Below are 57288 nucleotides of genomic sequence, written 5' to 3' on the forward strand. Positions count from 1 at the left end.
AAACCGTTCCTTTCGTATATGGTTGGGTGGTACCTCCATTTTACAAAAGAATGGTTTCTTTGTTTTTTACAACTTTTAAAACAATGAAGGGGCTGTCCCTAGTCTTTACGACTTTTGGGACAGCCCCCCCGAAAGGCGGGATGCGCCGTGCTTGCGGCGATTATTTCGCCTGCGGCGCGAACTCCGCGTGCACGTCCGTGATGTAGAGTGTGCTCAGCCCTTCGTAACCGGAGTCCGTGCCGATGATGAGATACGCCTCGCCCTTGGCGTCCGTCGTGACGGATGTCTCGAGGTGCATCGGCTTCAGCTGATAGCCTTCCTTGGCCCCGGCCGGCTTGGAGGCGTCGCCGACCAAGCGCATGTCTTTGCCGTCCGTGGCCTGGTTGCCCTTGTCGATGTTCATGCGGAAGTCGCCGCCGGACGCGACAGCCTTCGGCGCGACGTTCACCACGCCCGCCTTGACGAACACGGATTGGCCCGGCGAGCCGCCGATGCCGACCGAATCGGAGCTTTCGTTGGTCGCCAGCTGGAAGCCGAGCTTCACGGCGTACGTCGTATTCGGTTTCAAGCCGTCCGCGGCGCCCAGCTTCTTGACGGCGTACATGAACAGGTCGTCGCTGCGGTTCATGCCGTTCAGCTTGAGCCCTCTTGGCTGCTTGCCGTCGATCGCCGGCAGCGCCGACCAGCCGAAGGCGAGCTGGTAGTCCGCGTCCTCATGCTGGACCGGCAGATCGGCGAAGCCGCCCGTCCAGCCTTGGGCGTCCTTCTCGAACGTGTAGCCGACCGTTACCGGCTGCGCGGCGGCAGCAGCCGATCGCACGACGGCGGTCTTGGACGCCGGGTTCCAGGCGATGCCGGCGCCGAGCGCTTCGGCTGCCGCGCGGAGCGGCACGTAGATTTTGCCGTTGATATTCTGAACGCCGGCCGGCAGCGGGACGGTCTTGCCGCCGGACTGCAGGCTGCTGCCGCGCAGCTTGACGGTCAAGCCGCCTTTGGTCAGCAGCAGGCTGCCGTTCGTCCATTGCGAGGCGGCGCTCAGGCCGAGCGCCAGCTCGCGCGCCGGTACCATCAGCGTGCCGGCTTGCAGGAAAGGCGCCTTCTGGACTTGGATCTGACGGCTGCCGATCTCGACCGTCGCGCTGCCTTGGCGGAACACCGCGCTTCCGCCCGCATCGGCCGATGCGGCATTCGCCTGCGCCGCTGCCGTAATGGACGTCGCGGCCGTCAGCAGAGCAGAGAGCATCAGGAGCGATTTTCTCGTCGGTTTCATGGATTCATGTGCCTCCTCTGGTTAGTTGCACCTCCTAGACGGCTGGCCCGTCCGAAAGGTTGCAGTGCCGGTTCGTTGACGCGCCGGGCGTCTTCGTATTATGATGGAGCGGATAACTCCATACTCGAACGTATAACTTCGGCGATACGGGCCGAGGGTCTCTACCAGGAACCGTAAAATCCTGATTACAAAAAGTGCATGTACGCTTTTTTGTAGTCGGGATTTTTTTGCGTCCCCGGGGGGCGAACGGGTTCGGGACACACAATTATTATCGTGAAGGCAAGGTGGATGCAATGGAACAGAGGAACCGATTGGAACGCCTCATCGAGGTCGCGGCGAAGCGCATGCCGGCCGATCTCGTCCTGAAGAACGGCAGGATCGTCAACGTGTTCACCGGCACGATCACGGAGGGCGACGTGGCGGTCGCGGACGGCCGCATCGCCGGCATCGGTGCGTACGCCGGGAAGGATACCGTCGACGCGGGCGGACGCTATATCGTGCCCGGCTTCATCGACGGCCATGTCCATATCGAGAGCTCGATGCTCGAGCCGCGCGAATTCGCGAAGGTGCTGCTCCGGCACGGCGTGACCGCCGCCGTCACCGATCCGCACGAGATCGCCAACGTCGCGGGAACGGACGGTCTCGATTATATGCTGCGCAGCGCCGAAGGGCTGCCGCTCGACATCTTCGTCCTGCTGCCGTCCTGCGTGCCGGCGACGCCGTTCGAGACGAGCGGCGCCCGTCTGGAAGCAGGGCAACTGGCGCCGTACTATGCGCATCCGAAGGTGCTGGGGCTCGCCGAGGTGATGAATTATCCAGCCGTCGCCGGCGCGGATCCGGGGATGCTGGACAAGCTCGCGAGCGCGGCCGGGCTTCATATCGACGGCCACGCGGCGGGCATTGGCCGCGAAAGCTTGAACGTCTATGCGGCGGCGGGCATCCTCACGGACCACGAATGCGTCACCGCAGACGAGGCGCGGGACCGGCTGGAGCTGGGCTTTTACCTCATGATCCGGGAAGGGACGGTCGCCAAGAACCTCGACGCGCTGCTTCCGGCCGTCACGCCGCGGAACGCTCGGAGATGCCTCTTCGTCACCGACGACAAGCTGCCGGACGACCTGATCAAGGAAGGCAGCGTGGATCATATCGTCCGGCTGGCGATCCGCTCGGGCCTCGATCCGGTCACGGCGATCCAGATGGCAACGATCAACGCCGCGGAATGCTTCGGGCTGCGCGGCAGAGGCGCCGTCGCGCCGGGCTACGCGGCCGATCTGCTGCTGCTGGACGACTTGGAGGAGGTTCGGATCGGGGCCGTCTTCAAGAACGGCGCGCAAGTCGCCGAACGGGGCGTTCTGCGGGAAGCGGCATTCCCCGATCCGGCGGCCGGCGGTTCCGGCGGCCGGTCGGCTTCGGCCGCTCCGCTGCGCGTGAAGCCAGTCGCGCCGAAGGACTTGGAGCTGCCCTTGCAAAGCGCGCGCTGCAACGTCATCGGCATCGTGCCGAACCAGATCGTCACGCGCCGGCTGCTCGCAACCGTCGACGTGCGGGACGGACGGTTCGTGCCATCCGTCGCGAAGGATCTGCTCAAGCTGGCCGTCGTCGAGCGGCATCATGCGACCGGCCATATCGGGCTCGCGATCGTGAGCGGCTTCCAATTGCGCAAAGGCGCGCTCGCCTCGACCGTGGCGCACGACTCGCATAATCTCGTCGTCGTCGGCACGTCGGACGAAGATATGCTGGCTGCCATCGAGCACCTCTCGGCTTGCGGGGGCGGGCTTGCCGTCGTCGCGGACGGGCGCGTGACGGCGTCGCTCCCGCTGCCCGTCGCCGGCCTGATGTCCGACCGGCCGCATGACGAAGTGTACGCCGGGCTGCAGGCGGTGAAGCGGGCGGCGGCCGACATCGGGTCGCCCGCCGATTTCGATCCGTTCCTGACCCTGTCGTTCCTGACGCTGCCGGTCATTCCGTCGCTCAAGCTGACCGACCGGGGGCTGTTCGATTTCGATGCGTTCGCGCATATCGCGGTCGAGGCCGGCGAGGACGAAGCCTCTGAAGCCTCCGAAGAATCCTGAAAGGCAGGACCGGGCAGCTCCGGACTCAACTGACGAACGCGATGCGAACAGCGGCTTGAACGTGTATACTGGGAGATAACGGATGGACGAGATTAGGAGGGAAACGGATGACACCGATACGGACGACGAAGCGGGCGCTGCGGCGCCTGCTTCTGGAACGCCAGCTGCTGCTCGGCCCGCCGGAGAAGCGCGCCCGGTCCGCGGCGGAGCTGCGCCGGCGCGTCGCCGGTACGCTGGAGACGCTCGAATGCGTGCAGATCGATCCGGTAGCCGCCGTGCGCCCGAACCAGCATCTGGCGCTCGCCGCCCGGATCGCGGGCTACGAGCCGCACGTACTGAACGGACTGCTGCGGGACAATGAGGCTTTTGAATATTTCGCGAATGCCGCCTGCATCATTCCGATGAAGGATTACGCGATGTTCGAGCCGGTTCGGCAGCGGATGCGGGCGCTCACGCGCGACGAGATCGAAGGGCTCCGCGCCGTCGTCGACGACGTGCTGCGCAAGCTGAAAGCCGAAGGTCCGCTCCCGGCCAAGGCGTTCGAATCCGAGGAACGCGTGCACGGCTACTGGGACAATGTCGCCGCCAAGACGAAGGCGACGTCGCATGCGCTCAATCTGCTGATGGACGCCTCGTACATACGCATCGTCGGCCGGGAGGGAAATCAGCGGCTATTCGACGTGACGAGCCGGAGCGTGCCGGAGGAACTGCTGCGGGAAGCGGACGCGATCGGGCCGGAGGAGGCGTCCGACCGGATGCTGCGCAAGTACTTCCGCGCTTACCGGGTCTTCGAGCCGGGCGCCGCGCGATTCGGCTGGCAGCGCTTAAGCGCGAGCGAGCGGCGGGAGGCGATGGACCGTTACGTGCGGGCGGGCGTGGCCGCGCCCGTCGAGGTCGACGGCTTGAAGCAGCCGTACTTCATTCTGGCCGAGGACGCGGAGCTGCTCGAACGGCACCGGGAAGCGGAGGAAGGGCTGCGCGAGGACGAAGGGCCGGTGCGCTTCCTGCCGCCGCTCGACAATCTGCTGTGGAGCCGGAAGCGGCTCGAGGATTTGTTCGGGTTCGTCTACCGATGGGAAATCTACACGCCCGCGGTCAAACGGACGTACGGCTACTACGCCATGCCGATTTTGGCCGGGGACCGCTTGATCGGCCGCATGGATCCGCGCCTGGATACCAAGCGGAAGCATCTGACGGTCGAGCTGCTGCACATCGAACCGGAGGTCCGGTATACCGCGAAGCTAAGGCGGAACGTGGACCGGGCGCTGGAAGCGTTCGCCCTTGCGCACGGCGCGGAGACCGTGTCGGTCGAGCGGCAGGCGATCGGACAAGCCGTTCGTCCGTGACCGTAGCACCGGGAGAGCCACAGCGATTGTGGCTCTTTTTGCGTTCGCGGATCTTTTTGCGCAGAGGCGGGAACTTTCGGGCTTCGGCGTTGTCTAGTATAGGAAAGGGGAGGGCGGCAAGTGGAGGACGATTATCTGAGGCACGTCACGCGGCTGAACCCGCCCGAAATCGACGCGCTCGTCCGGCATTATTGGCATGACGTCTGGCAGTACGCGTATTTTCTCGTGCGGAACGAGCATCTGGCCGAGGATATCGCGCAGGAGACGTTCATCCGGGCGTTTCGGGCGGTCGACGCGTTCCGCGGCCAATGTCCGGTGAAGAGCTGGCTGTTCAAGATCGCCCGCAACACGGCGTTTAATGCCCGCAAATCGGCGTTTTTCCGCAGGGTGGTGCTCGCGGAGCAGCCGCCGGATACGCGCCGCGTCCCGTCGGCGGAAGCCGAGTATTGGGACGGACGGCGGGCGGACGACGTCTGGGCGGCCGTGCTCGGCTTGCCGAGGGCGCATCGCGAAATGCTCGTTCTTCACGCGCATTACGGGATGACGTACGCCGAGCTGGGGGAGGTGCTCGGCGTGGGCGAAGGCACGGTCAAGTCGCGGCTGCACCGCGCCAGGGCGAAGCTGGCCAAACGAATGAAGGAGGCGATCCCGCATGACGACGGAACGTAAACGGAATGAAGCGGCGGCTGACGATCTTTGGCTTGCCCGGCTGCGGCAGTCCGCTCCGACGCCGGCGAAGCGGCAGCCGCAGGAATGGCGCATCGCCGGGATTCAGCGGGAGACGGCCGCGGCGGAGAGGCCGAGAGCGGCAGCGAAGAGGGGATGGCTGGTCTGGTCCGGCGCCGCGGTGGTCTTCGCGATGTTCCTGTTCGCGCTTGCGTACGCCTACGACATGCCGGGCGGCATCGCGGATTGGCGCTATTCGCGCGCGTCGGGCCTCCAGGGGACCGCGCATATTCCGCTCGAACGGACGCCGGAGGAGGCGGCGCGGAAGGTGCGGGACATTTCGACCATGGAAGTCGCGCATCGGGAAAACGTGAACGGCGGAGCGCTTTTATTCGTCAAATGGAGCACGAAGTCCGAGCAAGGCAACTTCGGCGTCGAGTTCGTCCGCAAGTCGTGGCTGGGCTGGAAATGGGTAAACGGCGGGCAATACGGGTTCTCGGGTAGCGGCGTCGATAGCCGGAAGGCGGACTATATGAGCTTGCCGGCCGCGAAGGGGGTCCCTGCTCCGCCCATTATCTTCGGTCAAATCCTGTCGCCGAGCGTTGTGAAGGTGACCGTCGTGTTCGGGGGGCCGGACGGCGGCGAGCTTGCGGCCAAGATCGTTCCGTACGACGGCGTCGAAGGGCGGCGGATCTGGTTCGCGCTGCTCCCTAGGACGGCCAGCGCGCCGTACGGCATCTCGGCGACCGACGCGTCGGGCCGCGCCGTTGCCGGCATCTCGTTCGACGACCCGACCAAGTTCGGCATTCTCCCGCTCGCCAAGGGGCAGTCGCTTTCCCGGCAGCCTTAACCGCGAACGCTGTCCGTGCTTGCTTCGGATTGCCGCTGCCCGCGATCGCGATCGTTCAAGCGTGCGTCCCGCGCCGGCGCATAGGACGACGTTCCGCGGCCATACGATGGTAGAAAAGTCCGCGCGGCGGGCGGTCAAGCCGGCGCCGCGCGGCCGCATGCCGGCAAGAAGGGAAGCGTGGAGCGATGGAAACCGTCGGCAAAGCCGTCCCGCGCGTCGAATCGCGGGAGAAAGTGTCCGGACTCGCCAGATACACGAACGACTGACAATCGCCCGACCAGCTGCTAGGCTGGCTCGTGACGAGCCCGTACGCCCATGCCCGGATCGTCGCGATCGACTGCGCGGCGGCGCGCGCGGTGAGCGGCGTGCATGCCGTCGTGACGGGCGAGGATTACCCCGTGCTGACCGGCAATTTTGTGGCGGACCGGCCCCCGGTCGCGTTCGGCAAGATCCGCTATTTCGGCGAGCCGGTCGCGGTCGTCGTCGCGGAGACGGAGCGTCTGGCCAAGCACGCCGCGTCGCTCATCCGGCTCGAGCTGGAGCCGCTGCCGGTCGTGCAGTCGCCGAGCGAGGCGCTGAAGCCGGACGCGCCGCTCGTTCATGAAGCGCTCGGATCGTACCGGCGGTTCGGCGATACGCATCCCGTGCCGGGGACGAATATCGCCAATCGCGTCCGCATCCGCAAGGGTGACATGGCAGCCGGCTGGGCCGCGAGCGACGTGACGGCCGAAGGGAGCTACGCCTTCAACAACGCCGACCACGCCGCCATGGAGCCGCGCTGCTCCATCGTCGAGGCGATGCCGGACGGCACGATCGACGTGACCACGTCGACGCAGGATCCGTACATCCTGAAGCGGCTGTTCAACCGCTTCTTCGATGCCGACCAATCGAAGGTCATCGTCCATACCCCGCTAGTCGGCGGAGGCTTCGGCGGGAAAGGCTCGGTGTACCTGGAGTACGTCGCGTATCTCGCTTCGCTCGCCTGCGGCGGCCGTCCCGTTAAGGTCAACAACACGCGGGAGACGGACATGGTCAGCGCTCCGTGCCATATCGGCCTGGAAGCGCGGGTGAAGCTCGGGGCGACCCGCGACGGCAAGCTGACGGCAGCGGAAATCACGCTGCTGTTCGATAACGGCGGCTACGCCGACATCGGCACGATCGTCGTGCAGTCGGCGGCGGCCGACTGCACCGGGCCGTACCGGATCGACAACGTGCGCTGCGACGCGCTGGGCGTCTACACGAATCATCCGTACGCGACGGCGTTCCGGGGCTTTGGCCATCTCGAGAACCATTTCTGCATCGAACGGACGATGGACCTGCTCGCGAAGAAGCTCGGACTTGATCCGCTCGAGCTGCGTGCGCGCAACGCGATCTTGCCCGGCGATACCTCGCCGACCCAAGCGCCGCTGAACCGCAGCAACCTCGGCGATTTGCCGGCGTGCATCGCGAAGCTGAAGCCGCTGATCCGCTGGGACGAAGGCGACCGCGTCGTCATCGGCCGCGACCGGGTTCGCGCGAAAGGCTATGCCTGCATTTGGAAAACGTCGGGTTCGCAGATCGACTCGGGCTCCGGCGCGTTTCTGACGTTCAATCACGACGGGTCGATGAATCTGAGCGTCGGCGCCGTCGAGCTCGGGCAAGGCAACCGCACCGTCATGGCGCAGATACTCGCCGAACGGATGCGCGTGCCGGTCGATCAGGTTCACGTCATGCTCGACGTCGACACGCAGGTGACGCCGGAGCATTGGAAGACGGTCGCGAGCAGCTCCACCATGATGGTCGGGCGCGCGGTGCTGGACGCGGCGGACGACGCGATCGCCCAGCTCAAGCGCAACGCTTCGCTCGTCTTCGGCGTACCGGTCGGCGAACTCGATTACGGCGACGGCTTCGTGTTCGTCCGCGCGGAGCCGGGCAGGCGGCTCAGTTTCGCCTCGCTCATGAGCGGCTATATGGATGCAAACGGCAGTGCCGTCGGCGAGCCCGTGCTGGGCCGCGGCCGTTACCAAGTGCACGGGCTGACCACGATGAATCCCGAGACGGGCAAAGGCATTCCGGGCGAGCAGTGGACGGTCGGCGCGGAAGCCGTGGAAGTCGAGTACAACGTCCGCGACTGCACGTACCGGCTCCTCAAGGCCGTCTCGGTCATCGACGCGGGCAAGGTTATTAACGAAGGGACCGCGCGCGGCCAGGTGACGGGCGCCATGAGCATGGGGCTCAGCTTCGCAACGCGGGAGAGCTTCCAGTACGATCCGAACGGCGTCGTGCTGAATCCGCAGCTGCGCACATATAAAGTGATTCGATACGGCGAGACGCCGGAGTACGTGGCCGCTTTCGTGGAAACGCCATACGGGGAAGGGCCGTTCGGCGCGCGCGGCATTTCGGAGCACGGCACGATCGGCATGCCCGCAGCACTGGCAAATGCGCTGTCGGTCGCGGCGGGCGCCCAGCTGAACCGGCTGCCGCTCACGCCGGAGACGATCTGGCGGTGCACGACAGGGAGGGAGTGATCCGAAGCGAAGCCGAAACGTACGGACGGTTACACAAAGCGAGAAATGAAGAAAAGCCCGCGGGAGCGGGCTTTTCGGCGTCGAGCGCCTTAATGGCGCAGCTCAGGCATTAACGGAAGACGTGGGCTGCGGCTGCGGTTCCGGTGCAGTCTCCTCCGGAAACACGAACCGGCCTCCGCGCGAAGGCGCGATTCCCGCGAGCAGCAGCGCCGCGGCCGCGACCGCGAGCAGCAGCATGGGCACGGTCCAGTTGCGGACGGCGTCGTGGACGAGGCCGAACAGGAACGGACCGACGGCCGCGAGCAGATAGCCGACCGATTGCGCCATGCCGGAGATTTCGGACGCTTCCCGCGCGTTCCGCGTCCGCAGGCCGAAGAACATCATCGCGAGGCTGAAGGACGTGCCGCCGGCGATGCCGAGCACGATGACCGACGCCGCGGTGAGCGCGAGACTGCCGTGCGCCATCATCAAGCCCGCGAAGCCGGCGAAGTAGAAGCAGCAGGTGAGGACGAGCAGCCCGAGCTGGCTCGAGAGGCGCGCCGCCACGATCGGCACGAGGAACGCGAACGGAATCAAGCCGACCTGCAGCAGCGACAGCATGTACCCGGCCTGGCTGCCGGTCATGCCGTGATCGAGCAGCATGTCCGGCAGCCAGGCTACGAAGATGTAGAAGATGAAGGACTGCAGCCCCATGACCAGCGTGATCCGCCAGGCCAGCCGCGAGCGCCAGACGGAACGGCTCCTGCCGGCCGGCTTGCCGGAGACGCGGGCAGCCTTGGCATTATGCTTCAGCTGCGGAATCCAGAAGGCGGACGCGATCAGGGCGACGGCTGCGATCGTCAGGAAGGTGCCTCGCCAGCCGAGCGAAGTGCTGTCCGCGATCGGCACGCTGACCGCCGACGCCGTGGCGGCGGAGACGTTCATCGCGATCGAGTAGAGGCCGGTCATGAGGCCGATCCGCAGCGGGAATTCCCGCTTGATGAGCGCGGGCAGCATGACGTTGCCGGCGGCGATGCCGAGGCCGGAGACGATCGTCCCGGCCGCGAGCGCGAAGCCGCTGCCGCCTTCGCGTGCCAGGCTGCCCGCCAGCATGGCAAGCAGCGCGGCGAACAGTACGGCTTCCGTGCCGAGTCTCGCGGCCAGGCGCGGCACGAACGGGGAGAGGGCGGCGAAGGACAGCAGCGGCAGCGCGGTCAGCATGCCGGCAAAGGTGCCCGAGATCGGCATATCCAGCCGGATCCGCTCGATGAGCGGACTCAGCGACGTGATCGGCGTACGTAAATTCGCGGCGATCAACAGGATGCCGGCGAGCAGCAGGGCGGCGTTGCGGCGCGGCTGCGCGCCCGCGCCTGACAGCGCCGCGGGGTAGGTTCGTTGGTTCATGAGGGTCAACACTCCATGCTTAAGAATAGATGAATGAGATTTCTTTAGCCGCCCCTGCGTGCCGGGGCATCGGCCGACTGGCCTGGATTCCGGGCCACGCTCTTGTTCACGGCGATGTAGGCGTCGACTTCCAAGACGGCCAGGTCATCGTTCCGCGCTTCGATCGCCCGCAGCAGCCCGGGATGTCCGACGAGGGCATCGCTGCCGAACTCCGTCGAGCTGGCGATGGACATCTGAATTTCTTCGAACAGATTGGCGTAAATATCGGCCAGCAGCGCATTATGGGCGGATGCGACGACCGCCTGGTGGAGCAGCCAGTCCGCTCGGACGAACCGTTCCAGGTTCCGCTCCCGGAACGCCGCCGCGCAGAGGTCTTGGCACCGCCGGAGCTCGGCGAGATCCTCGTCCGTCCGGTTCCGGCACGCGAGCGCGGCAGCCTGCCGGTCGAGGGCGTGGCGCACCTCCATCGTTTCCAGCACCGTCGAGTGGCGGATCCGTTTCTGCAAGATCGCATTCAGCCCGCTCGTCGCCACGACGAACGTGCCGTCGCCCTGCTTCGTCTCCAGCAGGCCGACGTGAACCATGGCGCGAACGGCTTCGCGCAGCGTATTGCGGCTGACGCCGAGCTGCTCCATGAGCGCGGTCTCGCTCGGAATGCGGCTGCCCAGCGGCCATGTGCCCGATTCGATCATCCGCTCCATCTCCGCGTACGTCTGGTCGGCAAGCGAGGTACGGGTAACTTTGTTCAGCACAGGGGCGCCTCCTTTCAACAAACAGGATCCCGTATGAAGAAACGTAGGATGTTTGGTTAAACGGACATGGTTCTCATCATACGCCGGCCGTTCGCCCTTGTAAAGAGCGGAGCGGTATCTTGGCCCGGCTGCGGTTATAACCCAAAAGAATTGTGCAACATTTAATAGGGCGTTATACTAGGTGGCACGAGCCGTTATTCGGAAAGGAGTGGAGGATCATGGCGGACAACGAGCCGGCGTTCGGCATCGACGAGATGCTGTGCTTCGCCGTCTATGCGGCATCCCGGGAACTCACGCGGTTGTATCGGCCCGCGCTGGAGAAGGTCGGCTTGACCTATCCGCAGTATTTGGTCATGGTCATGCTGCGGCAGCACGGGGAGAGCATCGTCACGGACATCGGCGAGAAGCTGCTGCTCGATTCCGGCACGCTGACGCCGCTGCTGAAGCGGCTTCAGGAGGCGGGGCTGATCTACCGGAGACGGTCGCAAGGCGACGAACGGAAGGTTGAGGTCGGATTAACGGAGAAGGGCATGGCGCTCGCCGAACAAATCAAGGACGTGTCCAAGGATCTGTTTACGGAACTGTGCAAAACCGAGGAACGTTACTTCGATCTGTTGTCTTCGGCGCGCGGGCTGCTGCGGGATGCCCACGAGCTTGCAAGGCGAAGTTAAGCGGGAAAAAGGAGCGGCCGGCAGCATGTGCTGCGCGGCGGCTCCTTTTTGTTGGCTTTCATAAGTCCGGCTGTGCCTTATCCGACGATCATTCATCGGGCGCTCCGATCCGCCGGCCGGTTCACAGTCGTCTGCAAGCGGCAGGACGGTATTACAGAAGGGCGGCGATGTCTTGCTCGAGCTGGGACGGCTTTTCGGCGGAGCCGAACCGTTTCAGCACCTTGCCGCGGCGATCGACGAGGAACTTGGTGAAGTTCCACTTGATCGATTTGGAGCCGAGCACGCCCGGCGCGGATTTCTTCAGATGCCGGAACAGCGGGTGGGCGTCGGCGCCGTTGACGTCGATCTTCGCGAACAGCGGGAAGGAGACGCCGAAGTTGATCTCGCAGAAGGATTGAACCTCTTCGTTGGAGCCTTTCTCGCCGCCGCCGAACTGGTTGGTCGGGAAGCCGAGGACGACGAGGCCGGCATCCTTGTATTTGGCGTAGAGCGCTTGAAGTTCTTTATATTGGGACGTAAACATGCAGCTGCTCGCCGTGTTGACGATAAGCAGTACGTTTCCTTCATATTCACGGAGCGATTTCATCTCGCCTCGAACGGTCGTTGCCTGGTAATCGTAGATGGACATATGCGATCTCCCTTTCGTCGTGTTTTCTAAAATTAAATTGTGCACAATATTTATCTTGCGCTTATGAGTATACCGCCGTATTCGGCTGTCGTCAATTATATTTTTTGCAATTTAATTATATACAATTACGGGTTGTCGCAATTGAAAAGCCCCCGATTCGCTTATCGGGGGCTTGGCGTACGGGGCTCTTCAAGCGCGCGGGGCCGCGCGCAGCTCCTCTTTGATATAACGTTTGATTCGCTCCAGGACGGATGCCATCGCATCCGGATACAGTTTGCGCAGCAGAATGCCGCCTTCGACCGCGGAGAAGAGGAACAGCGCGGCTTCGCGCGGATCGATGCCGGACCGTATGTCTCCGCTCGCGACGCCTTCGGCGATCGTTGCTTCGATGAAGCCGAGGATGTCGTCCATCGCCGCCTTCGCACGGCCGAAGAGCGGCTCCGAGACGGCCTCGGCCTCGATCACCAAATTCTCGATCGGGCAGCCGCCGGGATAATCCATCAGGCTGTATGCCTCGATGTAGGTCGTCAGCCGTTCGACGGCGCCGGGAAGAGCGGTCTCCAGCCGATCCCGGATGTGAGCCTCGACGACGCGGCAATTGTGGTCGAACGATTCCAGCGACAGCTCTTCCTTGTCGCGGAAATGATTGTACAGGCCGCCCTTCTGCAGCCCCGTCGCTTGCGTGATTTCCGACAGCGGGGTAGACAGGTACCCGCGCTTGTTCAGCAGCAGGGCCGTCGTTTCGATGACGTGCTGCTTCGTTCGTTCGCCTTTTCGCATGCGAATCCCTCCGTGCTTACGCGTTTGCCAACATTGTAAGCCCGGTCCCGCGGCAAGTCAACGGTTTAAGACAGACCGTTCATTTCGGATTCGCCCTAATTCGCTTTCTCCCGGTGGGCGAACCGGCCGTCGATTAGTTTAACCTCGTTTTGTCTTCCGCATGCCGACGCTGCTCAGCCGCTTGCGGCGTGGGGTGAACAAATTCCCCCTGTCTGCGCGCCGGACTCTCTGTTTCACGGACTAGATAGCTAAACGCCGGATTACGCGGACACGGGAGCCGCTATTCCGCCGAATTCATCGAATTCCAACGTTTCGCGGACACAGGAGCGCTTATTAACCTTGAATTCCGGCCATACACCCCCTTTGACATGCGATAGCGGAACATGTGTCCGCTTAATCCGGATAGTGAGTCAAATTGGTAAAATAGCGGATCGTGTGTCCGGAGTCCCGGAACCTTAACGCCTCCATGCGAAGTGCGGCGGCTCGGGACGAGTGTTGGTTGGCGCAGGCTGGAACCGAAGTGCGGCGGCGTGGGCGAGTGTTGATTGGCGCAAGTTGGAACTGAAGTGCGGCAGCGTAGTTGAGTTATTAGGCTTCCCTCCAACGCCGTTGATATATGTGCGGTCTGCTTTTTACCAAGCGTTGAACCCGGACTTATTCGAGAACGTACATGCTCGCGGCGTATGACGGGCGGGCCTGTTGATCGAACACGGATTGTGAGCTACAATGAACGGGCATTCCCATTTGCTTAATAAGGAGAGCCATCCTATGTTTCATACCGAACAATACGACGGATCGCGGGAACAGAATTACGACCTCGTGATCCGCCAGCTGCAGGCGCTGCTGGAGGGCGAACCGGACCGGATCGCCAACCTGTCCAACGCTTCGGCCCTGCTCAATCAATTTCTGGACCGCATCAACTGGGTGGGGTTCTATCTCTATCGCGACGGCGAGCTCGTGCTCGGACCTTTCCAAGGACTGCCGGCCTGCGTGCGCATCCAGCTGAACCGCGGCGTCTGCGGCAAGGCGGCGAGCGACCGGCAAACGGTGCTCGTCCCGAACGTGCACGAATTCCCCGGGCATATCGCGTGCGACGCGGCCTCGCAATCGGAAATCGTCGTGCCGATCGTCAAGAACGGCGAGCTGCTCGGCGTCCTCGACATCGACAGCCCGGAGCTTAGCCGCTTCGACGAAACAGACCGCGCCGGCCTGGAGCGGTTTGTCGAGCAGCTCGTGCGGCATCTATAATGCATCATCTATAAGCAGGACGGACAACCGCTGAGCAATCGGCGGTTTTTCTATGCCATGACCGGGAAAACGGACAAGGGTTATAAGACCCGCGAGCTGATGCCGCTCGAAAGCGATCATATAAAGCAACAAGCGAGCAGCCGTATGTGATGGCTGCTCGTTTTTTTACACGCGGTAGGCGGAATGTTGAAAAAAGGACATTGACAACGATTGATCTGGATGTTTAAATAAAAAACGAACGGTCTGTCTTTTTTATTTTGTATACAGTTCTCGTTTACGTCATGATTTCGTCTTAACTGCACGAAAATACTTGTTTTCCTGGAGGGCATATTGATGAGCAGAGTTTGGTTTATTACGGGTACATCTTCGGGCTTCGGCCGTAATTTGGTGGAGCAGCTGAGCGCTACCGGCGACAAAATCGTGGCAACCGCGCGCAACCTAGGCGACATCGCCGATCTGAAAGCCGCTTCGCCGGACAACGTCCACATCGCCGCGCTCGACGTGACGAACAAGGCGCAAATCCAATCCGCGGTCAAGGAAGCGGTCGAACGCTTCGGACGGATCGACATCGTCGTGAACAACGCCGGCTACGGGCTCTTCGGCATGCTGGAGGAATATACGGACGAGCAGATCCGGCGCCAGTTCGACGTCAACGTGTTCGGCATGCTGGACGTCATCCGCGAGACGCTGCCCGTGTTCAAGAAGCAGGGATCGGGTCATTACGTCAATCTCTCCTCGATCTTCGGCGTATGGGCGGTCCCGGCATTCAGCCTCTACGCGGCGTCCAAATTCGCGGTCGAGGGCTTCTCGGAGGCGATGGCGGCCGAGCTCGCGCCGTTCGGCATCCGCACGACGATCGTCGAGCCGGGCGTTTTCCGGACGGAATTCATGGGCGGATCCATGCAGCAATCCGATCGGCTGCCGGAATACGCCCCGATCTATGAGGCGTTCGACAAGAGCTATGCGGCGATCCACAAGGGCGAGCAAAGCAAAGCGGTCGAAGCGATCATCGCGATGATCGACAGCGAGAACCCGCCGCTGCACTTCCCGGTCGGCTCGACGGCGACGTTCGGCATCCGCGACCAGCTCGGCAAGCGGATCGAAGAGGCCGCGGCTTGGGAGAAGGTATCGCTGCTGGCCGATTGACGTCTGCGTGAGCGTCACGGCATCGGCAAGCGCAAGCGGCCGTTCCTGCGAAGGGGGACGGCCGCTTTCGTTTTTTTCCGCAAAGGGTTCAGGCGGTTCCGTCCGCGATCGGTCTGCGGAGCCGGTTATGCGCGAACACGCACAGCGCGAGCAGGGGAACGTAACCGTACAGCAGCACGCTTCCGGCGGCTTGCGCCGCAGTCTTGAGCAGTTCGACGGCCGCGGCGTTCTTGGGCCAGGCGACCACGGCGAACACGAAGGCCGCCGCGAGCCAGAGCGATGGCCGGCCGGACAGCGGCGTCGTAGCGCGAAGGATGCGCATACAGCCCCAGAGCGCCAGACAGCACGGCGGCGTGATCGCGAAGATCCAATTGAAGATGTAGAAGTAATCAAAGCGCTCCAGGAAGGTGAACGTGATGATCTTGGACAGGCCGAGCGTCGGCCATACCGAGTGACTGAGCTCGCCCAGGTTATAGTACGCAAAGGTCGCGGCGGTCATGATCAAGTAGAGGACGTAGGTATGCAAAATGCCGATATGCGCCCACTTGGATGCGCGGGCATTGTTCCGGATATACGGATAATAGAGCAGCAGCAGCTCCGCGCCCATGTAGAGCGGCACGCTGCTAACGGCCGAACGCGCGTAATCCGGCAGCGAATGATTGAACGCCGGCAGGAAGTTGCGCCAATCCGCGTACTGGAGCGGAATGAACAGCGTTGCGACCAGCAGGGTCGGTATGAGCACGAACCAAATCGAGATGCCCGTAATGACGCGAAATCCGCCGTGCACGATATACACGAACATCAGCATGAAGACGAGCGCGATCCGCCAGGCCGGGCTGTCCGGAAACACGAGCGTCTGGATGACCTGCGTGTAGGCCGTGAGCTGATAACTGGCGAACAGCAGCAAGTACAGCAGGAATGCGGCGTTCAGCAGCGTCCCCAGCCCTTTCCCGAACAGTTGGACATGCAGCGAGATGACGTCGCCTTTCTTCGCGTGCTTCAGCGCGTATAGGAGCAGGAACACGACCAGATGCATGGAGATGCCCGTGAGCAGCACGGAGACCCAAGCGTCCTGACCGGCTCCCCGGGCGATCTTGCTTTGGAAATCGAGCAGGGCAATGCCCGTTTGCGACTTATGAATCAGAAACCAAAGGAGATAAGGCGATACGGTTTTGGCAAGCGAGGCTTGGTAGCTCATGGTCGTTATTCACCGGCTCCGGAATTTTGCAGATTTGCCTTGACGCGTACGTCGAAGGTTAAGGCAGGATAGACGTCCCGGTAGAACGCGGCCGCGTTCCACTTCCGGTCGACGGAACGGTAGCATTCGCCGATGCCGAGCGAATCCAAGCCGGCGGCCTGGATTTTCCGGAGCAGCGCGAGCAGCCGGTCCCGCAGTTGAAGCTCGACCGACTTCGCGAAAGGACCGGAACGGACGATGTCGCGCGCGAGGCGGTTTCCTTGCAGGTTCCGAATGCTGCCGTTCAGGCGCACGTCGTACCGAAACGTCCCCGTACGTACGGCGCCGACGCTCCACCGCATTCGGCCGTTATGAAGCGAGAGCGAGTAATGACTCCCGGCATAATCGAACGGGAATTCTCCGAGGACGCGTTTGCCGTTCAGCACCTCGAACAGCGTCATTTCGATCGGATTCAGCACGAGCTTCATCCGATCCTTCTTGAATAAGGCGTAGCCGTCGATCTTCAGCGCATGCGTCTCGTCGAGCGAGATGCTCGGCATCGACGGATTCTTGCCTTCCGCGTAATAATCGTGCAGAAAGAGATGCAAGTTGGAGTCGGGCACGCCGCCGCTGCGGACGTTCTGCTTCACGATATTGTAGGGCGAGTTTTCCATCTCCTGCCGGTCCAAGCTCGCAATGACGGATTCGGCCGAACACGACGATACGGCCAGCAGCACGTTGCTGCCAAGGGCCGGATCGCGTATGACGGTGTTGATCGCCTCGCCGAGGCCTTGCTTCGCGATGTCATGGCTGAAGACGATCGTATCGAGCTTGTTGTAACGGACCTTCCGCGGCGATTTCCGTTCGAACTGTTCCATGATCATCTTCGGCTCCTTGCCCCGTCCTTTCAAAATCGCAAGGCTGCCTTTACGCTGGATGTAGTTCGGATATGCGGCCGTTCCGACGCATTGTTCGCCGTCCCGGTCGAAGCCGACCGCGATTAAGACCTGGATCCGGTTGACGATATTCGCGTTGCCGCAGCCCGCAACAAGCGCCGAGAGCAGCATGAGAGAGACCGCAAGCCTCCACGCACGTCCGCTCGAAATAATTGTCATGTCATTCAATCCTCACCATCGATGTCTTCCTTCTTCTTGGCGGGCCGATAGCGCTTCGTTCGCTGCGGATTCAAGAATAACATCCGGTTCGTCGTGTACTGGTACGAAGACCGGATCAGGCTGTCGTTCAGATTGCCGCTGCGAAACGGAAAGAACGGCACCAAATACGGCGTGTCCAAGCTTTTGAGCCGGAGCAGATGGGCCAGCAGGAGGATGAAACCGACGACGATCCCGAACCCTCCGAGCAACGAAGAAAGCAGGATGAGCGGGAAGCGCAGCACCCGAATCGTATTGGCCATCTTATAGATCGGCGTCGTGAACGAGGCCAAGGCGGACAACGCCACGATAATCAGCAAAATATTGCTGGTCAGCGCCGCTTGCACCGACGCTTCTCCGATGACGATGCCGCCGACGATGCCGAGCGTCTGGCCGATCTTGGCCGGCAGCCGGGCGCCGGCTTCCCGCAGCAGCTCGATGGTCGTTTCCAAGAACAGTACCTCCATCACGGGGGAGAAGGGAACGTGAAGGCCTTGCAGCATGATGGGATGGAGAAGTCGGGTCGGAATGACCTCGAAATGATAGGTGAGCACGGCGATATAGATCGGCGAAGCGAACAGCGAGAACAAGACGCTGATCAAGCGGATGACCCGGAAGAAGGAGCCGGAAATCCAATTCAGATAATAATCCTCGGGCGAGACGAAAAAGTCCATGAACGTCGCAGGACCCGAGAACACATAGGGAGAGCCGCTCGTCAATACGGCGACTTGGCCGGACGAGATGACGTACGAGATGCGGTCGATCCGTTCCGTCGTCAGGAAGAGCGGGAAGGGCGTATTGGAGTTGTCCGCGATCGCCTGCTCGATGAACGAGCCGTCGTAGACGATATCGAGATCGAGGGCTTTGATCCGGTCGCGCATGGCCGAGACGAGCTCTTCGTTCGTCAAGCCCTCGATATAAGCGAGGACGACCGTCGTTTTCGACATCGAGCCGACCGTCAGTTCTTCGAAGATCAGCTGCGGGATGGCGATCTGCTGCCGCAGCAGGTGCAGGTTGACGGTCAAATTTTCGACGAAGCCGGCCTTCGGGCCGATGACGCTGAATTCGTTCTCGGTATCGTTGTCCGAACGGTGCCCCCGCTCCTCATCGGCGACGTTCACGAGCAGCGCCTCGTCCGCGATGGCGCCGCATTGAATCATGACGCAGCCTTGCTGCAGCTTCTCCGATATCCGAGCGGGTTCCTTCTCGGGCGCCACGTCGTCGTACGGCAGCCATTTGACGAGATCCGGCCACGCGCGGACGGGCGCTGCGATGCGCTGCAAGGCGGGCAGCAGGTTGTCGTGCAGCTCGCCGGCGTCCGTCAAGGACGGGTAGAAGCTCAGCGTCAATCGATTGGGTCCGGCTGCCACCTCGATCCTGGAGAAGTCGCATGATTTGCCGACGATCGAGAGCAGCTGGTCAAGCGAATCGATAGTGAACTGTTCGGACGGCTTCATGCCGCAATCGCTCCTTCCCCGAACGGCCATGCGGCCTCCCAACTCTTGGCATGGATGGAACTGAACGTAGTGTGGCCACGAAACGCGATCTTATACTTCCGCCGGCGGCCGCGGCCTGCCATAGCACCATTGCCGTTGCTTGGTCAATTCATTTATCCAGTTAATTATTCACATGATTAATTACATAAAATCCTCATAGCCCCGCATGCAGTACCGCGCAGGGAGGGATTCGCGCGTCCGTTCGCGAACTGTATGAAGGAAGCCGGATACATCGGCATCCGGCAAGCTTCGCCAATATTCGCGCATGCATGGAGGAATGAATTCATGGAACAGCATCGCAACTGGGCCGGCAACTTCGCGTATGCCGCCTCGAACGTTCAATATCCCGAATCGGTCGCGCAGCTGCAGGAAATGACGGCAGCCGCCAGTCGGCTCAAGGCGCTCGGCACGCGCCATTCGTTCAACGACATCGCCGATACGGAAGGGACGCATATGTCGACGCAGAAGCTGAACCGCGTCCTCTCGCTCGACCGTGAACGCCGCCAGGTGACGGTCGAGGGCGGGATCCGGTACGGCGACCTGTGCGGTTATCTGCACGACAACGGCTTCGCGCTGCATAATTTGGCGTCGCTGCCGCATATTTCGGTTGCGGGCGCCGTCGCGACGGCGACGCACGGCTCCGGCGTACGGAACGGGAATTTGTCCACGGCCGTGGCGGGCCTTGAGCTCGTCCGGGCGGATGGAGAGCTGGTTTCGTTTGCCCGGGACGGGGAGACGGACGATTTTCACGGCGCGGTCGTCGGGCTGGGCGCGCTCGGCATCGTCGCGAAGCTGACGCTGGACCTCGTGCCGGCGTTCGACGTCGCGCAGACCGTATATGAAAACCTGCCTCTCGCATCGCTCGAGTCGCGCTTCGACGACGTCATGTCGAGCGCGTACAGCGTCAGCCTATTCACGGATTGGAAGCAGGCGGGCTTCAACCAGGTGTGGGTCAAGCGCGAAGCGGGCGAGCCGGCGGGACGTCCATCGGCCGCGGAACGCGCCGGCGCGACTCCGGCGTCCGCGCCGCTCCATCCGGTGCCGGGCTTCTCCGCGGAGAACTGCAGCGCCCAGCTCGGCGTGCCGGGACCGTGGTACGACCGGCTGCCGCATTTCCGGATGGCGTTCACGCCGAGCGCCGGCGAGGAGCTGCAGAGCGAATATTTCGTGCCGCGGGCGCAAGCCTACGAAGCGCTGCGTGCCGTCGCGGAGCTGCGCGAGTCGATCGCGCCGCTGCTCTACGTGACCGAAGTGCGCAGCGTCGCAGCCGACGGATTGTGGCTGAGCCCGAGTTACGGGCAGGACGCGGTAGGCATCCATTTCACGTGGAAGCCGGAATGGGAGGCCGTCCGCCGGCTGCTGCCGGTCATCGAGGAGCGTCTCGCGCCGTTCGGGGTCCGTCCGCACTGGGGCAAGCTGTTCACGATGGCGCCGGAGCGGCTTCGCCCGCTGTACGCGAAGCTGCCCGAGTTTCGGCGTCTGGCGGCGGCTTGCGACCCGGACGGCAAGTTCCGCAACCCGTTTTTGCACAAATTTATCGCGGGAAGCGGCAGCTAGCTGTTTCGATTCCGTACGATCGCGTTTAGTTATTGTAGGGGTCTAAGCATCCGTCCGGCCTGTATCGGAGGGCGTCCCCCAAGAACAACGGGTGCCTTGCGGCTCGTCGGGAGGTAGGCTTCCATGCAGGAATTGGACGCGGTCGGTCAACAAACCGTATATGAACAGGCCTTTAAACACGCGCCGATCGGTATCGCGGTCGTGTCGACAGACGGCGAATGGATCAGCGTGAACCCGGCCGTCAGCCGCATCTTCGGCATGACGGAAGCAGAATTGCTCAGCCTTCCCGCGGCGGACTTTATCCGTGCGGACGATGACGGCGCCCATGCGCGTCTGTTGCGGGAGCTGATTGACGGCAAGCTCCCCGCGATCGAAATCGAGAAACCGCTCGCGCATCGCGGCGGCGGCACGATCTGGACGTCCCTGCGCATCTCGCTGGCGCGTTCCGAGGCGGAAGGCCTTCCGCTCTATTATATCGCGCAGGTGCTCGACATCACGGCCATCAAGGCGACGGAAATGAAGCTGCAGGAGAGTATCGAGCGCTACACGTCGCTCAAAAAATACAATCACGACGCCATCGTATCGTTCTCGCTCGACGGCAAGATCATCAACGGCAACAACATGGCCGAGCAGCTGACCGGTTACCGCATTCCGGACTTGATCGGGACGAGCATCGCCAACCTGATCGGGGAGGCGAATCTGCGCAGCGTGCTGTCGGCGCTGGAGGACTACGCGTCGGCCGAGAACGGCATCACCCACGTGCGCCATAAACGCGGCCACGAGGTGGAGGTGCTGGCGACGGTCGCGCCGATCATCATTCATGGCAGGAACGTCGGATTTTATCTGATCGCGAAGGACATGACCGAGCAGAAGCGGCTCATCATCGAGAAGGAAGCGGCTGAGAAGACGAACCGGGCGAAGAGCGATTTCCTGGCCATGATGAGCCACGAAATCCGTACGCCGATGAACGGCGTCATCGGCATGACGGACCTGATCTTGCAGACGGAGCTGGACGAGGAGCAAAGCGAGTACGTCCAGATTATCAAGAAGAGCGGGGCAACGCTGCTCGCGATCATCAACGACATTCTCGACTTCTCCAAGATCGAATCGGGCAAGTCGGAAATCGTCGAGGAGCCGTTCAATGTCCGGACGACGCTGTCGGATACGCTGAACGTCATCCTGCCGAAGACGCTCGAGAAAAACCTTGATCTGCGAACGTCCATCGCGCCGGACGTGCCTCCGATGCTGCTGGGCGACGTGACTAAGCTGAGGCAGGTGCTGACGAATCTGCTCAGCAACGCGATCAAATTCACGCCGAACGGCGCGGTTTCCATTCACGTCAAGTGCGACGGTGCGGAGCGGGATCATGTCCGGCTGCGCTTCTCCATTCGCGATACCGGGCTCGGCGTGCCGCCGGACAAGGTCGCCCGTCTGTTCGATCCGTTCTACCAAGCCGATTATTTCATGACGCGGCAATTCGAGGGCACGGGGCTCGGGCTGGCCATCTGCAAGAAGCTCGTCCATCTGATGGAAGGCGAAATCTGGCACGAGCATAACGGCGGGCAGCCGGGCTCGACGTTCGTCTTCACGGGGAAGTTCGGTCTCCTCGAGGAGCCGGAGAACCTGGCGCCGGAGGCGGATGTAGAGGAATCGCCGACTGACAATTCGCTGCGCATCCTGATCGCCGAAGACAACGAAGTGAATCAGACGGTGCTGAAGAAGATGATGGAGAAGCTCGGCTGCAGCCCCGCCGTCGTCTCGAACGGCGCCGCCGCGATCGATGCGGTGAAGCGCATGCCGTACGACCTTATTTTCATGGATATCCAAATGCCGCTCATGGACGGTATTCAGGCGGCGAAGCGCATCAAGGACATGCTGGCGGGACGGGAACGGCCGTACATCGTGGCCGTCACGGCGCATGCCTTGAAGGGCGACCGGGAACGCTACCTGGCGGCAGGTATGGACGAATACATCAGCAAGCCGATCCAAATGGAAGCCGTCGCGCAGATCATTCGCGCGTGCCAAGACTGGAAAACCGTGACCTAGCTCATCCGGCGTCACGGCATGCCTCCCATCCGAGGCCGACTAGAAGCAGCAGATAAGGAGCGATCATCATGTCCGACCGGACGGCAGGCATACATCACATTACGGCGTTTTCGCGGGATCCGCAGGCGACCGTGGACTTCTATACAGGCGTGCTGGGGCTCCGGCTCGTCAAGCAGACGGTCAATTTCGACGCGACCGATACGTATCATCTCTATTTCGGCGACGAAGCCGGCTCGCCCGGCACGGTCATCACGTTCTTCCCGTCCGCCCGCGCGCGCGTCGGGACGGTCGGCGGGGGACAGGTCGGGGTGACGACCTTCACCGTGCCGCCGGGAACCGCCGGCTATTGGGAGCAGCGGCTGTCGGACCGCGGCGTCGCGACGAACCGGGACACGAGATTCGGCGAAACATTCTTGCGCTTCGCGAACGCAGAGGGACTGCGGATGGAGCTGATCGAGCGGGAAGCCGGCCCTGAGCGGAGCGCCGCGTACGCGGGCATACCGGCCGGACAGGGAATCAAGGGCTTCGGCGGCGCGGTGCTGTTCAGCCGGGATTACGCGCGGACTGCCGCCGTGCTCGAGACGATTCTCGGCCTAGATAAGACTGGCGAGGAAGGCGAATACGCGAGATACCGGTCACCGGCGGCGTTCGGCGGGGTCATCGACCTGCCGCTCGCGAACCTCGAATGGGGGAAGGGCGGCGTCGGCACGGTGCATCATATCGCGTTCCGCGCGCCGGACGAGGACGCGCTGGCCAGATGGCGGGAGCGGATCGCCGCATCTGGCCTGAAGCCGACGGAGATCAAGGACCGGCAGTATTTCAAAGCGGTGTATTTTCGCGACGAAGGCGGCATTCTTTTCGAGATCGCGACGGATCCGCCGGGTTTCGCGCGGGACGAGCCGTCCGGCGAGCTCGGGCGGAGGCTGATGCTGCCGGCCTGGTTCGAGCCGAACCGGGCGGAGCTGGAGCGGGGCTTGCCGCCGATCGCCGTGCGGGCGACGGCGGATACGGACGGCTTGAGCTGACGCTTAGCCCGCGAACGCGAACGGCCGGTCGTTCGGGCTGCCCGCGAGCGACCCTCGCGGCGCGGCCAGCGGTGCCAGCTACCGCCCGCGGCGGTAATCGCGGGGAGCGGTCCCGTAGCGCTGCTTGAACAGCTTGGAGAAATGAAATTCGTCATAGAACCCGAGCGCCGCCGCGATTTCTTTCACGGCGGCGTTCGTCGTCTCCAGCGCCGCCTTGGAGGACGCGAGCCGCAGCTCCTGCATGTACCGGCCGGGCGACAGGCCGGTGCGGGCGCGGAAGCGCGCGAAGAACGCGGTGCGCGACAAGCCGCTTCGCCGCACGAAGTCGTCGATCGGCGGCGGTTCGCCGATCCGCAGGTGCATGCGGTACAGGATGTCGTCCAGCTCGGGATGCCGGCTGCGGACGTTCGCTTCCTGCTCGCGCGCCAAGACGAGCAGCAGCTCCTGCGCCGAATGCTGCGCAGTGAAGCCGTAGCCGACCGGCTGGACGATGAGGCAGTCGATCAGACGCTCGCACAGCAGGGACGCTTCCGGCAGCTTGGCCGTAGTCGCGGGCTCCCCGACGGCCAGATTCAGCTGAACCGCCATATCGAGCGGATCGAAGTGAAGAAAGTAAAATTTCCAGTTCCCGCCTTCGCAGCGGTACGCGCAAGGCTCGCCCGGGCGGACGATCATGTACGTGCCGGTTTCCAGCGCGCGCGAGGCGCCGTCCGATTCGAAACGGCCGCTTCCCTCGAACGTCACGAAGATGCCGGGATACGGGAAGCCTTTCGGCTGCGCCGCTTGGTAGCTGTCGTCCGCGTGCACCTTCCAGATCATCTTGAATCGGAATTCGGGCAGGACGAACGGTTCGTCAAGCCCGTAGGGAATGTTCATATAGGCCATGGCCCCGCGCTCCCCTCATCCATGCTTTATTGTGTACGATTATACATGGTTTCGCGATGGTCATCCATGGAAGGAAGCGCTTGCGGCCCGTACAATGAAGCTATCAAGGCATGGAGAGGGTGGCAGGCGATGTTCGTACAAGTCGGAAGCCGGGAGCTGAAGCTCGGCGGGCCGGATTTGACGGAGCTGAGGGATTCGAACGATATCGGGGACGATGTCGGCGCGCTGCGCGCGCGGCTGGCGGAGGACGGTTACTTGCTGCTGCGCGGCTTTCACGACCGGGAGGAAGTGCTGAAGGCAAGACGCGCCGTGCTCGAGAAGATGCGCCGGATGGGCAAGCTCGAGCGGGACACGCTGCTGGAGGAGGCCGTCATGGCCGACGGCTCCAAATCGCTTTTCTTGGGCGGAACGAACGAGGATCTGCCCGAGCTGCTGAACGTGCTGAACGGCAGCCGCATCATGGGCTTGTTCGACCGGTTGTTCGGCGCCCCTTCGCTGACGTACCATTACAAGTGGCTCCGGGCCGTCGGCGGGGGTGATTATACGGGCGCGCATTACGACATCGTATACATGGGCCGCGGCACGCATAACCTGTACACCGTCTGGACGCCGCTCGGCCACGTCGATTACCGCGCGGGCGGGCTGGCCTTGTGCCTCGGCTCCCATCGGTTCGAGGAGCTGAAGCGCACCTACGGCTCCAAGGACTCGGATCGGGACGGCGTCGGGCATTATACGGACGATCCGCTCGTCATTACGGGCAAATTCGGCGGCCAATGGGCGACGACTGAGTACCGTGCGGGCGACGTGCTGATCTTCGGCATGTACCTGATGCATTGCTCGCTCGCGAACACGACGAATCAGTACCGGCTCAGCGTCGATACGCGCTATCAGCCGGCGCACGAGCAGGTCGACGACCGCTGGAGCGGCAAGAAGCCGCGCGCCCATTATAAGGATACGCCGATTCCGCCGCCCGATCCGGCATAGGCAAGCACGCGCTTTCGGCGGCGTCCGAGCGTATGACGTATCCATCGACAGGCAGGCCCCCGCGAGGCGGGGCGCCCGGATTAGACCGGGCATCCGCGCGCACGGGGGCTATTCGTGCTGGCCGCATGGGATAGCAACTATACTAAAAGGTACCTGCTATTCAAGATTTCACTTCTTCCGGGCAGGGAGAACTCCGCCTATAATGGATAGACGTCTAGGCGGACGAATCGCGCGATCCGGCGAGGCGGCCGGGAACGGCGGAGCAGGGCGGAGGAGAGCCGTCCGTACGCGATTCCGGTGCCGATACCGCTAAGCGCCGCGAGGCGATACGATTCACCGTCAAGCCGTTATAGAGAAAAAAGATTCAGGATAGGAGAGCTTACGTGCAACCACAACCGAACAACCGTTGGCGGCTCGTGCTGCTGCTCGGCGCCTTCTCGGCGCTCGGCCCGCTCACGATCGACATGTACTTGCCGTCGTTTCCCGAAATCACGGCCGACTTCGGCACGAAAGCATCGCTCGTGCAATTAAGCCTGACAGCCTGCCTGATCGGCCTTGGGCTCGGCCAAATCATCATGGGGCCGCTGAGCGACGTCCACGGCCGGCGGCGTCCCGTCATTATCTCGCTCGCGCTGTACCTGCTGGCGTCGTTCGCCTGCGCGGTATCGCCGAACATCTACGTCTTCATCGCGGCACGCTTCATACAAGGCTTCGCCGCTTCCGCGGGCATCGTCATCTCGCGGGCGGTCGTCCGCGACTTGTACAGCGGGCCGGAGCTGACCCGGTTCTTCTCGATGCTCATGCTCGTCAATAATCTATTCCCGCTCATCGCGCCGGTGGCGGGCAGCGGCGTCATCTCGTTCACGACGTGGGTCGGCGTGTTCGTCGTGCTCGGCGCCGTCGGCATCGCGCTCGTGCTGCTCGCGACCGCGGGGCTGAAGGAGACGCTGCCCCAGGAGAAGCGGATGGCCGGCAATTTCGGCCAGCTGTTCCAGGGGATCCAGACGCTCGTCCGCGACCGGCGGTTTCTCGGCTATGCCCTGGCGCAGGGCATCATGATCGGCGGCGTCTTCGCGTACGTATCCGGCACGCCGTTCATCTACCAGAAGATATACGGCGCATCGCCGCAGCTCTTCGCGGTGCTGTTCGGCTCGAACGGCATCAGCCTGATCATCGGCTCGCAGCTGGTCGGCCGGTTGAACGGCAAAATCTCGGAACGGCAGTTCCTCGTATTCGGACTGCTGCTGTCGGCCGCGGCCAGCTTGACGGCGCTCACGGTCATCCTGCTGCACGGGCCGCTGTTCGCGCTCGTCGCGCCGCTGTTCTGCTTCGTGGCCTCCATCGGGATCACGTCGACGGCGTCGTTCTCGCTCGCGATGGAATCCCAGAGCCACATGGCAGGGAGCGCGTCGGCGCTCCTCGGCTTGCTGCCGTTCGTGCTCGGCGCGGTCACCTCGCCGCTGGTCGGCGTCGCCGGCGAATATTCGGCCGTGCCGATGGGCGTGATCATCGTGTCGACGAGCGTGCTGGCGCTGCTCGCGTATTACGGCTTGGCGCAAAAGAACAAGCGCGCCGACGTCAACGTTCCCGTACGCCAGAAGCTAAGTTCGTAAATGCAAGGAAGCGGGAGGTTCCCCGGCAAACAAGCCGCGGAATCTTCCGCTTGTCTCTATTACGGATTCGGCTCTCCGCCATCCCAGATCGACGCCGTCCGAAATCGAAAAAGCCGCAGGCAAACGCCTGCGGCTTTTTTTGGGATTGCGCATCCCGACACGCTATGTTAAGATGAAATCTCCGTGCGTCTTATTTTGTTTGCAGGCATAGTAAGGACATCTTACTTATAGTTTAATATTAACACAGTAACGCGCGGGATGTCAACTCATCGTTTGCATGATCCGGATTACAAGAGGCAAAGGAGCGTGTTGTCGGCATGAGCAACGCAATGGACTGGGGACGGGAACGGGAACGGCTGGAGCTGGTAAAGGCCAAATTGGCGGCCAAAGTCGCCGAGCTGGAACCGCAGGTCGACGGGCTGCATGAACAGGCGGCGGACATCCGGAAGCGGTTTTGGGAAGAAGTCACCGTCAATACGAGCACGTCGGAGGACTATGAGGAAACGTTCTTCAGCATCCGTCAACAGGAAGCGGTGCTGGCCGAGCGCGAACGCAGCCAGCACCTGCTGCTGCGGCAGAGGAACAATCTCCGGCGGCTGCAGGCGTCGCCGTATTTCGGCCGCGTCGATTTTCGCGACGCGGGCGAGTCCGGCGAGACTGAAGAAGAGCGCGTTTATATCGGCGTTTCGTCGTTCGCCGACGAGGATGCGATGCGCTTCCTCGTGTACGATTGGCGCACGCCGGTGGCGAGCCTGTACTACGACCACGTGCCGGGACCGGCGGCATACGATACGCCCGGCGGCACGATCGACGGAACCATGACGCTGAAGCGGCAGTACCGCATTCAGGACGGCGAGCTGCAAAACGTGTTCGACGCCAGCTTGACGATCGGCGACGAACTGCTGCAGCAGGTGCTCGGCCACGGCGCCGACAACCGCATGAAATCCATTGTCGCGACGATCCAGCGCGAGCAGAACGCCGTCATCCGCGACGATCGCAGCCGCATGCTGATCGTGCAGGGCGCAGCCGGCAGCGGGAAGACGTCGGCCGCGCTGCAGCGGGCCGCGTACCTGCTGTACAAATACCGGGACCGGCTCAAGGCGGACCAGATCGTACTGTTCTCGCCGAATCCGCTCTTTAACGGCTACGTCTCCACGGTGCTCCCGGAGCTCGGCGAGGAGAACATGCAGCAGACGACGTTCCAGGATTACCTCGAGTATTGGCTCGGCAAGTCATTCCGGCTCGAGGATCCGTTCGACCAGATCGAATATGCGCTTACCCGGTCGGAAGCGCCGGGCTACGACGCCCGGATGGCGGGGATGGCGTACAAGGCTTCGGAGGCGTACCGGCGGGCGCTCGACGCGTACGCGGCGCGGCTCGGGGAGGAAGGGCTGCGCTTCGCCGGCATCCGGTTCATGGGCCGGGAGCTCATCTCGGCTGAGGACATGGCGGACCGTTTCTACGGATTCGACCGTTCCATACGGCTGCCGAACCGCGTCGCGCTGCTTCGGGAGTGGCTGCTGCGCGAGCTGGCGGCGCTGGAGCGGAAGGAACGGAAGGCGCAGTGGGTGCAGGAGGAGGCGCAGTACCTGGACCGGGGGCAATATGCCGAATCGTACGACGAGCTGCTGCAGGAATACCGGCGCGACGAGGGCATCTTCCTGTTCGCCGAGCAGTACGTCGAAGCCGACGACGCGATCCATAACCGGCTCGAACGGGCCGAGGACGTATTCGACCTGGCCGGCCGGGAGGAGGCGCTGCTGCGCAAGAAGATCGTGAAGGAGCGCTTCAAGCCGCTGCGGCGGAGCGTGAAGAGGCTGAAGTTCCTCGATTTCGCGGGCATATACGGCCGCTTGTTCGAAAGCGAGACCGCCTTCCGAGAGCTGACGACGGAAGCGGACGTGCCGGCGCAGTGGGCGGACATCTGCCGCCAGACGGCGGAGAAGCTGAACCGGCGCGAGCTGTTCTACGAAGACGAAACGCCGTATTTGTATCTGAAGGAGCTGATCGAGGGCGTCCGGACCAATACGCAGGTGCGGCATGTCTTCGTCGACGAAGGACAGGATTATTCGGTGTTTCAGTACGCGTATCTCCGCAAGCTGTTTCCGCATGCGCGCATGACGGTGCTGGGCGACTTCGGCCAAGCGATCTTCGCGCAGGCCATCGAGCTGGGCGGCGCGGATTCGCCGCTGCTCCGGCTGTACGGCGAAGCGGAGACGAGCGTGATCCGTCTGGCGCGCAGCTACCGGTCCACGCGGGAAATCGCCGCCTTCACGCGGGCGATGCTGCCGGGCGGCGAATCGATCGTGCCGTTCGATCGGCCCGGCCCCAAGCCGCTGCTCGTCCGGACGGAGAGCGCCGAAGCAACGGCGAAGCGCATCGCCGCGGAGCTCGCCGCGCTGACGGCGGAAGGCTTCGGCTCCGTCGCCGTCGTGACGAAGACCGCGGCGGTGGCCGAGGCCGTCCATCGCGCGCTGGCCGCATGCGGACGCGCGGACGCGCGGCTCATCACCAAAGCGTCGCCGTCCTTCGAGAAGGGGATCATGGTCATCCCCGCATACCTCGCCAAGGGCGTGGAGTTCGATGCCGTGCTGATCCATGACGCAAGCGAAGAAGCGTACGCGAAGGAAAGCGAGCGGAAGCTGTTCTACACGGCGTGCACGCGCGCCATGCACCGGCTGACGCTGTACGCTGCGGAGGCTTGGTCGCCGTTCGTCCGCGCGCTGGATCCGGCATTGTACGTGATGTCCGCGGATCCGGCCGGCCCGGGCGAATGAGAAGCACGGCGATCAGGCGGGGGAATGCCGAAGAGCAGCCTGGACAGGCGTCCAGGCTGCTGCTCTTGCCGCTGGTCCATGCGCCGTCCACGCAGCATCCGCCGCTGCTCTATAGGCATCGTTTATAACGCTCATTCGATCTATATATTTCAACGCCAATCCGCCGCCCTATACAATGACAAGTAAATCCAGCGGTTACGAAAGAAGGCGGATGTTCCCATGCAAGCTTACTTCGCGATATTCGGCTCGGTCAGCGTGCCGATCTTGATGGCATGCCTTTTCGGCTATCTCTATCAGGCGTTCAAGTCCCCGGGCCGACCTTAGCTTATTCGTCCTGTCACCCTGTCTCATCGTCGGGTCGCTCGCCGGCAGCAGCCTCGATTCGTCCTCGTTCGGCCACATCGCGCTGTTCACGGCCTTTCAGACCGCGCTGTGCTGGGGGGTCTCGTTCGCGGCAGGCAAGTCGCTCCGCTTCGACCGGTCCTCGCTGCGCTCCATGGAGATGACGACCATCTTCGCCAATTCCAACAATTACGGGCTGCCGCTGCTCCTGCTCGCGTTCGGCACGGAAGGCTTCGCGATCGGCGTGACGAACGTGGTGCTGCATATCGTGCTCGTCAACACGCTCGGACTGTACATCGCGTCTCGGAGCTCGTTCAGTCCCCGCCAAACCGCCTTCGCGATGGCGCGCAATCCGCTCATCTACGCCGCGGCTGCCGGCCTGCTTCTGTACGCGCTGCGCATCCCGCTGCCGGCCAGCCTCGCGGACGGGTTCCAGCTCATCGGCGGCGCCTACGCCGCGGTCGTGCTGCTGATTCTCGGCATGCAGCTTCGCAAGGCCGATTGGCGCAGCGGGATGCGGCGCGAGCTCTGGATCGCCGTCGCCATGCGGATCGCCGGCGTGCCGCTGTTGTCCTGGCTGGCGATCTCGCTGCTCGGGCTGCATGGACTTGAGGCGTCCGTGCTGTTCGTCCAATCCTCGATGCCCTCGGCGATCAATTCCGTCGTCATGATGGAGAAGTACGGCGGCGATCCGGAGATGACGGCCCTGAACGTCGCGGTAACGACGGCCGCGAGCTTCCTGTACCTGCCGCTCATTATTCATTGGTCGCATGGGTTCTAACGGGAGACAGCCGAACCGGGGCAGGCAAGGCCCGAGCAGGCGCGAGCGTCCGCTTTGTCGTGTCCGCGGTGTCATGTCCGCGGTGTCCCGCATCCGCTATTTTCCCATGCCCGCCGAATCCCGCGTCCACCATGTCCCGCGCCCCCCGTATCCGCCGATCCCGCGCCCACCGTGTCCCGCACCCCACGTATCCGCCGAATCCCGCATCCGCCGTATTACAGCCCCCCGTATCCCGCGTTCGCGCCGAATAAAAAACGGTTTTAGAAAAACTTAAATAATCCCCGCTTTCTCTTTAAGGAGTCTGGCTTAAGCTGGACTTACGCGAAACAAGATTAAGGGAAAGCAGGGATCGCCCATGAAAGAAAAGCTGGCGCAAAAGCTCGAGCTCGCGTCGTTCCTATTGTATATGTACGCGCTGTTCAAAATCATCCTGTTCAAGTTCAACCCGATCTCGCTCGGGTATCTGTGGGCGGAATTGCTGCGCAGCGTCCGCAGCCCGCAGGACGTCAGCTGGCGCGTGCACGCGGGCAATCTCGTGCCGTTCGAGGAAATCTCGCGGACCGTCCACGTGATGACGCCGCACGGCCTCGTAAACGTCCTCGGCAACGTCGCGATCTTCATGCCCTTCGGCTTGTTCCTCGGCCTGCTGTCCCGCAACGGCATCTCGCTCTTCGGCGCAATGATCTGCTCGTTCGGCCTCAGCTTCTGCTTCGAAAGCGCGCAGGCGGTGTTCGCTATCGGCCAGTTCGACGTCGACGACATGATATTGAATACCGCCGGCGGTCTGCTCGGCTGCCTTGGCTACCGGCTCTTCGCGGAGAACCCGTTTCGCGGGCAGACGAAGCGGGAGGATGCCGTGCCGGCCGCTTCCGGCACTGCGCATCCTCTGCCGGGCAGGATGGCGAACGCGGCGGACGGCTCGCCGGCGATGGAACGCGCGTTAACCGGCGCGGCTCCGGGGCGCCTGTTCGCCGCCGAAACGCGCGACGCGCCCATGTAAGCGAAGCAGCAGTCCCGCTCGGGACTGCTGCTTCGTGAATGCCGGGTACGGCGACCATTATGGGAAAAAGCGATTTTATGAAAATTTAAGGATTGCTTAGGTTCTCTTTAATGTTCATTGTATATGATGGAACGGACGAAACGGAAGCTCGAAAGCGAGGAAGCGAAATATGTCACCAAACACGGAACGGCATCACGATGCTCCGGACGATTCGGGATACGGCGGTTATTTGGCCGCGCGGACAAGCCTCGGCGCCTACAGTCCGATCGCGGCGGAAGGCGAACTGGACGGAGCGGCGGCATCCGGCGAACGGGCCGCATACGACGCGGCGACTACGTTCGACGCGTGTTACCAGCAATACTACAAGCACGTCTATTATTGCGCGTACGCGATCTTGCGCGACCATTTTCTGGCCCAAGACGCGACGCAGGAGACGTTCATCAAAATATACCGCCGGCTCGGCGAGACGGGCGCGGCGGACGTGCAGGAAGGCTGGCTGACCGTCATCGCGCGCAATACCGCGATCGACCTGTACCGCAAGCGGGTGCGCAGCCTCGAAATTACGAGCGAGCGGATGGAAACCGTCTCCGGCTCGGTCGATGGGGGCATCGGGCGGTTCGCCGAGGTGCCGGACGAATACGAGCTGCTCGATAACCTGAAGCCGGAAGCGCGCAAGGCGCTCGTGCTCGTCTACGAATACGGCTTGTCCTATAAGCAGCTGGCGTCGATCCTGAACTTGTCCGTCGGCGCCGTGAAGACGCTCATTCACCGCGCCAAAAAGAAGCTGCAGGCGATGTCGGGCAGAACGGTGACAGAGACGACGGAAACGTCCGCCTGACGCCGCGCCGCCTTGATTAAAGCCTGCCGATAGCGGGTTAAGCTTGGCACCGTCAAACTTAACCCGCTTTCGCTTTGCATGCTATGCCCAAGCTAAACCGCCAAATCCGGATATAACCGCGACAAGGCCCGTTCCTCCCGGAACGGGCCTTGTCGCGCGTCCGCTTGACGCCCGCGGACCTGCGGCCGGCCGGTCTACGCTAGCCGGAGCCGTCGGCGCGCGAGGACGGCGCTCTTACCATTCCCACGGCATCATCACAGGATGGCCGATCTTCTCGGCGCGGAGCAGCTGCTGCGAGCGCTTCGGCAGGTTGTCATACGTTTCGCGCGGGATCTGGATGGAATAGCCCGAACCGAACCAGTCGCGGTTGTAGATCAAGGCAATGTTCGTGCGGCGGTAGTTCGAGCGGTTCGGCGTGCCGCGGTGCCACATCCGGATGTCGCGGATGACGATGGAGCCCGCGGACATGTACACCTTCTCGGAATGCATGTACTGCGACGCGCGAACGATGTGCATGTGCGGATTGACGACGCCGCCGAGCGTATCCTGGTTCGCCCGGTCGCCGTGCAGGTGCGTGCCGCCCGGCCAAATCTCGAGCGGGCCATTCTCCTCGGTTGTGTCGACGAGCGGAATGTTCAGCACGAGGCTGAAGGGAGGCAGAGGCACCGACAGCTCGGGGAACAGCGGGTTGATGTCGCAGTGCACGGCCTGGTAGTCCGAGCCCGGCATCGGCGTGTCGGAAGCGAAATAGCTGATCTTGCTGTACGGGCCGAGGACCCCGTCGATGATGGCCATGGCGATCGGATGCTCGAGGATGGACGGGTCGTTGAACGGCGCCTGGAACGGCAGGTGCATCTGGGCGCGGTTCGTGCCGGTGTTATAGCCTCGGCGATCGATGTATTCGTCGAACAGCGGGTCGAACGCGCCGCGCAGCTCGGCCATTTGCTCGTCGCCGTAGACTTTGTCGAGCACGATGTAACCGTTTGCTTTTATTTGTTCGATGGCAATTTCGAGTTTCTCGGGATCCAGCTTGCCGGATTGCCGTTCTTCGGGCGTCAGTTGCATTTTCATAGTCGGTTAACCTCCGTGGGCCCATGTCGGCCGAAATTAGTATGCGGGTACGGCTAATCTTGATGCGAATGTTCGGAGTACAGCAGCGGCCAATAGTGATTGTCGTAGCGCTGGCCTTCCTTTGGACGGGGGCCGAGCAGCCGGATGTTGTCGACGTTGTGCTGGCCGTGCTTCTTGTAGGCCATGCCGTCCGGCATGAGATGCGCGACGACGGACAGCCGCGGATCTGCCGAATAATTCTGGCCGGAGCCGTGAATCGTCAGGGCGTGGTGGAAGCTCGCCTGACCCGCCTTCAGCGTGACCGGAACTTCCTTCCATTCGCGGCCTGATTCCTGGGCGATGCGGTGCTTGACCGCCTCCAGATCGCGGTTAAAGAACGCGTCGCTGCCTTCGAGCAGCCCCCACTCGTGCGAGCCGGGCACGACGGACATGCAGCCGTTCGTCAGGTCCGTGTCCTGCAGGGCGATCCAGGCCGTGACCAGGTTCGGGGTGTCCGTGCACTGCCAATAGATATAATCCTGGTGCCAGCCGACGTTGCCGGGGGACAAAGCGTCCTTCTCGCCGGTGCCGGTGCCCGGCTTGTAAATGACCTGGTCGTACCACAGCCTCGCGCCGGAGCTGCCCATCAGGCCCGCCGCGATCCGGCCGAGCACGGGACTCGTCACCGTCTGGCGGACGGCGTCGTTGATCCACCAGGAGTTGTCGATCTTGCGGAGCATCTTCGGATTGTTCGACGGGCGCCATTCCTCGAGCGGATAGCCGTCGCCGTCGTAATCGAACGACCAGATACGGTCATGGGCGCGGCGGAGCTCCGCGATCTCGTCCTCGCCGAACAGCACCGGGCTGACCCAATAGCCATTCTCCTTGTAAAATTCTTTATCTGCTTGCGTAATAAGTCCGACTGTCTCCTTCATGGCCCACATCCCTCTTCGCGTGTTAGTCCCCTGCAGAACTACTCCGAGTATAGTTCACATTCCGCGATCCGTATTGTATAGTTATTCTTTCAATTGTAAAATTGTAAGAAAAAGCGGAGGAGTGCTGCGCGATGAACAGCTCCAAACCGGCGTCGCATCTGAAATCGCTGATCGATTTGTTCGACCGGGAATGGCACCGGTTTTCGTTTCCGTCGTTCGGCTTCTGGCGGGACCGGGGCTGGAACGGTGCGGGCTCGGGCTTCGAGCTGAATTATTACGCGCGGGGGACGAACACCGTCGTGCAGGACAAGCGAACGCTGCATTTCAAGCACGGCGACCTCATCTACGTGCCGGACGACGTCCGCAGCAGCTACTGCGAGGATGGCTCGTTCGATCTCTATTACGTCATGTTCCGGTTCGACGCGCCGGAGTTGAACGCGCGGATGGGCGAGCTGTTCCGGCTGCTCGACTTCGAGGCGGCTCCGCTGTCGATGCCGGGGCTGCAGGCGGAGTTTCGCGCGTTCATGACGGAGCTGCGCATGGACCGGCACGTCTCGGTGCTGGCCAAGCACTACTTCCTTCATATCTTCGTGAGGATCTACATGGAGCTCGCCGAGCACGCCGGCCACCGGAACAGGCACGAGCTGATCGTGCGGCAGGTCATCGAGGATTTGCAGGAACGGATGGACAACGGCGGCAAAATCCTGCTGCCGGACGTGGCCGCCCGCCACGGGCTGAACGAGCGGTACCTGAACCAGCTCTTCAAGTCGGTGACGGGTACGACGATCGGCCAGTACGTGCTTGCCGCGCGCATCGAGAGCGCCAAACGGCTGCTCGAGACGACGACGATGCCGATCACCGAGATCGCGGTCGTCAGCGGCTTTTACGACGGGGCGCATTTCTCCAAGGCGTTCCGGGCGAGCGTCTCGCGGACGCCGCAGGAATACCGCGAGCAGCACGGCTATCTGTAACGGATGGAACAAAAAATGTATTAATGGGAAGCAAGCGCGGCGGAAGCGCGGACGGAGGGCGGGATTCGCGAAGGCCGCAAGCGGCACGGTAAACGAGCGCGATAAGCAGAGAAGAGGCGGCACCGATACGCGGGGCCGCCATTTTTTTATGACAATTGTACAAATGGCATCGCGATTATACAATACGCCCCCTGGCGCGTGCTCTATAATGCATTCAGATGTTAAGCGCTTACAACGCGGAACGTCCCGGCCTTTCATACTAGCGGGCGCATCCGGCCCGTACAGGGGGAAATCCAGCATGAACAAGAAGAACATGCTTGCACCGCTCGCCATCGGCCTTTCCTTGACGCTGATGATGTCGGCCTGCGGGGACAACGGGAGCGACGGCGGGAACGCCGGGGCGAAGAACGGCAGCGCGGCTTCGGAGACGGCCGTGCAGCTCGATCCGAACGCGGAGCCGCCGCAGGATCCGTACGGCAAGTACGATCCGCCGGTCACGGTCACGACCGTGCACACGAACAACGAGGTGGCGACCAATCTCAAGAAGCCCGATACGCTCGAGAGCAACATCTACACGCGCACGTGGGCCGAGAAGCTCGGCATCAACTTGAAGTTCAACTGGACGTCGCCCGGCGCGCAGGGCGAGGAGAAGATGAACCTCATGATCGCGAGCGGCGACCTGCCGGATTTCTTCTACGTCTCCCCGGCGCAGTTCGAGCGCCTGGCGTCCACCGGCCAGCTCGAGGATCTGACCCAGGCGCTGCAGGACTACGGCTCGACATACATGAAGAAATATTTGACCGGCGATTACGCGGGATTGCTGGAGGGCGTCACCAAGAACGGCAAGGTGTACGGCATTCCGAACGGCCAGACGTACCACGATTCCGGCTTCATGCTGTGGTTGCGCTCGGACAACGTGGAGATGGCGGGGCTGGCGCTGCCGAAGACGGTCGACGACCTCGACAAGATCTTGGACGCGTTCAAGCACAACGACTACGACAACAGCGGCGGCGAGAAATACCCGATCGCGCTCGCGGACGCGAACATCGCGTCGAATTTCTGGGGCATCGGCGACGCGTTCTTCAACATGTTCCATGCCTATCCGAACATCTGGGTCAAGAACGGCAAGGGCGAGCTGGAGGACGGCATGTTCGGTCCCGAGCACCGCGAGAACACCCGCAAGGCGCTCCTCAAGCTGCAGGAGTATTACAAGAAAGGCTACATCAACCCCGATTTCGCGACGTTCGACGATACGAAGTACAACGAGTCGATCGTCAACAACCAGTCCGGCGTCGTCTTTGGCGGCTTGTGGGACGCGTGGTGGCCGCTCAACCTGAACCTCGACAAGCATCCGGACAACAAGTGGCTGCCCGTCGCCATTCCGTCGGCGGACGGCGAGCCGGCGAAGTCCTCCGTGACGGCCGCGACCGTGCTCGGCATCAGCGTGGCGCGCAAGGGCGTCGAGCATCCCGAAGCGCTCGTGAAGATGGAGAATCTGTACCACGACTTGAACAACAATCCCAAGACGATGCAATTCGGCAAGTACAACACCGATCCGAAGGACAATTCCGGCATTTTCCTGGCATATCCGATGCCGGTCTATAATCCGTCGTTCAATTACGAGGCCTACCAGGTCGTCAGCGGCGCGTTCAAGTCGGGTAAGGCGGACGGCATGCCGGAATCCGACAAGCTGTTCTACGACCAGGCGAAGGCTTATGCCGACAAGAACGACAAGGCCGGCTTCCCGTCCTACCTGTCGTACACCGATCAGGGCAGCCTCGCGGTCGTCGACGGCTACATCAAGAACAAGGCGTTCCAGATGAACGAATATACGGCGATGCCGACGCAGGAGATGATCGACAACGCGCCGATCGTCAAGAAGGCGTACGACGTCATGTTCCTGAACGTGGTCAAGGGCGGCGATATCGGCCAGTACGACGACTTCCTGAAGCAATACGACGCGCTCTACATGTCGGCCGTCTATCCCGGCGTGAACAAGTGGTTCGAAGCGAAGAACAAGGAAAGCATCCAAAGCTGGTTCGAGAGCAAATAGACTGCCGCCCGTCCGCGGCGGGCCGGCTGCGGACGGACGTCCATCCGCGGCCCTCGCGCCGCGGGACGGAACGGAAGCCGAATGGAGTGAGGGGAAGCCATGAAACTGCTGCATGCCTTAGCGATTCCGCGCCGCCAGCTGGCCTTGTACGTCATGCTGATCGCGCCGGTCGTCGTCTTGTTCGTCTATGCCTATCTCCCGATGTTCGGGGTCGTCATGTCGTTCCAGCGGTTCGAGCCGAGCCTCGGTTTCTTCCGTTCGGACTGGGTCGGCTTCGCGAACTTCCGGCGGCTCATGTACATTCCGGACGTGAAGCAGGTCGTGCTGAACACGCTCTTCATCGCGTCGATGAAAATCGTCGTCGAGACACTCGCGGCGATCGTCGTAGCGGTACTGCTGAACGAGATCGTCTCGAAGCTCTTCCGCCGCGTCGTGCAGACAATCATTTACTTCCCGTATTTCCTGTCCTGGGTCATCCTCGGCGGCATCCTGCGCGACCTGCTTGCCCGGGAAGGGCTGCTGAACGCGCTGCTCGGCAAGCTTGGCTTCGAGCCGGTCGTGTTCCTGTCCAAGGCGTCGCTGTTCCCGTACGTGCTGGTCGGCACGGAGACGTGGCAGGTGACCGGCTTCGGGACGATCGTGTTCCTGGCCGCCATCACGACCATCGATCCGACGCTGTACGAGGCGGCCGTCATGGACGGCGCGAGCCGGTTCAAGCAGATTTTGCACATTACGATTCCCGGCATCAAGTCGACGATCATTCTGATGATGACGCTCAGCATGGGTTACATCCTGAACGCCGGCTTCGAGCAGGTGCTCATGCTTTACAGCCCGCTCGTTTATTCGACGGGCGACGTCATCGACACGTGGGTGTACCGGATGGGCTTGCAGCAGTCGCAGTATTCGCTCGCGTCCGCGATCGGCCTGTTCCGTTCGGTCGTCAGCCTCGCGCTCATCTCGGTCTCGTATTACGTCGCGCGCAAAGTATCGGATCACCGGATCTTCTAAGAAAGGGAGGGGGAGCACGGCCATGACGGATCGTTCTATCGGAAGGCGCGCGTTCGCGGCGCTGAACGGATTGTTGTTTGTTCTCTTCTCGCTCAGCTGCGTGGTGCCGATGATCCACGTGCTGTCCGTCTCGCTCAGCGCGAGCAGCGCGGTCAACGCGGGCGAAGTGACGCTGTGGCCGGTTCGGGCGACGCTCAAGTCGTACGAATACATTTTGAACAAATCGGAGTATTGGACCGCGATGGGCGTCTCGATCGAACGCGTCGCGCTCGGCACGTTCGTCAGTATGCTGCTGACGATCCTGATCGCCTATCCGCTGTCGAAGAGCAAGGCATCCTTCAAGCACCAGCCGGTCTTCGCCTGGTACCTCGTCGTGACGATGCTGTTCTCCGGCGGCCTCGTGCCGTCGTTCATGATCGTCAAGTACACGGGCATACTCGATTCCATCTGGGCGCTGATCCTGCCCGGGGCGGTGTCGGTCTTCAACGTGCTGCTGCTGTCGAACTTCTTCCGCGGCATTCCGAAGGAGATCGAGGAGTCGGCGTTCATGGACGGCGCCGGCCACTACCGAATCTTGTTCCGGCTCTATCTGGCCTTGTCGATGCCGATACTGGCGACGCTCGTCGTCTTCATCGCCGTCGGCCATTGGAATGCCTGGTTCGACGGGCTCATCTACATGAACAACCAGAAGAACTACCCGCTGCAATCGTACCTGCAGACGATTCTGGTGCAGTCCAACTCGCAGGTCATGACGCAGCAATATGCCAAGCTGATGAGCATGGTGTCCGACCGCACGATCAAGTCCGCGCAGGTATTCGTGGCGTCCATCCCGATCCTGTGCGTCTATCCGTTCCTGCAAAAGTATTTCATCTCCGGCATCATGCTCGGCTCCGTCAAGGAGTAAGGCCTGCGGAAGAAGCTAGAGTCCGCCCGGGCTCGGGAGCGGCGGCAGTTACTTCAAGGTTACTGAGTAAACGTTTTTTCACTCCTTACCCCGCATCGGCGGCATTGGTATACTAAGAGCAGGTCCTATCGGCCGTTCATAGGGAAGGGGAAATCAGAATGAACATCTTGATCACCGGCGCCTCGGGCAGCGTGGGCTCGGGCGCCGCGGAGCTGCTGCGCGGCAAGCACGACCTGCGGCTGTCGGATATCGTCGAGGTCGATACGGCGCTGCCGTTCGCGCTTGCGGACGTCCGCGAGCCGGGCGCGCTGGACGCCGCGTCCGAAGGCGCGGACGTCATTGTACATACGCCGGCATGGCACGGCATCCATATGGGGCAGCGCTCCGAAGAGGACTTTTACGCGCTGAACGTAACGGGGACGTTCAACATGTTCCGCTCGGCGGTCCGCAACCGGGTACGCCGCGTGGTGTGGCTGTCGAGCATGTCCGTTTACGGCAACGATTTCTACGCGTACACGAAGAAGCTGGGCGAAGAGCTGTGCCGCTATTATCACGAGCATCACGGCATCGAAGTCTTGATGCTGCGCCCGGCGGATTTCACGCCGTTCCGGGATCTCCGCCACTACGGCGAACGCCTGCTGCACGGCGGCGTCGACCGGCGGGACGTCCTGCGGGCCGTGGAGCTCGCGGTCGAATGCCCCCGGACGTACGGCGCGTATCATATCGTGCGCGAAGACCGGTTCACGGAAGACGACGCGCGGTCGTACGCCGATGCGCCTGCCGAAGCGTGGGAGCGCCTGTATCCCGGCGCGAAGCGCGTCATCGAGCGTTACGGATTCCAGCTGCCGGACGCCGTTCAACCGCCCGATCTGGCGAAGGAGCGGGAGGAGCTGGGCTACCGGCCGGCGTATCACTTCGGCACGTTCCTCGCGGAATGCACGCGGGACGGGGAGATCACCGAATGACGGCCGCGAAGCTCGGCCTCGGCGGCCATTCGTTTATTGCTGAGCTCGGGAACGATCCGGAGGCTTCGTTCGAGGAGCAATGCGCGATCGTCGCCGCCTGCCTCGACCGGGGGATCGGCCTGATCGATACGACGTATTACCAGGAGCGCCTCGCGCTCGGCGAAGTGCTCGAACGGCTTGGGCGCCGGGACGAAGCCGAGATCATGGCGTGGAATTTCTTCAAGCAGCCAGGCAAGGAACGGGAGCTCGTCGGCTTCACGCCGTACGAGCCGGAGCACCTCGCGGCGATGCTGACGGAGCTGCGCACGGATCGGATCGACATGCTCGTCGTGCACGTCCATGACGACGCGGCGAAGCTGCGCGAGGAGCTGGCACTCGCCGCGAGCTGGATGAGCGAAGGGCGCGTCAAGCGCGTCGCGCTCGGCATGGCGCGGCCGGAGCATCTGGCGGAGCTGCCCGTGGGCCACCCGGTGACGGCGGTGCTGGCGCCGTACAACGCGTTCTACCAGGAAGCGGGAGAGCTGTTCCGGCTCGCGAAGGAATGGGGCATGGAGACGATCGCGCTGTCCCCATTCGTCCGCGGCTGGCGGCTGGATGAGCTCGGGGCGGATAAGGACGACGCGGCGGATATTCTGCTGCGCTGGGCCGCGACGCAGCCCGCGGTCGACCGCGTCATCGTGTCGATGCGCCGGGCCGCGTGGGTCGATGCCAACCTCCGGGCGATCGGGCGCGGTCCGTTGAGCGAAGCGGAATCGGCGCGGCTGCACGGCTGGCTGACGCGGAAAGGGTAAACCGCCCGCGGATCGCCGGTCATTCTATGCTGTCTGGGCGTAACCGCTCTAGCTAGGCCAGTGCCTGCCGAATCGCGCATAGGAAGCTCCGGACAACCGGGGCTTCTTCGTCATGGGCCGGATCGTCCCGTCCAATGGAGCCCGGCGCCGCGCGGCCTTGGGACGCCGGAAGCCGCGGCGGCGCTCCGGCCGGCCAAGCCGCCGCCAAGCTGCCGGCAAGCCGCTGGCGCCGCCTTAGGGCAGCGGCCAATCTATTCTTTTACGGCTTTGCGTGATAGAATAGGCTGACTTCGCCGTACCGATAGACGCAAGATCGATTTCCCTCCCGGAATCATTGCTTGGTCGTACGCGCGCTTAAGGGGGAATCGCGATGGTTAGTGCCGTCATTCAAGGCTTTATTCTGGCTCTGGGCCTCATCCTGCCGCTCGGCGTGCAGAATATGTTCGTCTTCAATCAAGGCGCCGCGCAGCGCCGTTATGCCCGGGCGATGCCGGCCGTCCTCGTCGCCTCGCTCTGCGACACGATGCTGATCCTGCTCGCGGTGCTCGGGGTATCGACGGCCGCCTTCGGCATCGCCTGGCTCAAGCTGACGCTGATGCTCGCCGGCATCGTCTTCCTGCTGTACATGGGGCGGGCGACCTGGAAGAGCGCCGCGGTCACGGGCGCCGGCGGAGAACCGCCGGCGCCGCTCGGTCCGCGCCGGCAGGCGGCGTTCGCACTGTCCGTGTCGCTGCTCAATCCGCACGCGCTGATGGACACGATCGGCGTGATCGGCACGAGCTCGCTCAGCTATGAAGGCGCGGACAAGATCGCTTTCACCGGCATCTGCATCCTCGTCTCGTGGATGTGGTACTTCGCGCTCGCGTTCGCCGGCCGCCTCGTCGGCGCGAAGGACCGCGCCGGCCGGCTGCAGGCCGGGCTGAACCGGTTTTCCGCCCTCGTTATGTGGGGAACCGCCGTCTATCTGGTCTATACGCTGTTGGCTTGATCGCGCATGATGGCAGCGAGGCGTGAATATCACGGGGACAAAGGAGTGAACGGAGCGATGCGCAATTCACTGGAGATCACGGAGGAGCGCCTTCGGACCTGTCTCATGGAGCATTACGATGTCACAGCCGCAACAATTGTATTTCTTCCGCTCGGACTCGATTACAGCTCTGCGGTCTATCATGTGGTGAGTCCTCAAGGAGCGGCCTACTTGCTCAAACTCACTTCAAAACCTGTATACGAACCGCAATACCGCATTCCTCGATTCCTTCATGATCAAGGGATTGCGGAGGTTGTGGCTCCCCTCTCGACCAAGCGCGGTTCGCTCTGGACGCGGCTGGCGGATTGGACCGTCGCGGTGTATCCCTATATCGATGGGGATTCAAGCTTCGACGGCATGTCGGCCGGGCAGTGGAAGCAGGTGGGGACGATCTTCGCACGGATTCACCGGATTGGATTGCCGCCCCAAGGACTCGGGCCTATCCGCCGGGAATCCTTTGATTCAGCGGTCTATGTTTGGTGGATCCGGACATTGGAGGATCAACTGGCGCGCTGGGAAGGCGGAAGTGAGCCGGAGCGTGCGCTTCATGCGTCTTGGGTGGAGCATCGGTTGGCGATTCACGCTAAATTGGACGGCTTGATAGAGCTGGCAGCTTCGCTTCGCGAACGCGCCATCCCGCTTGTCATCTGCCACGCGGATCTTCATCCCGCGAATGTGATCCGGGATCAAGCCGGACATGCGTTTATCATCGATTGGGATGATGTAATGCTTGCTCCCAAGGAACGTGATTTCATCTTTGCCGGTCCGCCGCATGATCAAGACTTTTTTCAGGGGTATGGGGCCGTGGAGGTCGATGAGACGGTGCTTGCCTACTACCGCGCAGAACGAGTACTTCAGGATCTCATCGCCTGCGCCCGCAACGTGTGGCTCCAAGATGACTTGGGGGAAGACGCCAAGGCGGATGCCGTCGAGTTGTTTCAGCGCATCATGATGGCAGAAAGCACCGGCAGATCGTAGCTGCCTCCATAGTCCCCGTACCCATCATTGGGACAAAGAAAAAGCTGCCGAGAGGTTCTCGGCAGCCGGAACGCCAACCGTCGGTTGGCGTTTTTTCATATGTTCGCTTGGATCTTCTCGCCCTAATCGGCTGCCTACAACTGCGACACCTTGGCGAACGTCTTGCGGTAATGCTTCTCCAGCCCGATCGAGATGAGATGGAAGCCGAGGATGAAGACGACGTAAGCGGCAAGCGGCATGAACAGCACCCATTGGTAGGTGAACAGGTAGTCTCGCGACTGGCCGACGAGGCCGCTCCATTCGTTCGTCCGGCTGAGGTATTCGACCGGATCTTTCAGTTCTTTCGTGCCGCCGACGAAGACGTTCAGAATCGCCAGCTGGCCGAACAGGCCCAGAATAAGCACGATCTCCTGCACGAACAGGATGAGGAGGCTTTCCTTCATATGCGGGAATACGTGCTTCCGCAAAATCCGCCACGGCCCGGCGCCGATCGAATGCGCCGACGTCACGAACTGTTTCTCGCGGATAATGGCCGTCTTCTCCCTCATCGTGCCCGCGACGGACGGGATTCCGATGGCCGTCAGCACGACCGCGAGAATGAGCGCCATCGCCGGCGCGCTCGCCGCGGGGTTCATCGTGATGCCGATCATGATCATCCAGACGATGACGAAGACCGGAATGCCGTTCAGCATATTCCAGATCGGTGCGCGCTCGCGGCGGGCCGTCTTCGGTTGGCCGAAGTAGCCGAGCAGCAGGCCGATCGCGCCGCCGAGCGCCATACGGGTGAAGGCGACCGCGAACGCGACGTAGATCGTATACTTCGAGCCTGCGAGCAGCTTGGCAAGGATGTCGTAGCCGTACTTGTCGGTGCCGAGCGGGTATTCCTTCGACGGCGGAAGCGGCGGCACGGTCAGCTCGCCTCCGCTGTAGCTGACCTGCGCGGATTCGTTCAGATCATGCGGCGCGACATAGTGGCCGAACAGCGAAGCGAGCAGCATGAAGGCTGTAATGATCAAGCCGGCTAGCAGCGTTTTGTTCATCGTACGATCACCTTCTCCCAGCCGTACACGACGGCGCGCAGCAGGGCGTATACGACGGCATACAGCGCGAGCAGCGCAAGAAGCCCGTTCACCACGAGGCTGTACTGATAGCTGCCATACGCGAACGCGTTGGAGAAGACCATCAGGGTTACGCCGTTCAAATTGTACAAATATTCGAAGATGAACAGATTGCCGAACAGGATGGCCATGAATTTATGCAGATCCGCCTTGACGAAGGGCAGGACGTTCGGGAGCGCATGGAAGAACACGATATACGGCTTGGCGAGGCCGCGCGCTTTGGCGAATCCGATATAGTCTTCCGTGAACGCGTTGTTCATCTGCAGGGCGACGTTCCGAATCATGTAGTTGGCCGGAATGAGTATGGTCGAGATCAGCGGCAGGGCGACCGCGGGATCGTCCGTCGACGCGCTGGCGACCTTGAAGACGACCATGCCGGTCTCCGATGCGATGTACACGACGAGAAACTGAAGCAGCAGGACGATGACGAAGTCCGGCAATATGCCCGTCAGCTCGAGGAATCGCTTCATCCAGCGGGCCCGGCGGGACACCGCGAGATACACGCCGAGCAGCATGCCGGCCGTCAGACCGGCCACGCCGCCGACGGCGGTATAGCCGAAGGAGACCGTGAAGCAGGCGCCGATCTGGTCCCAGAATGAGCGCTCTGTGCTGCCGGCGATAAATTGGAACGATTCGCCGGAGAGGAGTCCTCCGAGATAATGGCGGATGCTGGCGAGACCGTTCCCCAGATGAATCTGGAGGACGCCTTCCGAACCGGCCGTGAGCACGGCGGGGAACATCGCGAAGAAAAGAACGAACAGCAAAATGCCGGGAATGATTAACGTCGTTTGTAAGGATTTGGACATGCGGGGCATTCCTTTCTCGTATAATTCGAACGATTCTCGTTTAAGTATAGCCCCTGCGGCGATAAAAACAAGACTTGACTCGACAGGTTTTGACACATACTCAACATGTTATGTTAGGTCCATCGTAACTATAGGGCGGTGTTGGTTCGATGAAGAGCGGGGGCGGCACCGATTGGCGTTAGCCCATGTAAATCGCGATCTCGCCATCTTCGCCGATGTCGGCGGCGGCGCCTTCCAGGTCAGCCCCCTCGTAGGCGATGACACGGTTGAACAGCGGATGCGGCAGATCGGATTCGTATCGGATTGCCCGCGGCGCGCGCTCGAAATCCATGCGAGGGCAGGATAGGCTCAGTTGCTCCAGCATGCGGATCATATTGCGTTTACTCGTTTCGGGGATGCTCGTCATGGTGGGGCCACGCTCCATACTAGGAATTTGCCGCGCCGGCGTTGCGGAGCGGCCATGTACGTTAAACGACAAAAGAGGTCAAAATGTTCCGAAATTGCAAAAAATGCATGTAAGAGGCGATGCCGATGACCGCGTCAAGCGTTGCAGCTTTCCGCTTGCCGTCCTCGAATGCGCCGGATCTCGCCCGCTTCGGCCTGCTTAGTCCGCTTCTGCACGCTTCCGGCTGTCCGCCCGAACCTTCGGTAACCGAATCCGGAAATGGAATATTATCGTCGGCGATACGGGAAAATACAGCTATTGCGGAATGGGGGCCACCAGGGTGAAACGGTTCAAAAAATGGATGCGCGGGAAGCCCGGCCTTCCAAGTTTGCCGGAAGCGCTCGCCGAGGCGGATGGGGACGAAGCCGGCTTGTCGGCGGATCTCGACCGGAACGAGGCGGAGTTCCGGAAGCGGTTCGACAACTGCTTCGATATCGTCTTCCGCCGGGGGACGCTGAGCGGCGGGGAGCGATGGCTGGTCATCTATATGTCGAGCATCGCCGACGAACGGGTGATCGACGAACAACTTCTGAAGCCGATCAACGCGATCGGCGAGGCGCGGACGGCCGGCCGGCCGCTCAGCGCGCAAGCGCTGGACGAGCGAATCGTCACCGCGGGAGAGACCAAGCGGTCGTCCGACGCGGCGGAGGTCGTCCGCTGCGTGCTGGACGGGTTCGCGGCGCTGCTGGCGGACGGAGACGATTCGGCGCTCTTGGTCATGGCCACGAATCCGAAGCAGCGCGGCTTGGAGGAGCCTTCCTCCGAGCAAGTCATCCGCGGTCCCCGGGACGGCTTCATCGAGAATCTCGGCGTCAACATCGGGCTGCTGCGCATCCGGCTCAAGACGGCGCGGCTGAAGACGGAGCCGGTCACACTGGGGGAGCTGACGCAAACCAAGGTGGTGCTGGCGTACATCGCCGGCATCGCCGACGACTCGCTGGTCGCGGAGGTCCGGACGCGGGTCGAGCGGATCAAGATCGACGGGATTCTCGATTCGGGCTACATCGAGGAATTCATCGAGGACTTGCCGTATTCGCCGTTTCCGCAAGTGCACAGCACGGAACGTCCCGACGTCGTGGCGGCCGAGCTGCTGGAAGGCAAGACGGCCCTGCTCGTCGATAACACGCCGTTCGTTCTGATCATGCCGATGACCTTCTGGAGCGGCCTGCAGGCGAGCGAGGATTATTATACCCGCTGGCCCGTCGCGACCTTCGTGCGGTGGATCCGGTTCCTGTTCATCTTCATCGCCATCTTCGCGCCGTCCTTGTACGTCGCGGTGACGACGTTCCATCAGGAAATGATTCCGACCAACCTCGTGATCAGCATTGCCTCTTCGCGGGAAGCCGTGCCGTTCCCGGCGTTCATCGAAGCGATCCTGATGGAGATCACGTTCGAGGCGCTGCGGGAAGCGGGCATCCGCCTCCCCAAGCAGATCGGGCAGGCGATCAGCATCGTCGGCGCCTTGGTCATCGGGCAGGCGGCCGTGCAGGCGGGCATCATCTCCGCGCCCGTCGTCATCATCGTCTCGATTACCGGCATCGCGACGTTCACGATTCCGCGGTACAGCTTCGCGAGCGGCGTCCGGCTGCTGCGGTTTCCGATGCTGTTCCTGGCGGGCACGCTCGGCCTCTACGGCATCGTGCTCGGCTTCCTCGGCATACTCCTGCACGTCGCGTCGCTGCGCTCGTTCGGGGTGCCGTACTTCGCGCCGGCGGCGCCGACCATTCCGACGGATTGGAAAGACATCCTCATCCGCGCGCCGATCTGGGCAAAGACGCGGCGCCCCAAGCTCCTGAGCCGCTCCGATCCGATTCGCGAGGCGGGCGGGCAGAAGCCGGGTCCCGGCCAAGGGCGGAGCCGGCCGGACGACGGTCGGGCGTAGCAGGCAGGATGCGGAGGATGCGGACATAGAGAGGGGCCGTGGCATGACCTTATTGCGATGCGCGTTCGCCATCTTCGCGCTGCTCTTCCTGAGCGGCTGCTGGGACCGTACAGAGATCAACGACCTGGCGTTCATTACGGGGGCCGCCTTCGACAAGACGAAGGAGGGTGCTTACTTGCTGTCGGTGCAAATCGCCATTCCGTCCGCCTCCGGCGAGATCGGCGGCGGGGGAGGAGACGGAGGGCAGAAGAAGTTTTTCGTCCTGTCCGCCGTCGGCAAGGACGCGAACGAAGCGTTTCTGATGCTTCAGAAGAAGAGCTCCCGCAAGCTGTTCACGGCCCACCGCAGCGTCATCTTCATCGGCGAAGCGCTCGGCAGGCAAGGAATCGATAATATGCTGGACGTGTTCACCCACGATCCCCGGCAGCGCCTGCGGACGTACATGCTCGTTGTCAAGGGCGGGCAAGGACGGGATATTTTGCGATCGTCGTATCCGTTCGAACAGGTGCCGATGGAAGCCGTCAAGGAGATGGAGATCGGGCGCAGCGAGCTCGCGGTGACGCTGCGCGATTTCTTCATGGCGTCGTCCGGCCAAGGCGTCGATCCTGTCATCGGCGTCATCGAAGCGGAGTCGCGGGAGAAGGCGGAAGTCCGAAGCGACACCGAGATGCTCGGGCTGGCCGGCACAGCCGTCTTCAAGGATTTGAAGCTGGTCGGCATGCTGGACGGGTACGAGACGGACGGCTTCCTGTGGGCCGCGGGCCGCATGAAGCAGAATCGCGTGAACGCCCAATTGCCGGACGGCGGCATCGTCGGATTGGCGGTCAATCGCGCCGAACGAAGCATCGTCTCCGATCTGGCCGGCGATCGGCTCCGGCTGAAGATCGCGCTGACCGGGGAGGGCACCATCGTCGAAAACAACAGCCGGTACGACATCAGCGTACCGGAGAATCTGGCCATCGCCCGGCGAGCGTTGGAGAAGGTGGTCGAGCGGCAGGTCCGCGCGGCGCTGACGAAGCTGCAGAAGCAGTACCGGGCGGACAGCGCGGGATTCGGTTCGGCGCTGTACCGCCGTCATCCGAAGGAATGGCGCGCGCTTCAGGGCGATTGGCATCGCAGGTACGCCGAAGCGGACATCGCCGTCGACGTCGAACTGAAGATTGGCGGTTCCGGCATGGCGGGTCCTCCGCTGCAGTTGAACGATAAGGAGATCATCGAATGATCGTGAAGTTGACGGTGTTCGTCCTGCTCGCCGCCGTATGGTCCGTGGCGGGCATCCGCGCCTTGCGCGGCCGGGCGCAAACCAAAGAAGCCGTGCTCTACGGCGGAATCATGGGGCTGTCCGTAGCGCTCGGCTGCCTATTCATCGCGCGCGTCGACGTCCCGAGCTTCATCCGTCCCTGCCAGCAGCTGCTCGAACCCGTAGGGAAGCTGCTGCTACGGAAGTGACGGCTCGGCCGTCTTCCTGCGGAGGCTGTCGACCGCGAGGAGCAGCAGCGGAACGAGCGTGTGATTAAAGAAGGCGAGGAGCGGGAACGTGTAGACGAGGTAATTGCCCAGATCCGCGCTGTTTCGGAAGATCCAGACCGAGCCGATCACCGAGAACAACGTAAGCGGCGGGATGAGATCGCGGTAATTCCGGATGCCGAACAGCTCCTTGACGCACAGGCATAAGATGAAGAGCGAGACGGACACCTTCACGAAGCAGCCCATGACCCACATCGACACGGCGACGGCCTCCAGCCGCTCGAACGAGCCGGGGATGCCGATGTACTGAATGACGCTTAGGAACGAATAGGACAGCTTGCTCGTCATCGGCCCCAGCACCATGATCGTCAAGAGGACGATGGCGCACGACGAGAGAACGACGCCGGCGAGCGCGAGCAGCGAAGCCTTGCGGGCTTTGCCCGGGTGGTTCAAATAGGGCAGGAGCCACCCCAGAATAAAGAATTGATTCATGTATCCGCCGGCGGGGCTTAACGCGCCCTGGAGCACCGGAACGATGCCGTCTCCAAGTACCGGCTGCAGCTGCGTGAGATCGGCCTCCATGGTCGTCAGCACCAAGAGCGGCAGCAGGAACACGAGGATGAGCAGGGTGAGGAATTCATTGCTTCTGCCGATGACTTCGATGCCGGCCGCGGCGGCCAGGCCGCACAGCAGCAAGAACGTCACCGTGGAGACGATCGAAGGGCTGTTCGGCAGCAGGAGCGTCTTGATAAATCCCGTATGCTGGTAGACGATCGTGGTGATCGACACGAACCAATAATAAATATAGTTGAGCGCCAGCAGCTTGCTTAAGCTTTTGCCGACGATTTTTTCGCTGTATTGGGTCAACGTAAGCCCCGGATACCGGCTGCCGAGCGCGATCATGGTCCAGATGGTGATTAGACCCGTCAGGGCGGCGGGAAACACCGACATCCAGGCGTTTTGCTTGCCGAACATCGCCATGATGGAAGGGACGGTCAGCATATTGGTGGATACGATGAACGTGAAAAGCATGTAGCCCAGCTGGGAGCCGGTTATTTTCTCCGCGATCCGCATCGTCGACGCTCCTTGCCTCGGTCAGGGTGTTTCCAGTATTTGCGGAAGGCTACCCAATTATACCCAGCAAAGACAAGCCGTCCGGCGGCGCCGGTGCTTAGCCGAAATGCGTCCGCATCGCGGCCAGGAACGCGGACAGCGCGGGCGTCTCGAGCGCGTCCTTGCGCCGAATGAACACGGTCTGCAGGATCGCGTGCTTGCCGGCGACGTCGTGGCAGCGAATGCGCCCTTGCTCGGCCGGCTCGGCGACGATGGATCTCGGCATCAGCGAGATGCCGAGTCCGGCGCCGACGCAGGCGATGATCGTCTCGATCGAGGCGAACTCCATGAGCTTGTCGGGCACGAGGCCTTCCTCCCGCAGCATCATATTCATGCGCGCCCGGTACGAGCAGCCGGCTTGGAACGCGAGGACCGTGCGCAGCCCCGCGTCCCGGATCGAGTTGATGGGCGGATGGGAGGCGGGAGTGACCAGCACGAGCTCCTCGTCGACGACATGCTCATGCACGAGCTCGGGATGTTCCACGGGGCCGGTCACGAACGCGCCGTTCAGCTGGTAATGGAGCACGTCGTTCACATGCTGCTCGGTCATGCCGGTGACGAGGGAAAAATCGACCGCCGGATGTTCGCGGTGATAGTCGGTCAGCAGCGCGGGAAGCCGGATGGCGGCTGTGGTCTCCAGCGCGCCGATCGCGAGCGGGCCGGCCGGTTTGGCGGAATCGCCGACGGCGGACCGGGCCTCCTGCACGATGTGCAGGATTTTCTCGGCGTACGCATACAGGATCCGCCCCGAATCGGTCAGCGTAATTCCGCGGTTGTGGCGGTAGAACAGCTGCGTGCCGAGATCGGCCTCCAGCTGCTGGATTTTCTGTGTAACGTTAGACTGGGCGAAATTGAGACGCTGCGCCGCTTTGGACAAGCTGCCTTCTTGGGCGGCGGCGTAAAATGCGCGAAGTAATTGAAGATCCATGTTGCGCTCCTTTTGCGATCTGATTTCGTGATACTGGCCATCTTGAATTCATATTATACATGATAGCCAGTTCGTTGTATGATCGGTTTGCGGCGATAACCTATTTACTAATAGATAAAATATAAAGGAGCGATGAATATGAATCAAGCAAGCCTGTTAGGAAAAACGATTGCGATTACGGGCGGCAGCAGCGGCATCGGCAAAGCCGTCGCGATCGAAATGGCGAAGCAGGGTGCGAATGTGGTCATTAACGGCCGGCGCGAAGACGCGCTGCGGGAAGCCGCCCGTGCGATCGATCCCACCGGGGAACGCGTCGCCTACGTCAGCGGGAGCATCGCGGACCGCGCGGTAGCGGAACGGTTCGTCGACACCGCTTTGACGCGCTTCGGGTCGCTAGGCACGCTGGTGAACAACGCCGGCATCTTCATGGCCAAGCCGTTCACGGCGTACACCGCCGAGGATTACGCTGCGCTCTTGTCCACGAACCTGAACGGGTTCTTCCACGTGACCCAGCTGGCCGTGCGCGAAATGCAAAAGGCGGGCGCCGGTCACATCGTCAACATCACCGCGAGCGGCGCCGGGGAGCAGCCGATCAAAGGCGTGCCGTCCGTGCTGACGTCCCTCACCAAGGGCGGCTTGAACGCGGCGACGCGGTCGCTCGCGATCGAGCTGGCCGATCAAGGCATCCGCGTGAACGCGGTGGCGCCGGGCGTCATCAAGACGCCGATGCACGCGCCGGAGACGCACGCCGCCATGGCGACGCTGCATCCGCTCGGCCGGATGGGCGAGGAACGGGAAGTCGTGGAAGCCATCCTGTACCTGGAGGCCGTCACCTTCATTACAGGCGAAATCCTTCACGTCGACGGCGGACAGAGCGCCGGCCGCTGGTAAGCCGGCGCCTCGGAACTTCGTGGTCCGATTGTATTCGATAGCAGACGAGGAGCTGAAGCCATGCTGTACGAACTGCGCATCTACACGATACCGGAAGGCCGCATGCAGGCGATGCTGGACCGGTTCCGGGACGACACGATCCGGATATTCGCCAAGCACGGCATGAACGTGACCGAATTTTGGGTCGATGCGGACGCATCGAAGAACCGCTTGTACTATATTTTGGAGCACCGCGACGCCGAGGCGCGCGAACGGAATTTCGAAGCGTTCATGAAGGACCCGGAGTGGCTGGACGTGCGCGAGAGAACCGAGCGGGACGGTCCGCTTTACGAAGCGATCGATATCGTCTACATGCGCAAGGCGCCTTTCTTCCAAGGCCGTTGATTCAAAAAACCAACACGAGAAGGAGTAATTTACACATGAAAACATTGGTCATCGTTACGCATCCGAACATCGAAACATCCCGCATCAACAAGGCGTGGATCGAAGAACTGAGCCGTCAAGAAGACATCACGGTCCATGAATTGTACAAAGCGTATCCCGACGAAAACATCGACGTCGCCGCCGAGCAGCGACTGGTCGAAGCGCATGACCGGATCATCTTCCAATATCCGCTGTTCTGGTACAATACGCCGTATCTGCTCAAGAAATGGTTTGACCAAGTACTGCAGTACGGCTGGGCGTTCGGGCCGGAAGGCGACAAAACGGCCGGCAAGCAAATCGGCGCCGCCGTCTCGACGTACGGCACGGAAGCGTCCTATCAGCCGGACGGGTTCAACCGCTTCACGCTGCGCGAAATTCTGCGCCCGATCGAAGCGATCGCGCCGTTCATCGGCGCGACGTATCTGCCTCCGTTCACGCTGAGCGATTCGTCGAACCTGTCGGATGAGCGTCTGGCGCAAAGCCGGGCCGACTACGTCCGCCATCTCCGGACCGCTCAACCGGCCGGCGCCCGCGACTGATCGGTTGCCATATGGTGTTGCCGATCTTCGGCACAATGTTCATGCCGCCTCATTCGAGGCGGTTTTCTTTGCCATGCGCGGCAAGTGACGTGGAAGGAATCCGGCCAATTGGGCAAAATCGGTAAAGCTTCGCGGCGGCCCCGGTGGTATAATGCCTGTATTGTCTGTTTAACGCCGTCATAAGGAGTGTACTCTTCACCATGCAAGAAACCGCTGAATCCGCGCTGAATCCCTCATCTTTCACGAAATTTTGGGTTTCGCGCACCTTGTCGTCCACGTGCTTCCAAATGTTGTCCGTTGCGATCGGCTGGCAGATGTACGATCTCACGCATGATGCGTACAGCCTCGGCCTCGTCGGACTCGCGCAATTTTTGCCCATGCTGCTGCTGACACTGGTCGTCGGTCAGGCCGCGGACCGGTTCGACCGCCGGCTGATCGTCATCCTCTGTCAGCTGCTCGAAGGCGTCATTACGCTGCTGCTGCTCGTCGGGACGATCGCGGGCTGGCTCGGCCGTACCGAGATTTTGGCGGCGGCCGCGATTCTCGGTGCTTGCCGCGCATTCGAAGGACCGTCCTCGTCCGCGCTGCTGCCGATGCTCGTGCCGAAGGAGCGGATGCAGAAGGCCATCGCGTGGACGACGTCCACGGGCCAGACGTCGCAGATCGTCGGCCCGACGCTCGGCGGCGTGCTGATCGCCGCCGGACCGGTTTACGCCTATGTCGCGGCGGCGGCGATGCTGCTGGCCAGCGCCGTGCTTACGGTGCTGATCCGCATGGCGCGGACCGTCCGCGCCGCCGCTCCGGTCACGTTGCGTTCGGTCTTCTCGGGCTTAGTGTTTGTCCGCCGCCATTCCGTCATACTCGGCACGATCTCGCTCGATCTGTTCGCCGTGCTGCTCGGCGGGGCGACGGCGCTGCTGCCGATATTCGCGGAGGATATCCTGCACACGGGCGCGCTGGGACTCGGCCTCATGCGGACGGCGCCGGCGGTCGGGGCGCTGCTGATGTCGCTCGCGCTGGCGTATCACCCGCTGCGGCGGGCGCTCGGCCCGATCCTGTTCGGCGCACTGGGCGTGTTCGGCCTCGCGACGATGCTGTTCGCGGTATCGACCAGCATTTACCTGTCCTTGGCCGCCCTGCTGCTGATCGGCGCATCGGACGTCATCAGCGTCGTCATTCGCTCGTCGCTCGTCCAGCTGCAGACGCCGGATGAGATGCGCGGCCGCGTCAACGCGGTGAACTCGCTCTTCGTCGGCACGTCCAACCAGCTCGGCGAGTTCGAATCCGGCACGCTCGCCGGCTGGCTCGGCGCGGTGCCTGCCGCCTTCATCGGCGGCATCGGGACGATCGCGGTCGCCGCGCTGTGGATGGTGCTGTTCCCGTCGCTGCGCCGGCTGCGGTCGCTCGACGGGGAATCGTAGCGGCGAGCGGCGCCTTATCAGCATTTTCCAATCATTTGAAACTTTTCCCCCGACCTCGCGTCTAGTAAACTGCAAGTCTATCTACTACAGGCGAATAGGGGAGAAACGCAATGAACCGTAAAAAGAACGCCATTCTGGCCGTTGCTGCTTCCGCCATGCTGCTGGCGTCGGTGACGTCAACCGCGCCGGCGGCGAACGCGGCCGCGGCGAAGCCCGTCAGCATCGTGCTCGACGGCTATACGCTGCCGTTTCCGGCCGCGCCGTACGTGGCGAACGGCACGACGATGGTGCCGTTCCGCGCCATCGCCGAGGCGCTTGGCATCCAGGTCGACTGGGCGAACCGCATGCTGACCGCGACCAAGACGCGGAACGGCACGGTCCGAACGGTCGTCCTGCGCCAAAACGACAAAAAGGCGCTCGTGAACGGGCAGGCACATCAGCTCCGGGTCGCGCCGGCGGCGAAGGACGGATCGATATTCGTGCCGCTAAGCTTCTTCAGCCAGCAGTTCGGAGCTTCGGTCGGCTGGGACGGTCCTTCACAGACGGTGTCGATCACGTCGCCGGTCGAAAAGCTGTACACGGAGGCGTTTTACGCGATTTCATCGTATAAGGAAGCCGGTCTCGTGCGGAAGTTCGACTCCGTCTCGTTCGGCTGGACGCGCATCGACGCGGACGGCAAGCTGACGCTGTCCGGCCGAGACTTCTACTGGCCGAAGCCCGCGGGCGACGTGACGCCGGAGTCGATCTTGCGGGATGCTGCCGAAGCGGGCGGCAAGCCGATGCTGATGGCCGTCGCGATGGACGGCAGCGGCGAGTTGACGAAGCTGCTGGCGGACAAAACCCTCCAAGCCGACGTTATCGCGCAGCTCGTTAGCCTGGCGGCGCAAAACGGATTCGGCGGTATTACGCTCGACTTCGAGGGACTCGGGTTAAGCGGCGGACCTGCCGGCGATCCGGCAATCCTTCACCGATTTCGTCGCGTCCTTGAACAAGAGCGCCAAAGCGGCGGACCTCACCCTCGCGCTTGCGCTGCATCCGCTCAACAGCTCGTACCGCGGCTACGATTACAAGGCGCTGGCCGCGCATGCCGACGAGATCATCATGATGGCGTACGAGTATTCGTACGAGGACGGCCCGGAGCCGCTGAACCGCATCGACGAGGCGATCCGGCTCGCGGTCGCGGACGTGCCGAAGAGCAAGCTCGTGCTCGGCATCTCCATGGGCAGCGAAACCGCGGCGACCGTCAATGGCAAAATCGGCCTCGCCAAGCGCTACGGTCTCAAGGGGGTGGCGTTCTGGCGGCTTGGTCTGATGGGCGACCAGACGATGGCGGCTATTCAGAAGTCGGTTGCGCTTCGGTAGCGGCGTCAAATTCGAGAAGCGGCTATCCTGGGGAACGAGTAACGCATCATCAGCCGCAATTCATGGAAAGAGAGATCGGCCTCGGCGTCTTCGGACGGAGAGCCGGCTCTCTTTTCTTTTTGCAGAAACGTATTGACGCGGGCGGCGATTTGTTATATTTTTTATAAGTCTAAAATATCTTACTGGCTAAGTTATTTAACAACTAAACTAGTCGGTCGGTAAAACAATGACGCCGGAAGGGAGGGGAAGACCGATCGCGGAGTCGACCAGTAAGGAGAAGAAGCTGAACGAGCTGCTGCTGCTCATACAGCGGTGGAGCCAGCGCGCGAAGAATAGTTTGAAGACGGTCGAGAACCCGTTCCAGCTCGCAAACGGACAAATCATCGTCTTGATGTATCTGCAGCGCAACGGCGCATGCAGGGTCAACGACGTCGCCAAACTTCTCGGCATTACGTCCGGCGCGGCGACCGGCCTGACCGACAAGCTCGTCGGCCTCGGCCTCGTCGAACGGACCCGGCAGGAGACCGATCGACGCGTGGTGCTGCTCAGCCTGACGGAGAAAGGCGCGGAGACCATCGACATCATTTGGCAGCAGCGAACCGAATGGATTGCCGGGATCGTCGGACAGCTCGACGAAGGGAAGATCGACGTCGTCCTGGAAGCGTTCGGCCTGCTGCTTCAGGCATTGGAATCCCAATACACACCAGAACCCAACAAGGAAGTGGAAAGATGACCTCAATAAGTCCAAAACAGATCCGATGGATCGTGACCGGGCTCATGCTGGGCCTCCTGCTCGGCTCGCTCGACCAAACCATCGTATCGACCGCCATGCCGCACGTCATCGCGGAATTGAACGGCTTCAGCCTGTACAGCTGGGTGTTTACCATTTACATGCTAACCTCGACGACGGCCGTGCCGATCTTCGGCAAGCTCGCCGACTTGTTCGGCCGCCGTCTCGTCTACTTGATCGGGATGGGGTTGTTCCTCGTCGGATCCGCGCTTTGCGGCCTGTCTCATGACATGACGCAGCTGATCGTGTTCCGCGCCATCCAAGGGATCGGGGCGGGCGCCCTGATGCCGATCGCCATGACGATCATCGGCGATATTTTCCCGCCGGACCGCCGCGGCAAGATGCAAGGCATTTTCGGCGCCGTGTTCGGCTTGTCCAGCGTCATCGGCCCGGCCGTCGGCGGCTTCATCGTCGACCATCTCGCGTGGCA

At 62.3% G+C, this 57288-nt stretch carries 52 protein-coding genes, 1 pseudogene and 1 riboswitch (1 of these 54 only partly in view); of the genes and pseudogenes, 36 read left to right on the forward strand and 17 right to left on the reverse strand.

Annotated features, from left to right (window positions below; all coding sequences use genetic code 11):
- Positions 1-160: 160 nt before the first annotated feature.
- Complete coding sequence (locus ACFPB1_RS00005) at positions 161-1270, reverse strand: copper amine oxidase N-terminal domain-containing protein (protein WP_379220510.1); 1110 nt, start codon at positions 1268-1270, stop codon at positions 161-163.
- Between the two features lie 130 nt (positions 1271-1400).
- Positions 1401-1459, forward strand: a riboswitch (purine riboswitch).
- Between the two features lie 104 nt (positions 1460-1563).
- Here ACFPB1_RS00005 and ade point away from each other — a divergent pair.
- From ade to ACFPB1_RS00030, 5 genes are all read left to right on the forward strand, one after another.
- Positions 1564-3342: an adenine deaminase gene (gene ade / locus ACFPB1_RS00010; protein ID WP_379220512.1), complete on the forward strand. Its 1779-nt coding sequence runs from the start codon at positions 1564-1566 to the stop codon at positions 3340-3342.
- 107 nt (positions 3343-3449) lie between these two features.
- Entirely contained in the window at positions 3450-4688 is a 1239-nt protein-coding gene (locus tag ACFPB1_RS00015) for a DNA glycosylase AlkZ-like family protein (RefSeq protein WP_379220514.1), read from the forward strand.
- 120 nt (positions 4689-4808) lie between these two features.
- Complete coding sequence (locus ACFPB1_RS00020; protein WP_379220516.1) at positions 4809-5357, forward strand: RNA polymerase sigma factor; 549 nt, start codon at positions 4809-4811, stop codon at positions 5355-5357.
- Positions 5341-6204 carry a hypothetical protein gene (locus ACFPB1_RS00025; protein ID WP_379220518.1) on the forward strand — a complete coding sequence of 288 codons (864 nt, stop codon included), beginning with the start codon at positions 5341-5343 and terminating at the stop codon, positions 6202-6204. The genes ACFPB1_RS00020 and ACFPB1_RS00025 overlap by 17 nt, the downstream gene beginning before the upstream one ends.
- A gap of 281 nt (positions 6205-6485) precedes the next feature.
- Positions 6486-8711 (forward strand): xanthine dehydrogenase family protein molybdopterin-binding subunit, encoded by a 2226-nt coding sequence (locus ACFPB1_RS00030; protein ID WP_379221658.1) that lies wholly within the window; start codon positions 6486-6488, stop codon positions 8709-8711.
- Positions 8712-8813: 102 nt separating this feature from the next.
- Here ACFPB1_RS00030 and ACFPB1_RS00035 read toward each other — a convergent pair whose 3' ends face one another.
- Positions 8814-10094, reverse strand: a complete 1281-nt coding sequence (locus tag ACFPB1_RS00035; RefSeq protein WP_379220520.1) for a CynX/NimT family MFS transporter — start codon at positions 10092-10094, stop codon at positions 8814-8816.
- A gap of 44 nt (positions 10095-10138) precedes the next feature.
- A complete protein-coding gene (locus ACFPB1_RS00040) occupies positions 10139-10846 on the reverse strand; it encodes a FadR/GntR family transcriptional regulator (RefSeq protein ID WP_379220522.1) in 708 nt (235 codons plus the stop codon).
- Between the two features lie 218 nt (positions 10847-11064).
- Here ACFPB1_RS00040 and ACFPB1_RS00045 point away from each other — a divergent pair, with 218 nt between their 5' ends.
- Positions 11065-11517, forward strand: coding sequence for a MarR family winged helix-turn-helix transcriptional regulator (locus ACFPB1_RS00045; RefSeq protein WP_379220524.1), 453 nt, complete (start codon positions 11065-11067; stop codon positions 11515-11517).
- A 151-nt stretch (positions 11518-11668) separates the two neighbouring features.
- Here the strand turns inward: ACFPB1_RS00045 and ACFPB1_RS00050 are convergent, their stop codons facing one another.
- Entirely contained in the window at positions 11669-12145 is a 477-nt protein-coding gene (locus ACFPB1_RS00050; protein WP_379220526.1) for a glutathione peroxidase, read from the reverse strand.
- A 189-nt stretch (positions 12146-12334) separates the two neighbouring features.
- Entirely contained in the window at positions 12335-12925 is a 591-nt protein-coding gene (locus ACFPB1_RS00055; protein WP_379220528.1) for a TetR/AcrR family transcriptional regulator, read from the reverse strand.
- Positions 12926-13693: 768 nt separating this feature from the next.
- On the opposite strand from ACFPB1_RS00055, the gene ACFPB1_RS00060 reads away from it, so the two are divergent.
- Together ACFPB1_RS00060 and ACFPB1_RS00065 are read left to right on the forward strand one after the other, a co-directional pair.
- Positions 13694-14173, forward strand: coding sequence for a GAF domain-containing protein (locus tag ACFPB1_RS00060; protein WP_379220531.1), 480 nt, complete (start codon positions 13694-13696; stop codon positions 14171-14173).
- A gap of 333 nt (positions 14174-14506) precedes the next feature.
- Positions 14507-15319 carry an SDR family NAD(P)-dependent oxidoreductase gene (locus ACFPB1_RS00065; RefSeq protein ID WP_379220533.1) on the forward strand — a complete coding sequence of 271 codons (813 nt, stop codon included), beginning with the start codon at positions 14507-14509 and terminating at the stop codon, positions 15317-15319.
- An 88-nt stretch (positions 15320-15407) separates the two neighbouring features.
- Here ACFPB1_RS00065 and ACFPB1_RS00070 read toward each other — a convergent pair whose 3' ends face one another.
- Genes ACFPB1_RS00070 through ACFPB1_RS00080 form a run of 3 tightly spaced genes read right to left on the reverse strand, consistent with a single transcriptional unit; the run spans position 15408 to position 19104 of the window.
- Positions 15408-16517 (reverse strand): GerAB/ArcD/ProY family transporter, encoded by a 1110-nt coding sequence (locus tag ACFPB1_RS00070; RefSeq protein WP_379220535.1) that lies wholly within the window; start codon positions 16515-16517, stop codon positions 15408-15410.
- Positions 16518-16522: 5 nt separating this feature from the next.
- A complete protein-coding gene (locus ACFPB1_RS00075; RefSeq protein WP_379220538.1) occupies positions 16523-17611 on the reverse strand; it encodes a Ger(x)C family spore germination C-terminal domain-containing protein in 1089 nt (362 codons plus the stop codon).
- A gap of 5 nt (positions 17612-17616) precedes the next feature.
- Positions 17617-19104, reverse strand: coding sequence for a spore germination protein (locus tag ACFPB1_RS00080; protein WP_379220540.1), 1488 nt, complete (start codon positions 19102-19104; stop codon positions 17617-17619).
- Positions 19105-19428: 324 nt separating this feature from the next.
- Between ACFPB1_RS00080 and ACFPB1_RS00085 the strand changes: the two genes are divergently transcribed.
- The 3 genes from ACFPB1_RS00085 to ACFPB1_RS00095 all read left to right on the forward strand — a co-directional run bounded on the left by ACFPB1_RS00085 (position 19429) and on the right by ACFPB1_RS00095 (position 23771).
- Positions 19429-20700 carry an FAD-binding protein gene (locus ACFPB1_RS00085; protein WP_379220542.1) on the forward strand — a complete coding sequence of 424 codons (1272 nt, stop codon included), beginning with the start codon at positions 19429-19431 and terminating at the stop codon, positions 20698-20700.
- Between the two features lie 123 nt (positions 20701-20823).
- Positions 20824-22746 (forward strand): PAS domain S-box protein, encoded by a 1923-nt coding sequence (locus tag ACFPB1_RS00090; protein ID WP_379220544.1) that lies wholly within the window; start codon positions 20824-20826, stop codon positions 22744-22746.
- A 68-nt stretch (positions 22747-22814) separates the two neighbouring features.
- The gene (locus ACFPB1_RS00095; protein WP_379220546.1) at positions 22815-23771 is read left to right on the forward strand and encodes a ring-cleaving dioxygenase; all 957 of its coding nucleotides are present in this window, start codon (positions 22815-22817) and stop codon (positions 23769-23771) included.
- Between the two features lie 78 nt (positions 23772-23849).
- Here ACFPB1_RS00095 and ACFPB1_RS00100 read toward each other — a convergent pair whose 3' ends face one another.
- Complete coding sequence (locus tag ACFPB1_RS00100) at positions 23850-24656, reverse strand: AraC family transcriptional regulator (RefSeq protein ID WP_379220548.1); 807 nt, start codon at positions 24654-24656, stop codon at positions 23850-23852.
- A 129-nt stretch (positions 24657-24785) separates the two neighbouring features.
- Between ACFPB1_RS00100 and ACFPB1_RS00105 the strand changes: the two genes are divergently transcribed.
- The 6 genes from ACFPB1_RS00105 (at position 24786) to ACFPB1_RS00130 (ending at position 32991) form a co-directional block, all read left to right on the forward strand.
- Entirely contained in the window at positions 24786-25640 is an 855-nt protein-coding gene (locus ACFPB1_RS00105) for a phytanoyl-CoA dioxygenase family protein (RefSeq protein ID WP_379220551.1), read from the forward strand.
- A gap of 383 nt (positions 25641-26023) precedes the next feature.
- A complete protein-coding gene (locus ACFPB1_RS00110) occupies positions 26024-27253 on the forward strand; it encodes a multidrug effflux MFS transporter (RefSeq protein WP_379220553.1) in 1230 nt (409 codons plus the stop codon).
- Between the two features lie 317 nt (positions 27254-27570).
- The gene (gene helD / locus ACFPB1_RS00115) at positions 27571-30030 is read left to right on the forward strand and encodes an RNA polymerase recycling motor HelD (RefSeq protein ID WP_379220555.1); all 2460 of its coding nucleotides are present in this window, start codon (positions 27571-27573) and stop codon (positions 30028-30030) included.
- Between the two features lie 496 nt (positions 30031-30526).
- Positions 30527-31153: an AEC family transporter gene (locus ACFPB1_RS00120; RefSeq protein ID WP_379220557.1), complete on the forward strand. Its 627-nt coding sequence runs from the start codon at positions 30527-30529 to the stop codon at positions 31151-31153.
- Between the two features lie 355 nt (positions 31154-31508).
- A complete protein-coding gene (locus ACFPB1_RS00125; RefSeq protein WP_379220559.1) occupies positions 31509-32153 on the forward strand; it encodes a VanZ family protein in 645 nt (214 codons plus the stop codon).
- A gap of 169 nt (positions 32154-32322) precedes the next feature.
- The gene (locus tag ACFPB1_RS00130; RefSeq protein WP_379220561.1) at positions 32323-32991 is read left to right on the forward strand and encodes an RNA polymerase sigma factor; all 669 of its coding nucleotides are present in this window, start codon (positions 32323-32325) and stop codon (positions 32989-32991) included.
- Between the two features lie 234 nt (positions 32992-33225).
- On the opposite strand, the gene ACFPB1_RS00135 is transcribed toward ACFPB1_RS00130, so the two are convergent.
- Together ACFPB1_RS00135 and ACFPB1_RS00140 are read right to left on the reverse strand one after the other, a co-directional pair.
- Complete coding sequence (locus ACFPB1_RS00135; RefSeq protein WP_379220563.1) at positions 33226-34062, reverse strand: phytanoyl-CoA dioxygenase family protein; 837 nt, start codon at positions 34060-34062, stop codon at positions 33226-33228.
- A gap of 53 nt (positions 34063-34115) precedes the next feature.
- Positions 34116-34976, reverse strand: a complete 861-nt coding sequence (locus tag ACFPB1_RS00140) for a phytanoyl-CoA dioxygenase family protein (protein WP_379220566.1) — start codon at positions 34974-34976, stop codon at positions 34116-34118.
- 131 nt (positions 34977-35107) lie between these two features.
- Here ACFPB1_RS00140 and ACFPB1_RS00145 point away from each other — a divergent pair, with 131 nt between their 5' ends.
- The 8 genes from ACFPB1_RS00145 to ACFPB1_RS00180 all read left to right on the forward strand — a co-directional run bounded on the left by ACFPB1_RS00145 (position 35108) and on the right by ACFPB1_RS00180 (position 43673).
- Positions 35108-35947, forward strand: coding sequence for a helix-turn-helix domain-containing protein (locus ACFPB1_RS00145; protein ID WP_379220568.1), 840 nt, complete (start codon positions 35108-35110; stop codon positions 35945-35947).
- A 298-nt stretch (positions 35948-36245) separates the two neighbouring features.
- Positions 36246-38000 carry a hypothetical protein gene (locus ACFPB1_RS00150; RefSeq protein WP_379220570.1) on the forward strand — a complete coding sequence of 585 codons (1755 nt, stop codon included), beginning with the start codon at positions 36246-36248 and terminating at the stop codon, positions 37998-38000.
- 99 nt (positions 38001-38099) lie between these two features.
- On the forward strand, positions 38100-39008 hold the full coding sequence (locus ACFPB1_RS00155; RefSeq protein WP_379220572.1) for an ABC transporter permease: 909 nt from the start codon (positions 38100-38102) through the stop codon (positions 39006-39008).
- A 22-nt stretch (positions 39009-39030) separates the two neighbouring features.
- Positions 39031-39912, forward strand: coding sequence for a carbohydrate ABC transporter permease (locus ACFPB1_RS00160; protein WP_379220574.1), 882 nt, complete (start codon positions 39031-39033; stop codon positions 39910-39912).
- 158 nt (positions 39913-40070) lie between these two features.
- The gene (locus ACFPB1_RS00165) at positions 40071-40877 is read left to right on the forward strand and encodes an NAD-dependent epimerase/dehydratase family protein (protein WP_379220576.1); all 807 of its coding nucleotides are present in this window, start codon (positions 40071-40073) and stop codon (positions 40875-40877) included.
- Positions 40874-41668 carry an aldo/keto reductase gene (locus ACFPB1_RS00170; protein ID WP_379220578.1) on the forward strand — a complete coding sequence of 265 codons (795 nt, stop codon included), beginning with the start codon at positions 40874-40876 and terminating at the stop codon, positions 41666-41668. The genes ACFPB1_RS00165 and ACFPB1_RS00170 overlap by 4 nt, the downstream gene beginning before the upstream one ends.
- A gap of 370 nt (positions 41669-42038) precedes the next feature.
- Positions 42039-42656 (forward strand): LysE/ArgO family amino acid transporter, encoded by a 618-nt coding sequence (locus ACFPB1_RS00175; protein ID WP_379220580.1) that lies wholly within the window; start codon positions 42039-42041, stop codon positions 42654-42656.
- A gap of 57 nt (positions 42657-42713) precedes the next feature.
- Entirely contained in the window at positions 42714-43673 is a 960-nt protein-coding gene (locus ACFPB1_RS00180; RefSeq protein ID WP_379220582.1) for a phosphotransferase enzyme family protein, read from the forward strand.
- 134 nt (positions 43674-43807) lie between these two features.
- Here ACFPB1_RS00180 and ACFPB1_RS00185 read toward each other — a convergent pair whose 3' ends face one another.
- From ACFPB1_RS00185 to ACFPB1_RS00195, 3 genes are all read right to left on the reverse strand, one after another.
- Positions 43808-44713: an ABC transporter permease gene (locus ACFPB1_RS00185; protein WP_379220584.1), complete on the reverse strand. Its 906-nt coding sequence runs from the start codon at positions 44711-44713 to the stop codon at positions 43808-43810.
- Positions 44710-45597: an ABC transporter permease subunit gene (locus ACFPB1_RS00190; RefSeq protein WP_379220586.1), complete on the reverse strand. Its 888-nt coding sequence runs from the start codon at positions 45595-45597 to the stop codon at positions 44710-44712. Before ACFPB1_RS00190 ends, ACFPB1_RS00185 begins: the two co-directional genes overlap by 4 nt.
- 178 nt (positions 45598-45775) lie before the next feature.
- Positions 45776-45970, reverse strand: coding sequence for a hypothetical protein (locus tag ACFPB1_RS00195; RefSeq protein ID WP_379220588.1), 195 nt, complete (start codon positions 45968-45970; stop codon positions 45776-45778).
- Between the two features lie 352 nt (positions 45971-46322).
- On the opposite strand from ACFPB1_RS00195, the gene ACFPB1_RS00200 reads away from it, so the two are divergent.
- From ACFPB1_RS00200 to ACFPB1_RS00210, 3 genes are read left to right on the forward strand one after another with little or no spacing between them, the layout of a single operon-like run.
- Positions 46323-47924 carry a spore germination protein gene (locus ACFPB1_RS00200; RefSeq protein ID WP_379220590.1) on the forward strand — a complete coding sequence of 534 codons (1602 nt, stop codon included), beginning with the start codon at positions 46323-46325 and terminating at the stop codon, positions 47922-47924.
- Between the two features lie 43 nt (positions 47925-47967).
- Positions 47968-49146 carry a Ger(x)C family spore germination protein gene (locus ACFPB1_RS00205; protein ID WP_379220592.1) on the forward strand — a complete coding sequence of 393 codons (1179 nt, stop codon included), beginning with the start codon at positions 47968-47970 and terminating at the stop codon, positions 49144-49146.
- On the forward strand, positions 49143-49373 hold the full coding sequence (locus tag ACFPB1_RS00210; protein ID WP_379220594.1) for a hypothetical protein: 231 nt from the start codon (positions 49143-49145) through the stop codon (positions 49371-49373). The genes ACFPB1_RS00205 and ACFPB1_RS00210 overlap by 4 nt, the downstream gene beginning before the upstream one ends.
- Here the strand turns inward: ACFPB1_RS00210 and ACFPB1_RS00215 are convergent.
- Together ACFPB1_RS00215 and ACFPB1_RS00220 are read right to left on the reverse strand one after the other, a co-directional pair.
- Entirely contained in the window at positions 49362-50465 is a 1104-nt protein-coding gene (locus ACFPB1_RS00215; RefSeq protein ID WP_379220596.1) for a GerAB/ArcD/ProY family transporter, read from the reverse strand. The two genes, ACFPB1_RS00210 and ACFPB1_RS00215, sit on opposite strands and share 12 nt — an antisense overlap.
- Positions 50466-50562: 97 nt before the next feature.
- Positions 50563-51432 carry a LysR family transcriptional regulator gene (locus tag ACFPB1_RS00220; RefSeq protein WP_379220598.1) on the reverse strand — a complete coding sequence of 290 codons (870 nt, stop codon included), beginning with the start codon at positions 51430-51432 and terminating at the stop codon, positions 50563-50565.
- A 138-nt stretch (positions 51433-51570) separates the two neighbouring features.
- On the opposite strand from ACFPB1_RS00220, the gene ACFPB1_RS00225 reads away from it, so the two are divergent.
- The 5 genes and pseudogenes from ACFPB1_RS00225 to ACFPB1_RS00245 form a co-directional block, all read left to right on the forward strand.
- Entirely contained in the window at positions 51571-52323 is a 753-nt protein-coding gene (locus ACFPB1_RS00225) for an SDR family NAD(P)-dependent oxidoreductase (protein ID WP_379220600.1), read from the forward strand.
- Positions 52324-52383: 60 nt separating this feature from the next.
- Positions 52384-52707, forward strand: coding sequence for an NIPSNAP family protein (locus tag ACFPB1_RS00230; protein ID WP_379220602.1), 324 nt, complete (start codon positions 52384-52386; stop codon positions 52705-52707).
- A 35-nt stretch (positions 52708-52742) separates the two neighbouring features.
- The gene (locus ACFPB1_RS00235) at positions 52743-53285 is read left to right on the forward strand and encodes an NAD(P)H-dependent oxidoreductase (RefSeq protein WP_379220604.1); all 543 of its coding nucleotides are present in this window, start codon (positions 52743-52745) and stop codon (positions 53283-53285) included.
- A gap of 200 nt (positions 53286-53485) precedes the next feature.
- Positions 53486-54706 (forward strand): MFS transporter, encoded by a 1221-nt coding sequence (locus ACFPB1_RS00240; RefSeq protein WP_379220606.1) that lies wholly within the window; start codon positions 53486-53488, stop codon positions 54704-54706.
- 284 nt (positions 54707-54990) lie between these two features.
- Positions 54991-55200: pseudogene (locus ACFPB1_RS00245) on the forward strand (copper amine oxidase N-terminal domain-containing protein); the annotation flags it as partial.
- Between the two features lie 209 nt (positions 55201-55409).
- Here ACFPB1_RS00245 and ACFPB1_RS00250 read toward each other — a convergent pair.
- Positions 55410-55544, reverse strand: coding sequence for a hypothetical protein (locus ACFPB1_RS00250; protein ID WP_379221707.1), 135 nt, complete (start codon positions 55542-55544; stop codon positions 55410-55412).
- Between the two features lie 146 nt (positions 55545-55690).
- On the opposite strand from ACFPB1_RS00250, the gene ACFPB1_RS00255 reads away from it, so the two are divergent.
- The 3 genes from ACFPB1_RS00255 to ACFPB1_RS00265 form a co-directional block, all read left to right on the forward strand.
- Positions 55691-56068, forward strand: a complete 378-nt coding sequence (locus tag ACFPB1_RS00255; protein ID WP_379221709.1) for a hypothetical protein — start codon at positions 55691-55693, stop codon at positions 56066-56068.
- Positions 56069-56294: 226 nt separating this feature from the next.
- A complete protein-coding gene (locus tag ACFPB1_RS00260) occupies positions 56295-56801 on the forward strand; it encodes a MarR family winged helix-turn-helix transcriptional regulator (protein ID WP_379220609.1) in 507 nt (168 codons plus the stop codon).
- Positions 56798-57288, forward strand: partial view of an MDR family MFS transporter gene (locus ACFPB1_RS00265; protein WP_379220611.1) — the 5' portion only. It continues 1081 nt past the right edge of the window; 491 of the gene's 1572 nt are visible here — the first part of the coding sequence; the start codon lies at positions 56798-56800; its stop codon lies beyond the right edge, outside the window. The genes ACFPB1_RS00260 and ACFPB1_RS00265 overlap by 4 nt, the downstream gene beginning before the upstream one ends.

Source organism: Paenibacillus sp. GCM10023250, from assembly GCF_042653205.1.
Taxonomy (GTDB): Bacteria; Bacillota; Bacilli; order Paenibacillales; family Paenibacillaceae; genus Paenibacillus_Z.

Coding starts and splice junctions, on each gene's coding strand:
- ACFPB1_RS00140 (WP_379220566.1), bottom strand. CDS start 34,976: ATGAAGGAGACAGTCGGACTTATTACGCAAGCAGATAAAGAATTTTAC.
- ACFPB1_RS00005 (WP_379220510.1), bottom strand. CDS start 1,270: ATGAAACCGACGAGAAAATCGCTCCTGATGCTCTCTGCTCTGCTGACG.
- ACFPB1_RS00180 (WP_379220582.1), top strand. CDS start 42,714: ATGCGCAATTCACTGGAGATCACGGAGGAGCGCCTTCGGACCTGTCTC.
- ACFPB1_RS00165 (WP_379220576.1), top strand. CDS start 40,071: ATGAACATCTTGATCACCGGCGCCTCGGGCAGCGTGGGCTCGGGCGCC.
- ACFPB1_RS00080 (WP_379220540.1), bottom strand. CDS start 19,104: ATGAAGCCGTCCGAACAGTTCACTATCGATTCGCTTGACCAGCTGCTC.
- ACFPB1_RS00075 (WP_379220538.1), bottom strand. CDS start 17,611: ATGACAATTATTTCGAGCGGACGTGCGTGGAGGCTTGCGGTCTCTCTC.
- ACFPB1_RS00095 (WP_379220546.1), top strand. CDS start 22,815: ATGTCCGACCGGACGGCAGGCATACATCACATTACGGCGTTTTCGCGG.
- ACFPB1_RS00105 (WP_379220551.1), top strand. CDS start 24,786: ATGTTCGTACAAGTCGGAAGCCGGGAGCTGAAGCTCGGCGGGCCGGAT.
- ACFPB1_RS00100 (WP_379220548.1), bottom strand. CDS start 24,656: ATGGCCTATATGAACATTCCCTACGGGCTTGACGAACCGTTCGTCCTG.
- ACFPB1_RS00130 (WP_379220561.1), top strand. CDS start 32,323: ATGTCACCAAACACGGAACGGCATCACGATGCTCCGGACGATTCGGGA.
- helD (WP_379220555.1), top strand. CDS start 27,571: ATGAGCAACGCAATGGACTGGGGACGGGAACGGGAACGGCTGGAGCTG.
- ACFPB1_RS00240 (WP_379220606.1), top strand. CDS start 53,486: ATGCAAGAAACCGCTGAATCCGCGCTGAATCCCTCATCTTTCACGAAA.
- ACFPB1_RS00055 (WP_379220528.1), bottom strand. CDS start 12,925: ATGCGAAAAGGCGAACGAACGAAGCAGCACGTCATCGAAACGACGGCC.
- ACFPB1_RS00185 (WP_379220584.1), bottom strand. CDS start 44,713: ATGAACAAAACGCTGCTAGCCGGCTTGATCATTACAGCCTTCATGCTG.
- ACFPB1_RS00205 (WP_379220592.1), top strand. CDS start 47,968: ATGACCTTATTGCGATGCGCGTTCGCCATCTTCGCGCTGCTCTTCCTG.
- ACFPB1_RS00065 (WP_379220533.1), top strand. CDS start 14,507: ATGAGCAGAGTTTGGTTTATTACGGGTACATCTTCGGGCTTCGGCCGT.
- ACFPB1_RS00060 (WP_379220531.1), top strand. CDS start 13,694: ATGTTTCATACCGAACAATACGACGGATCGCGGGAACAGAATTACGAC.
- ACFPB1_RS00220 (WP_379220598.1), bottom strand. CDS start 51,432: ATGGATCTTCAATTACTTCGCGCATTTTACGCCGCCGCCCAAGAAGGC.
- ade (WP_379220512.1), top strand. CDS start 1,564: ATGGAACAGAGGAACCGATTGGAACGCCTCATCGAGGTCGCGGCGAAG.
- ACFPB1_RS00025 (WP_379220518.1), top strand. CDS start 5,341: ATGACGACGGAACGTAAACGGAATGAAGCGGCGGCTGACGATCTTTGG.
- ACFPB1_RS00260 (WP_379220609.1), top strand. CDS start 56,295: ATGACGCCGGAAGGGAGGGGAAGACCGATCGCGGAGTCGACCAGTAAG.
- ACFPB1_RS00170 (WP_379220578.1), top strand. CDS start 40,874: ATGACGGCCGCGAAGCTCGGCCTCGGCGGCCATTCGTTTATTGCTGAG.
- ACFPB1_RS00135 (WP_379220563.1), bottom strand. CDS start 34,062: ATGAAAATGCAACTGACGCCCGAAGAACGGCAATCCGGCAAGCTGGAT.
- ACFPB1_RS00090 (WP_379220544.1), top strand. CDS start 20,824: ATGCAGGAATTGGACGCGGTCGGTCAACAAACCGTATATGAACAGGCC.
- ACFPB1_RS00160 (WP_379220574.1), top strand. CDS start 39,031: ATGACGGATCGTTCTATCGGAAGGCGCGCGTTCGCGGCGCTGAACGGA.
- ACFPB1_RS00035 (WP_379220520.1), bottom strand. CDS start 10,094: ATGAACCAACGAACCTACCCCGCGGCGCTGTCAGGCGCGGGCGCGCAG.
- ACFPB1_RS00015 (WP_379220514.1), top strand. CDS start 3,450: ATGACACCGATACGGACGACGAAGCGGGCGCTGCGGCGCCTGCTTCTG.
- ACFPB1_RS00120 (WP_379220557.1), top strand. CDS start 30,527: ATGGAGATGACGACCATCTTCGCCAATTCCAACAATTACGGGCTGCCG.
- ACFPB1_RS00070 (WP_379220535.1), bottom strand. CDS start 16,517: ATGAGCTACCAAGCCTCGCTTGCCAAAACCGTATCGCCTTATCTCCTT.
- ACFPB1_RS00190 (WP_379220586.1), bottom strand. CDS start 45,597: ATGTCCAAATCCTTACAAACGACGTTAATCATTCCCGGCATTTTGCTG.
- ACFPB1_RS00235 (WP_379220604.1), top strand. CDS start 52,743: ATGAAAACATTGGTCATCGTTACGCATCCGAACATCGAAACATCCCGC.
- ACFPB1_RS00230 (WP_379220602.1), top strand. CDS start 52,384: ATGCTGTACGAACTGCGCATCTACACGATACCGGAAGGCCGCATGCAG.
- ACFPB1_RS00215 (WP_379220596.1), bottom strand. CDS start 50,465: ATGCGGATCGCGGAGAAAATAACCGGCTCCCAGCTGGGCTACATGCTT.
- ACFPB1_RS00045 (WP_379220524.1), top strand. CDS start 11,065: ATGGCGGACAACGAGCCGGCGTTCGGCATCGACGAGATGCTGTGCTTC.
- ACFPB1_RS00085 (WP_379220542.1), top strand. CDS start 19,429: ATGGAACAGCATCGCAACTGGGCCGGCAACTTCGCGTATGCCGCCTCG.
- ACFPB1_RS00125 (WP_379220559.1), top strand. CDS start 31,509: ATGAAAGAAAAGCTGGCGCAAAAGCTCGAGCTCGCGTCGTTCCTATTG.
- ACFPB1_RS00150 (WP_379220570.1), top strand. CDS start 36,246: ATGAACAAGAAGAACATGCTTGCACCGCTCGCCATCGGCCTTTCCTTG.
- ACFPB1_RS00225 (WP_379220600.1), top strand. CDS start 51,571: ATGAATCAAGCAAGCCTGTTAGGAAAAACGATTGCGATTACGGGCGGC.
- ACFPB1_RS00050 (WP_379220526.1), bottom strand. CDS start 12,145: ATGTCCATCTACGATTACCAGGCAACGACCGTTCGAGGCGAGATGAAA.
- ACFPB1_RS00155 (WP_379220572.1), top strand. CDS start 38,100: ATGAAACTGCTGCATGCCTTAGCGATTCCGCGCCGCCAGCTGGCCTTG.
- ACFPB1_RS00195 (WP_379220588.1), bottom strand. CDS start 45,970: ATGATCCGCATGCTGGAGCAACTGAGCCTATCCTGCCCTCGCATGGAT.
- ACFPB1_RS00145 (WP_379220568.1), top strand. CDS start 35,108: ATGAACAGCTCCAAACCGGCGTCGCATCTGAAATCGCTGATCGATTTG.
- ACFPB1_RS00175 (WP_379220580.1), top strand. CDS start 42,039: ATGGTTAGTGCCGTCATTCAAGGCTTTATTCTGGCTCTGGGCCTCATC.
- ACFPB1_RS00210 (WP_379220594.1), top strand. CDS start 49,143: ATGATCGTGAAGTTGACGGTGTTCGTCCTGCTCGCCGCCGTATGGTCC.